This is a genomic window from Acinetobacter sp. WC-141 (genome assembly GCF_000313935.1).
Lineage (GTDB): Bacteria > Pseudomonadota > Gammaproteobacteria > Pseudomonadales > Moraxellaceae > Acinetobacter.
This window is the reverse complement of sequence record NZ_AMSS01000079.1, coordinates 1-57,671: the sequence shown is the minus strand read 5'-3', so window position 1 is coordinate 57,671 and position 57,671 is coordinate 1. Positions and strand designations below refer to the sequence as shown.

The window sequence follows — 57,671 nt, the reverse complement described above, 5'->3', positions numbered from 1 at the left end:
AGAGAGCTTAATTATTACTGACTATAAGACATCTATATCAGTTTAACGAGATAGATTCTTTAAAAGTAATTTTAAACTTTCCATCATTTTTTCTAATTGCAAAGGGGTGATTCCTTCGAACGATTGTTCGAGTACGACACTGGTTAGATCATTAATCTTATTGATCATTTCAGTACCTTTTTCTGTAAGTACTACACGAGTAATTCGACCATCAGTCTGACAAGAATAAGTTTCAACTAAACCTTCATCTTTTAAACGATATACAATTTTGGTAGTCGTCGACATTTTTGAAATAATCATATCTGAAAGTTCAGAAACACTTGCATGCGGCTTACTGCTTAAAGCCAACATAATGCGTCGACGTGAGTTATCTAAACCATATTTTTTTAAAGCATTATCAATGTTTTGTACATATTGAGCATGTACTTGAGTAATCCAATAATATGGAAAATCTTCAAGAGTAAAAGATTCTGTTGTAGGTAAAAAACGCGCATACTTCTTTGTCATTGACTTTTCCCCATACCTTGGTGGATCGCATTTCTGGTGAACTATCTTTAATAGTTGAAAAATATAGTTTCATCAAGCAAGTTATATCAGGACTTTACTTGGTGAGCAAAATTTATATAGCTAAATTTAACAATGACATGGTTTTAAGTGCTGTTGTCTTGATAAGCATCGCTATACTTTGCATAAACTACAAATACTCTTCTTCTATAGTCAAAGTTTATTGAAAGTTAATGTGACTTGATGAGTCATAGTCCTTAATTCCTTAAAATCTTTGAACAGATATACAAGATTGCATCTAGGCTTGCTTGATCGTTAATTAAACGATATTTGCTTGCAAAGGCATCGTAGAAAAAAAATTATGATTTGAACGTGGCATTGAACGAGATAGTTTTTGTCTCTAAAGTCATAATTATGAAAAATTAAGATATTTAAATAATAAATATTTATTAATATCAACATCTTAACCTGTATTGCTATTAATAAAATTTACCATACATTTAACATGAAACATCTATTATTTAATGATTTAAAAAGTTTATCTTTTCAACTATTTGATTGTTATAGATAAAATCAAAATAATAGTTAAACAGTTAACTTTGTAAATTTAGCTTTTTTGTCTATAAATTATATTTTTAAGAGTTTTCCTCATGCTCCATGCTGCTATCCTCTAAATCGAGGCTTACCTTAACTGTAAAGTGGAAGAGCTAGCGCAGCTTATAACAACAGTTATTCAGATTAAATTATGCGAGTAGCGTAAAGCAGATAATTGAAGAGTTTTAAAATTTTATTTGTTGAAACATATGAAATGTAAAAAAAGGGAGAATATAAAATTCTCCCTTTTTAAATTATGCATTGGTCACAATTTTTTCTTCTATTTTTTTCTTAACAATCGCATAGCTTATGCCTGTAACGATACTACCTGCTGCAATGGCAGCGAGGTATAACCAAGCATGATTAATTGCATTTGGAATTAAAAGAACAAATACGCCGCCGTGAGGAGTAACTAATTCGCAATGGAATAATGCAACAAGTGCTCCAGTTACAGCGCCACCTAAAATGCAAGTTGGAATAACACGCATTGGGTCCTTAGCTGCAAAGGGAATAGCACCCTCGGAAATAAAACATAAACCTAATACGAAAGCAGCTTTACCTGCATCTTTCTCTCCGGTACTAAATTTATTTTTAGCAATGAAAGTTGCAATGGCCATACCAATTGCAGGGACCATACCACCCGCCATTGTTGCTGCCATTGGCATATAGGTATTTGTTGTCAATAATCCGACAGTAAAAGCGTAGGCTGCCTTATTGATTGGACCGCCTAAATCGATACACATCATGCTTGCTAATATAATTCCCATTAACACAGCATTTGTTGTACCCATGTTATTTAAAAAGTCTTTCATTAGCTCGAAAATATGTGCTACAGGTTGTCCAACCACGTAGAACATAATAAGACCAACAAATAACGTACCTAATAACGGAATAATTAAAATTGGTTTAAGTGCTTCTAAACTTGTAGGAAGTTTAAGTTTTTTAGCGATAAATAGTGCGATATAACCTGCAAGAAAACCCGAAACAATACCACCTAAAAAACCTGCTTGTAATTGAGAGGCGAGTAAACCACCAATCAAACCAGGTGCGAGACCAGGACGATCAGCAATTGAGTAGGCAATATATCCCGATAACATCGGGACCATGAGCATGAAGGCAGCCGCCCCAATTTGTTTTAATATGGCTGGTAAGCTTCCTGCTTGTTCAGCAGCATTTAGGCCGAAGCATAAGGAGAGGGCAATTAAAAGCCCTCCAGCCACGACCATAGGTAACATATAAGAAACACCAGTTAAGAGGTGTTTATATACACCAACTTTTTCGGTTTTATCTTTGTTCTCTGCTGATGTTTGTTGCTTACCTTGTTCCAAAACTTGTGCATTACTGATTGCTTCAGCAAAGGCTTTATCTGTTTGTTTTAAGGCAAAACCAGTACCACATCGATAAACACGCTTACCTACAAAACGATCTGTATTAACTTCAATGTCAGTCGCAAGAATCACAATGTCCGCTTCAGCAATAGCTTGAGCTGATAAAATATTTTTTGCGCCAACTGAACCTTGTGTTTCTACTTCAATCTCATACCCAAGTTTTTCTGCACCTTGTTGTAAAGCTTCAGCAGCCATAAAAGTATGTGCAACACCTGTAGGACAAGCTGTAATTGCAACAAATTTAGTTGCTTTGTTTAGTGATGGCGCATTATCACTTAGCCAATCTTGTGCTGGCTTAACATGATCTAAGGCAGTTTGGAAAGCTGTGTGAGCATCCTTTTTGATCTCTTCAATGCTAATGAAAGATAATGGATGTGTACCAAAGCTGTTAAGATCTTTCGGGCGTTGTCCAACAATAATGACTTGATCAAAGTTTTCACTTATTTCGAATTCATCAAGCGAAATAATGTTATTTGGATAACCCTGTTGGGATGCGACTTGTGCAAGTTTCCGAGCTAAAATCAAAGCATTGACTTGCTGTTGCGGACTATTAATGACAAATAATAAATGTTTAGCAGTTAGCATCAGATTCACTCAATGAATTGATTGTAGTTTGGGCTTTTAACTGGTTTAGCGTTTCAGCATTGGGAATACGAAAGCCAATTTGTGTGACAGCATGGCTCGCAATTGCAGTAGCAGTTTTTAATGTTTCTTCATCAGAGAAGCCATTTATTAAGCCATGAATCATGCCTGCTAAAAGAGAGTCACCTGCACCAACGGTACTTTTAACGATCACTTTAGGAGCTTTGGCATGAAGTGGGTGAGTATCGTGTAGCCAGTTTACACCGTCTTCGCCCATCGAAATAACGACATGCTCAATTTTAGCTAAGTTTTCAAAAAGCTTTTTTTGTTCAGCATAGGTCGCAGCAGGAAGCTGGTAGCTTTCGAATAACTCATCTGTATTTGGTTTAATCATCCATGGTTGACATTCAATTGCAGCGACCAATGCTTTACCACTTGTATCAAGTGCAACTTTTTTTCCTTGCTGTTGAATGAGTTTAATAAGTTGCTGTAATTCATCAACACTAAAACCTTGTGGAAGGCTCCCAGCAATGGCAACTACATCTACCTGTGGCAAAATCATTTCGATTTTTTGAAAGAGGTTCTTTTTATCTAGTTCAGAAACTAAGAAACCTTTTCCATTTAAATCGGTCATACGACCAGAATGTTCAGCAATTTTTATATTTTGACGAGTCTCGCCTTCAATATAAATAAACTCAGGTTGGAATTGAGCTTCTTTAAAATGATCATCAAAAATTTGTTTGTTTGTTGTTCCTAAAAATCCAGAAACAATAACCTCATGCCCTAAATCTTTTAAAACCTGTGCAATATTTAATCCTTTGCCAGCTGCATGTATTTCTACAGATTCTTGGCGATTTACTTCACCAACTTGTAATTCATTGAGTTGGATGGTTACATCAATTGCAGGATTTAAAGTAATTGTTAAAACTTTAGCCATTACTGTTCCTAATCTTTAAATTTCTTGTTCGGATAACTGACGTACAGCACTGGCGCTCTCACATTCTAGTGCGCGTTTTGCAAGCATCTGAGCTTGGCTGTAGTTAAGTGTACGAATTTGAGCTTTCACCAAAGGAATACTGTTCGGTGACATACTAAGCTCATCTACACCTAATCCCATAAGGATTGGTACAGCTTTTGGATCGGCTGCCAGTTCTCCGCATATACCTACCCATTTGCCATGTTTGTGCGCAGCTTTTACAGTGTGATCAATCAATTGCAAAATACTTGGGTGGAGGCCGTCTGCTTCAGCCGAGAGGATAGGGTGACCACGGTCAATCGCTAAAGTATATTGAGTTAAGTCATTTGTTCCTATACTGAAAAAGTCCACTTCTTGAGCAAGAATAGGCGCAAGTAAAGCAGCGGAAGGAACTTCAATCATAATACCAACTTGTAAGTTGGCACATGGATGTACAGCTTTAACTTCATCCAGAATGGCTTTGGCAGCACGCCATTCTTCCACACGGCCAATCATTGGGAACATGATTCGTAAAGGGCGATTATCTGCGGCTTTAAGCAAAGCGATAAGTTGTTGACGTAACAGCTCTGGCTGTCTGAGTGTCAAACGAATACCTCTTAGACCTAAAAATGGATTTTCTTCTTCAGCAATTGGCAGGTAAGGAAGTGGCTTATCACCACCTACATCTAAAGTACGTACTACAAGTGGGCGACCAGCAAGGGCATCTAAAACAACCCGATAATCTGCTTCTTGAGTAGCTTCACTTGGAGCACTACTATGAGCCATAAAAACAAGTTCGGTTCTAAGTAACCCAATTGCTTCGGCACCACATTCTACTGCGTGAGCGGTAGCTTGAACTTTTCCTAAATTGGCAGCAATTTCGATCTGGTGTTGATCTAGAGTAATTGCAGGTTCTTGGCTGTGGCGTTCTGCTTCTTCGCGGATTTTCTGTTGAAGTTCACGTTCCTGTTTTGCATATTCGATTTGCTGAGTATTCGGATTTAAGATAAAAGTTCCCGTATCCCCATTAATTAAAAGAGAACTCTTTTGTTCAATATCTAGTACTTGGTCACCAGCACCAACAATTGCAGGGATCCCTAAAGCACGAGCAACAATAGCGCTATGGGCACTTGCACCACCTACAGCTGTCAAAATACCTGCTACACGATCTTTATTAAGACGAGCTACATCACTTGGCCCCACATCATACATGATCAGGATATAAGGCTCTTTGGGTTCTTCGATGATAACTTCACCACAGAGTTGAGCTAAAACTCGATCGCCAATATCACGTAAGTCTGTAGCACGCTCAGCCAGTAAGCGGTCCGGTAAAGCTGCTTGCTCTTTAGCAGCGGCTTCAATGTGTTCATGCCAAGCAGCAGGAGCCGAAAGATTTAAGTTAATCTTTTGATAAACACCATTAATAAGATCTGGATCGTCAAGCATTTCTAAATGTGCTTGGAAGATTTGCTTAATTTCAGTAACTTCAGATTTTGCAATCACTTGATGAATATTGTTTTTAACTGTATGAAGTGCAATATCCAGTTTTTCTTTTTCTTCTTTAACACTTAAACCCATGCGTTCATATTGATAAACCTTAGGTTTAATGACATGTACAGGTCCAAAAGCTAGACCACTAGAAGCTGGAATACCTGTATTTGTACTCAATGTTTTTGGCAGTGGGGTTACTGTTTGAGACGATTGAGCTTCTTGAGTATCTGGAGATTGAATTGGTTCAACTTCCTCTCCTAAACCTTCTTGCACGGCCTGAATAACTTTATCTAAAGCGTCAACAGCATCTGTTTCTGGCTCGGCAATAAAACGTAAAGTCTGACCACGTTTACATCCTAAAGCCAAGAGGCGCGTCAAACTTTTAGCAGAAACAAAATTACCTTCGTCCACTGCGACTTGAATATCACCTTGGAAACTTTTAGTTAAATTCACCAAGTGAGTCGCTGGTCGCGCATGTAATCCATGGACATTGGCTAATACAACCGAACGATGAGGCCAATCTGGAATAACATCTGCACCAATAATTTTAGCAATTTCATTTGGTGCCTGTGTTTGATCTAGCTGTGCGACTTGCTCGGGATTAAATAAAATATCAATAAGTCGATTAAACCGTTGGTTATCTAACTGCTCATTGGCAGCAATACAAACTAGCGTATTTAGTTTTTGTCCACCCATATCTAAAGTTTGGCGTGGTTTTACAATACTAATTGCAGGTTGTTGAACAAATTTATTGCTAGAAATAGACCAGATCTGGTCTTGTAGCTGGATAACTTGATCCGGATCAAGTGAGCTTAAAAAACCACATTTTACAAAATTATGTTTTTTTAGAATTTGAGAAGCTGACCATAACAAATCTTCAATATCTTGAGATTCAATGTCAGTTTGAATTAAATTTTCGTGCAAAGTTAAAGATAGGGGTTGAGCTTGCAAGAGTTCAATAATTTGTTCAGGTTGTGTCGCATTTTTTACCTGTTCACTTACATCTTGCATTAAAGCTCGAGTTAATATTTGTAGTACTTGTAAATGTTCATCGGATTTTGCTGCAATAACAACAGCCAAATAAATTGTGTTTTCCCCATCCCATATTATTCCTTCTGGGAAGTGAGCTAACCGAATACCTGTTTCTAAAATAAATTCACGAGATTGGGGAGTCCCATGTGGAATTGCAATTCCTTGACCTAAATAGGTGGCGCTTTGCTGTTCGCGATCGATGAGTCCTGTTAGATATTCAGGCGTAACTAACCCATCTTTTACTAATATATCTACTAGACACTGTAATGCATGCTTTTTATCAACAGCATGTTGATTCATATGAATATGTCGAGGCTCGAGTGCTAGCATACTTATCCTTGAACAATTTCTTTGGTTTAGCTAAAACAGAAAAAAAGAAGCTGTTTGTATTAAAATAGGTTAGTTTAACCGTTTTTAAACAACAGCTTCAGATAAATTACCATAGCAGAAGTTTAAGGCTATATCGACGTATTTACGTAAAAAACGCTTATTTAAAATACAAAGGAATTAATACTTATTATATTTTAATTTCTTATAGTAACTATAAATTTAATAAAGTTATTTTATAAAAAGGGGACTGCTAATAATAAAAAAAACCTCTACACCGGATTACGGGCATAGAGGCAAAAACTAAATGATAGAATTTAAATTACTATTGAATTTCTTGCTCTAAGACTGACCACAGCTTTTGATGTGACTTCTTAAACATTAACATGTGTCCGATTGATTTATAGCCGAGTTTTGTTGGGTCCAGTTCTAGCATTTTAGTAGATGCATTCGGATATAAACTTAATAAATCTGCAACGTTGTGTTGAGTGGCAATTTCATCATCACTTGCCCAAATTGAAGTAATAGGGCAATTAATTTCAGTATGAAAGTCATGAAAAATAGTTTTACCAATTGCATTTTTCACATAACCTGGATTGCTACAAAATTCTCTCCACTGTTGCGCGACTTTTTTAGGCAAGTTTTCACCCATTCCAATAAATTGAGTAGCACCATAACCTTTTAAAGTACTAGAAATTGGAAAGATAAGGTTAAACATAACAGGGGCCAGAAACTTAGTTTTACCTTTAAGTCCTTTTACATGGCCCGTAGAACCTGCTACCGCAACAACTTTTGCTACTTTATGAAAATTTGGCACAATCCCTAGCAGTTGCCCACCCGCACTATGGCCAAGAAGAGTAACTTGTTCTGCTCGGGTTTTTTCTAATAAAGCATCAATTGCACAAGGAATATCAAGCGTTCCCCAATCATTAATACTTGCATCGCTTTGCTTTAAAGGTCCATGCAATGAGTCTCCAATTCCTCGGAAATCAAAGCTTAATATGTCATAACCTTGTTGGCTTAACCATGTAGCAAAAGGATGATAAAAATTTTTAGTGATACCTGTGGCTGGACAAATCAAAACAGGATTTGCCGACTTTTTTGATTGAGCTGGATAAAATTGTGCAGCAAGTTGATAACCATCTTCACAGGTCATCCAAAATGATTCAAAGGTGTTATCCATAATATTACGTAATAATTGGCTTATTAATAACTTTAATTTACATGAGTTCTAAAACGATACTTGATTAAAATGTGACTATAAAGTCAAGATTTATGCTATACAGCTCATTAAATTTTAATAAAACGAATAATTGGAAAAAAGATGGATTTACCGAAAGCTGTACAGTTGGCTATTATATTTAGTGGCATATTTTTATGGATTGGAATGTTTACAGGGGTGTGGAAATATTGGCAAATACGCCGTTCAGAATTACATCGTGCCCATTATTATGTTGACATCGCTCATCGCAGTAGCTTGCTTTATGCAGCTGCTAGCCTAATTCTTGCTGTATTAAGTTATTTTACTGTTTTAAATGAAAATATTACTTTGTGGTGTGTGCTGGCAAATGTCTTATTTTTTAGTTTTTCAATATTGGTTTATATCATACATGGATATTTACAGGACACGACAAATCAATTCAAAACTCCACATCGGTTAGGTAGATTTAATCTGCCTTCGTGGTTAATGTCTTTAATGATGGTGGCATTGATTGTTACTGAATTGTTGGCTACAGCTATTTTAGTTATTGGAACAATTTTTTTATTTATAGGTGTATAAAAATGGATGATTACTCATCCATTTTTTAAGTATTCAAATTTTGTTGACTAAGACGTCTTTTAGCTAGTTTTCGCATCTTATGATCGACAAAGGCCCACAGACAAAATATGAAAGAAACCACCATCGCATACATAAAGTATTCGGGCTTCAGATTTCCTTTAATCATACCTTGAAACAGTAAAGTCAGCATAAGAGCAAGCGGTGTTACTCCATAAACAACTGAATCTTTGCTGTTCAGAGTGTTAATGAAGACTTGTTTGTTGAAATGTAATGATAACATCTCCATCCCTCCTTGTGGTTGTGCTAAAACCTAATGTTTTAGTCAAGAATAAGTTTTAAGTTTAATGTTGTACTGCTATTTTTAATTCAATTCAATAGCGAATAGAAAATTTTTTGAGCAGTTTTATAAAAAGTTCTATATTTATAAAAGGTTAAGGTATTAAAAAAGTAAATATTAAATATTTTTGTATGAAATACTTACTTTTTTAGAAAAGAGAAACTATTTAAGTGAAAAGTGGATTAATTTCTCTTTCCTATCACGTTATTTTAGCTATTTTGCTTTTTAAAAAAGGTATCAATTGCATGTTGGGCAATTTCTGCATCTTCAAAAGATTGAACACCAGATACACCGATAGCACCTAAAATTTCACCTTCATGAATAATCGGTTTCCCACCTTCTAGCATCCCTTGAGCACTAGGCATACTTAAAAAACCAAGACGACCACTTTGTAGAAGTTCTTCGTAAAATTTTGATGGTCTACCTGATATTGAAGAGCATTTTGCTTTTTCTAAGCATAGATGTGAACTTAAAGGAGAGGCGCCATCTAAACGTTTCATAAGTAATAGAGAGCTTGTTTCGTCAACAATCGCAATGCTGACTTTAAAGTTGTGTTCAATTGCATATTTTTGAGCTTCTTCCATTAAAAACTCTGCATCTGCTAATGTTAGGTAATATTTAGTTTTCATTGTTGCTCTTCTTTCCTGAGTAGCTAAAAATTATTTTAGTGTAATTTTACAGTAAAAATTAATTATATCTATAGTTGATTTGTCATTAAAAACTAGTGTGGAAATAAAATGCTGGTTGGGTAAACACAGCATTCTATTCAATATATAAAATCATGTTTGGATAAAACTCGATTTCAAAAAAGTCACTAGATTAAATACTTTTGAATTTAACTTTGTCGATAATTACGGTAATTACAAGAACAACTAAAGATGGGATCAACCAAGCTAAGTTTTGTTCATTTAATGGTAAATGTTGAAGAAATTCAGGTAAATAATCACCAAAACCTGCAACTTTAAGGCCATCAATAATACCGAAAATTAAAGCAATACTTGTTACTGAACCAACAATAAAAGAAGGTTTGTGCCAAAATTTCCAAAAGAAGCTCAGCATAATCACCACAATTGCAGGTGGATAGATTGCACTTAAGACAGGCACTGAAATAGCAATCAGTTTAGTCAATCCAAGATTCGAAATAATGAAGGAGAAACCAACTAAAATAAATACTAAAAGCTTATATGGTAATTTCGTTAACTGAGCAAAGTACTCACCACACGCACAAGTTAAGCCAATTGCTGTAACCATACATGCTAAAAAGATTAGTCCAGTTAAGAATAATGAACCCATATTTCCAAAAGCATGCTGTACATATGCATGTAAAATTACTGCGCCATTTGCTGCATTTGGTGCTACTTCATGGCTACCTAAACCTAATTTGAATAAGCTTAAATAGACTAAAGTAAGACCAACACCTGAAATGAGACTGGCAATAATTGCATATTTGGTGACTAACTTTTTATCAGTTACGCCGCGAGAGTAAATCGCTTGAATAATAACGATACCAAATACGAGTGCACCTAAAGTGTCCATTGTGAGATAACCGTTTACGAAACCCTCTGAAACCGGAGATGCAACGTAATGGTTAATCGGGGCAGGTACGTAACCCGCAGGAATCATGACTGCTGCAATTCCTAAAATTGCTAAAGCAATAATTTTAAGCGGCGCAAGTACATGTCCAACTGTATCCAATAACTTGTTTGGATAAAGTGAAACTAAAGTTACAAATGAAAAGTAGATTGCGCTATAGATTAAAAGACTACTACTTGATGTTCCAAAATAAGAGGAAAAACCAATTTCATAAGAAACAGTAGCTGTACGAGGGGTAGCAAATAGAGGGCCGACTGACAAATAACAAATAACTGTCAAAATCAGACTTGCTACTCGACCTAAGGGAGAACTAATAATTTCAATGGAACCCTGCATACGAGAGAGTGCCATGATGGTAATTACAGGTAAGCCGACAGCTGTAATTAAAAAGCCTAGTGCAGCTAACCATACATGCTCACCAGCTTGTTGAGCAACGATGGGAGGAAAGATAATATTGCCAGCCCCAATAAAAAGGGCAAAGGTCATAAAACCTAAGGCAATAATATCTCCGGTACGAAGATGTTGCATAAATTAAATTTAATAAAAAAGAAGGAATTTTAGAGCAAAAGTAATCATGATCAAGCGCTAATTTATGTGAAAAAGCTTTTTTTCAGGTGGTTAAAACCATATATAGTGTTATAAGCGTTTGTTTGGTTAAAGTATGTACTTGAAAAGCCATTAAAAGGAGAAAAGAACTTCTTTTTAAGTTCTGACTTTTTATAAAAAATATGTAAGAATAAAAAGATAAATTTTTATTGTGAATGCCGAATATTTAAGCATTTTAGACTTTTGGTCTGACTTATATTCATCCTAAAATATTTTGAATTACCTTAGGTTTTTGTAGGGAAGGGCATGTTTCTTGTCTGCGAGGATAGAATTGAATGAGAGCTTCTACTGTTACCATTAAAACTGAACAAGATCTGGAAAAATTAAGAGTTTCTGGACGCTTGGCGGCACAAGTTTTAGAAATGATAGAGGCCTATATTAAACCGGGCGTATCTACTGAGTATTTAGATAACCTCTGTAATGACTATATTGTAAATAATTTAAAAGTTATTCCTGCTAATGTGGGATATCACGGTTTTACAAAAACGATATGCACTTCAGTCAATGAAGTGGTTTGCCATGGGATACCATCGCCGAATAAAATTTTAAAAGACGGCGATATTATTAATATTGATGTCGCAATTATTAAAGATGGTTATTTTGGTGATACGAGCCGCATGTATTTTGTGGGTAATGTAAATCCACAAGCGAAAAAATTAGTTGATACAACTTATGAGGCCATGGTTGCAGGTATTCACACTGTTAAGCCAGGAGCTACATTAGGTGATATTGGTTATGCTATTCAGTCGGTTGCCCACCGAGAAGGCTATAGTATTGTTCGAGAATACTGTGGGCATGGGATTGGTAAGGTCTATCATGAGCAACCTAATGTTTTGCACTATGGGCAGCGCGGGCAAGGCTTGGTTTTAAAGAAAGGGATGGTTTTTACCATTGAGCCAATGGTGAATGCAGGTAGACCGCAAGTAAAAGAGTTAAATGACGGATGGACAGTCATTACTCAAGATCATTCATTATCTGCTCAATGGGAACATATGGTTGCAGTAACAGATACTGGTTTTGAACTATTAACCCCATGGCCAGAAGGTGTGGGAAACTATCCTGCAATTTGAAAAATATAAAAAAAGTTCGATAAATTATCGAACTTTTTTATTTTAACGCTCAGAAAGATGTTCAACTAAATAATCAATAAATACTCGAACAGCAGGTAGCAATCCTCGGCGTGATGGATATACGGCGTGTAATATTCCATGAGGCGCTTTCCATTCAGGTAAGATTTGTAAAAGTTGTCCAGACTTCAAGAAATCTTCTGCTGCACTCTCTGGTAGTAATGCGATACCACAGTTTTGACTCGCTAATTGAGCTAACATATGTATGTTGGTACCCATTACAATAGGGCTAACTTTGACTTTCTTCTGTTGATTGTCAGGTCCATGCAAAATGAATTGTTGATCGAGATGCTCTTCAGACAAACTCAAAATACGGTGTTCACTGAGTTGCTCTGGGTTTTTTATATCCCCAAACTCATTTAAATAGGCCTGACTTGCGAATAGGCTTTGTTCTATAAGCGCAAACTGTCTAAGAACTAAGCTTGGATCATCATCCAGTTTTGAGCGAACGCGTAAGGCAATATCAATCCCTTCATTAATGACGTCTACTCGACGGTTGCTGACCATGAGTTGCAAACGAATTTCTGGATATTTTTTTAAGAAAGCAGGTAGGATTTTAGGAAGTTGATTTTGAGCAATATCAACAGGCACACTAACTTTTACCACGCCTCTAGGTTGAATACTTAAATGATCAACCAAATCATGAGCAGCTTGTGCAGCGTTCATCATAACTTGAGCATGTCTATAAATATCCATCCCAATATCTGTAACAGCAAAATGACGAGAACTACGCTGGATTAAGCGAACCCCTAAGTTTTCTTCTAAGCTGTACACGCGGCGACTTAATTTTGATTTTGGTATATCTGTTACACGCTCAGCAGCACTAAAACCGCCATGCTCAACAACAAGAGCAAAACAATAAAAATCATCAAGATCAGTGAGCATTAAAATATCCTATTTCTGCAACAACCATGATTTTACATTATTATTTTTGCAACGATAATTCTTATACTAAATTTTTTGTAAGCAGGCGATAAACTCAATATCTAACTAGTAAAAATAGATTTTGAAATTATGTTGTCATTACATTGTAATTTTAATGTGAGTATTTTAAAGAGGTTTCTAGGCTATATATGGAACTATTAATCAATTTCTTCTACACTATGTTTTTCTCTACTTTTCAAATCTAATGCCTTATCAATTGATAGAACTTAACGATGCCTCTACGAATATCGAGTGCCCATTTTGCAAACAAGCGATCATTGACTGGGCACAAGAACAATATGTTCAGCCATGTGAACATACTTTATTTATTGCTATGGACTTGGGCTTTGAATTTGTTGCAGATCGATTTGAAGAACGCATGAACCAGAATGTGGATGAGTTACACGAAGATCCAAATATGAATATTTTTGAAGCTCTAACGACAACAAGCTATGAAAATTTGATTGTTTTAAAATCTGACTTAGGTGTGGAAGATTTATTTCGCTATGTTGGAGTAAGCGAATTTTAAAATTGAGCGTATAAAAAAGCCAATCAATTGATTGGCTTTTTTATTATTTACGCTTCTGGTGCAGCGCTATATTGTTCTACTAATGGTTTTAATTCGCCATTTTGGAACATTTCAAGCATGATATCGCTACCGCCAATAAGTTCGCCATTTACCCAAAGTTGCGGGAATGTAGGCCAATTCGCAATTGCTGGTAACATTGCACGAATATCAGGATTTTCCAAAATATTTACATATGCAAATGGACGACCAATTTGACTGAGCGCCTCTACTGCACGTGCAGAGAAACCACATTGTGGAAACTGTGGAGTGCCTTTCATGTAAAGTAAAACGGGATGCTTCGCAATTTGATCGCGGATTAACGCTTCAGTATCACGTGCTTGTTCAGTCATAAATAGATCCTCAACTAATCTAGCAGCATTATAGGGGGTGTTTATGTTGCTTTGCAAACCACCTGATTACTTAAAGTTGCATTGAATATTCAATATTTTATTGTATAAACCGAAGTGATAGTGAAAAGCGGACGAAATTTTAGATAAATGATTGATGAGACTTTTCATCAGAGCCAGTTTTTGCTTATATAAACCCTTCTTAAAACCTCATACAGACAGAGTTCGTTATGACTGATATTACCCTAGCTCCAATACAACCTGATCAACCATCACACTTAATGGCTACTTATGGTCGCCAATCGATCAGTTTTGTACGAGGCCGAGGGGCATATCTATATACTGAAGATGGTACAGAATATCTAGATGCTTTAACGGGTATTGCTGTATGTGGTTTAGGTCATGCACACCCGATTATTGCGGAAGCAATTGCTGAACAAGCTGCAACACTTGTGCACACAAGTAATTTATTTGAAATTCCTTGGCAAACTGCGGCTGCTCAGAAACTTGCTGAAGTTTCTGGCATGGAAGAAATCTTCTTTTCAAATAGTGGTGCTGAGTCAAATGAAGGTGCAATTAAGATTGCTCGTAAATTTGGTACTCAACAAGGCGTACGTTTACCAATGATTATTGTGGCAGAACAATCTTTTCATGGTCGTACTTTAGCAACACTTTCAGCAACAGGTAATAAGAAAGTACAAGATGGCTTTGCTCCTTTAACCAACGATTTTATTCGTGTGCCATTTGGTGATGTGGAAGCAATTCAAGAAGCGGCATTGCAGCATCCAGATATCGTGGCAATTTTGATTGAACCAATTCAAGGTGAAGGTGGTATTAATACTGCTCCTCAAGGCTTTAGCTATCTTGAAGAAGTCCGTAATATTTGTAATCAGCATAACTGGCTAATGATGCTAGATGAAATCCAAACAGGGAATGGCCGTACAGGTAAATATTTTGCATATCAGCATACCAATATTGTGCCTGATGTCTTGACGACTGCGAAAGGGCTTGGAAATGGCTTTCCGGTTGGAGCAGTAATGACACAAGGTAAAGCTGTTGGTTTATTAGGACCTGGTAGTCATGGCTCTACCTATGGCGGTACTGTACTAGGTTCTCGTGTGGTTTATACAGTAATCGATACAATCCAAAAAGAAAATGCTGTAGAAAATGCGGCAGTAGTGGGACGCTATATTGTTGATCAACTTCGTGCCCAGTTAGCTGATAAGAATGTTCAGGTGCGTGGTTTTGGTATGATGATTGGTATTCAATTGCCGAAAGACTGTGCTGAACTTGTTGCCATTGCGCGTGATCAATACAAGCTTATTATCAACGTTACAGCAGGTTCAGTAGTTCGCCTATTACCACCTATTAATATGACTCAAGCGCAGGCTGATGATTTGTTAGAGCGTTTAGTCGCTTTAATTAATAACTACCTTTAAGTTTTAGTAATAAAAAATGGGCATGTATATGCCCATTTTTTATTTCAAATCATTAACCAGAGATATACTGTTTTAACTGTTCAATGAGGTTCTTCTGATCTTCCATTGCTGCTTTTACCAAGTCACCAATAGAGATAAAACCAACTAATTTTTCATTGTCCAATACAGGTAAATGACGTAAATGGCGGTCTGTCATTAACTGTAAACACTCTTCCACGGTGTTGTTCAGGCTTACAGTAAGTACTTTAGATGTCATAATTTCAGCGACTGTAGTGCTATATGAAGAACGTTCCATAAGTGTCACTTTTCGCGTGTAGTCACGTTCAGATAAAATTCCGACAACTTTTTCGCCATCAGCTACCACTAACGCACCAATTCCTTTATCAGCCATAATCTTAATCGCTTCAAGGACAGTGGCTTCTGGAGAAATTGTAAAAATATCTTGTTCTGATTTGTTTTTGATTACTTGTGCAACGATTGTCATTTCTTCTGTCCCGTGTTTTATCATTTTGTTTTAAATTAGCTTGATTTTATAAAAATGCAAAGACTTGATAGTCATTCAAATACAAGTTTTACAATCAAGCGTTCAAAAAGCATTCTAAATAGTGGCTAAGAATCTAAAGAATTTTAGGCTTCTTGCCAGTGCGGTTGTTTAAAAAAGAAATGATGCATTTGCTGAGTAGATAATTTCAACTTTCGATGAGAGGAATTAAACAAAGCTGGCGTAACGTTGAGTCTGGTTAAGGTTGGCAATAAAGATTCGTGGAAATCTTTGGGAGTAATTCTTCTTGGTTTGTAATGTGGCCAATGTTCTTTCGCATAGCGGTGAGCTTGCAAGCCATTGAGCCAAAAAGGGAAAATAAAGTCTTCCTGATCTGATTTAATTGCCCATCCTTGATGAAATAATCCCCAAAGAACTCCGCAATACATCATGGTTCTTAAAATATAAATCTTAATCATCAAGTCTTTTGAAACCGGTTGTAGATTGCTTAAACTATTCATTGTCAATTTAATGGTTCTTAACTTGTCTTGCTTATTATAGAAAAAATAGATGACATTTCAGTTTAAACAGGTATCAAATCGTAAACAGATATTCACAGCTATAAAAATGCGAATTGAGTGAAACTCAAGTAGCGAAGTAAGGCTTTAGACAAATTGATAACTTTGGGTTTTTTACAGACGTAAAAAAACGCCACCTAGGTGACGTTTCTTTATGCTTGCATTGTGGCTAACTTTTGCCAATATTGTGCTTTAAGTGAGTCACGTTCAACACGGAAACCTTGATAATACAATTCTGCTAAGAATAAAGCAGCTTTACCGTGCCCAGCGCGAGCAACTTCTTCTAACTGTGTAACTGCATCTTGAAAATTCATTTGAGAATGAATTGTGTTTACTGCAGTTGCGTATACATGTTCTAAATCATGATGAGAGATACGTTGAATCATATAAAACTCCTTATTGTAATTATGATTACTTTTTCTAAAGGTCACTGCCTTTAAATTAATTTAACTTAGAATTATTAAACTAATATTACAAATTGATGGATTTGTCAACTATTCGTGCAATCGCTTAATTCACTATTAGGATACATGATTAAACATTATTCACAAATAATTTTGATTAAAATCAATATGAGAATAAAAGACAAGGAGAATAAAATATGACAAATACAATCGACGGCTTTGTTTTTGATACTCCGCCTAAAGAGGAACAAATCATAGAACTGGCCCACTATCACCGTAAATTATTAGATGAAGCTATCTTTCATCAGGAAATCCATTTAGGTGACTATTGTCTTGCACAGCGCAAAAGAGTATTTGATTTTGCTGGGCATTTGGAACCTGCCCAAAAAAACTGGTTTTATCAAGTTTATGATGGTGAACTTCGAAAAATTGCTGACGATGATGAGTTGCATCCAGCAGATGCAGAAGAAGGGTTAAGTATTTTTGCGATGCTTTTAGTATTGGTGATTATTGCGGCAATTTTATACTTTTCTGTCATTCGTTCATTAATAAGTTAAGCATTCTATCCAGTAAGGTACGATTATTAACCTTACTGGATGTTTGATCTTGTGCTTATGAGCATTGAACCCTACACTACACTAATTCGAGGTAGGTCATGCTCATATTCAAACAAAATTTTCTTAAATTAAAGTCTGAGTTAAAAGTTGATCAATGTTTTAACCTATTTGTGGTTATTGTCATTGGCTGTATTTTTGTGCTGTCATATTTAGCATTACTTCGGCCTGTTAGTCCGGAACAATATCAACGAATTATACAACTTTCTCATCAGGCGACTTATCCAAGAACTCAAGATATGGCTGAGTTGTTAATAGCTCAATCAGAAATTCATCGGGCAGATTATTTAAAGCTAATGCATGCTTACCAATTTGAAGGTGCTCGTATTAAGCAATATCCCGCACTTGCCCAAGAAGATACCCAGTAATTGGATTAATCAGGCTAAATCTTGGTTTCCAAAGCTTTTTGAGCACTATTGTGGCAGGCAAAATTTTGAATTTATGCTAAACTTTATCTTTTTAAACGCGCTGCTTTTCAAGGAATCCGCATGGAGCAACAATCGAATATGCAAAATAAATTCTTGATAGATGCTGAGATCGGTGATGACGATGTCACATTACCTAATTTACCTGCTATCGATGTTCCCATCGTTGAATCTCCTGTTAAATCGCAAGAAAATATTGAAGCAGCCAAAGTTGAATTAGCTTCTACAGATACTGCGGTTGAACAACCAAAAGCTGGTTTTTTTGGCCGGATGAAAGAAGGTTTAACCAAAACTCGTCGTAATTTTGCTGATGGTATGGTCAATATCTTGATCGGTGGCAAGGAAATTGACGATGAATTACTGGAAGAAGTCGAAGAACAATTATTGGTTGCAGATATTGGCGTTGAGGCCACTAAAACAATCATTACCAATTTGACAGAGCGTACTGCTCGTGGTGATTTGATCTATTCCCACTCTCTTTATAAAGCGTTACAAGAAGAGTTGGTAGCTTTATTGGCCCCACGTGTTAAGCCTTTACATATTGATCCTAACAAATCGCCTTATGTGATTTTAATGGTTGGGGTAAATGGTGTTGGTAAAACCACAACTATTGGTAAATTGGCGAAGCGTTTGCAAGGTGAAGGTAAAAAAGTGATGTTGGCTGCAGGGGATACATTCCGTGCCGCAGCGACAGAACAATTACAGATCTGGGGTGAACGTAATGATATCTCTGTGGTCGCACAAGGTCACGGTGCTGATAGTGCCTCTGTTATTTTTGATGCTTTTGAAAGTGCTCGCGCTAAAGGAATTGACGTATTAATTGCAGATACAGCAGGTCGTTTACATAATAAAAGCAACCTGATGGAAGAACTTAAAAAAGTTAAACGCGTGATGCAAAAAATTGATGCAACTGCACCTCACGAAATTATGTTGGTGGTAGATGCGGGCACTGGTCAAAACGCAATTAACCAAGTGCAAGAGTTTGACCAAGCTGTGGGCCTAACAGGTATTACAATTACCAAGTTAGATGGAACTGCGAAAGGTGGCGTGCTCTTTAATATTGCAAGTCGCACCCATGTGCCAATTCGTTTTATTGGCGTCGGTGAAAAAATTGATGATTTAAGACCATTCTCGGCTAAATCATTTGTTGCCGCACTGTTTGAAACAGATAAATAATTAGTTGTCAGCAATAAAAAAGCTTCACTAACATGGTGGAGCTTTTTTATATGTATATCTTTTTTTATTGTTGCGAAAATAAAACGAACTGTCATATTTTTAATGCTGATTATGAAAAATGACTTTAATACACTGTATTCATTCCCAAACAACGGCCCATGGTCAATCAAATAGGTAGGAAATAACAAAATGTCTACTTTCTTAGATAAAATTAAAAATCGTCGTACAATTTATGCAATCGGTAAAAATGTTGCATTAGATCGCACTAAAATTGAAGAAACTATCCGTGAAGCGGTTAAACATAGTCCTTCAGCTTTTAACTCACAATCTTCACGTGTGGTGACACTATACGGTGAATCACATGCTAAATTCTGGAATTTAGTTCGTGAAGCATTGCGTAAAATTGTTCCTGCAGAAGCTTTTGCTGGTACAAACACAAAAATTGATAGCTTTGTAGCTGGTGTTGGTACGGTTCTATTTTATGAAGACCAAGCTGTTGTTAAAAGCTTACAAGAGCAATTCGAATTATATGCAGATAACTTCCCAGTATGGTCTGAACATTCAAGCGCGATTGCTCAATTTGCAACTTGGACTGCGCTTTCAGAGCTTGGTTTAGGTGCATCTTTGCAGCATTATAACCCGATTGTTGATGCTGAAGCAGCTGAAGCATTTGATGTTCCAGCAACTTGGAAATTACGTGCTCAATTAGTATTTGGTTCAGTTGAAGCTCCAGCAGGCGAAAAAGCATTTATTAATGATGCTGATCGTTTCAAAACTTTCAATTAATGCAAATTCAAAAAAGAGTACCTAAATAGGTACTCTTTTTTCTTTTTTAATAATAGTGAAAAAACTAAATAAAATAGATAATGATTAAATTCAATTGAATATTTAAAAATAATAAATAGGAAAACTAGCCATTAATGACACTGTCATCAAATAGTCACAATCATATTGCATATTGCTCATGATTTAATAGCTTATCAAATATAGAGAAAGAGACAGATGACTTTAAGATTAGGTGTTGCTGCAATTGGTTTATTACTCAGCGGTTCAGTATTTTCAGCAGTTACAATTACAGCACCAGAGGAAATTGTAATCCTTGCTGTAAATGGTCAAGAAGTCAGTTCTGGGTTATTTCGTTCATCTAAAAATAATTATAAGGTCGATGCAGGTGAGACGAGCTTAAGCGTGCGCTACCAAGAATACTTTGAACATTTAAATGGTGAGCATGACATTGTTAAATCTGGTGTAGTCACAATCCAAACACCTAGATTACAAGATGGGCAAACTTATAAGCTTTCAATGGTAGATGTGCCTAAAGATTTTGAAAAAGCGAAAAAATATGCTGAACAACCAACAGTTGCTTTGTACAGTGCAAATAATGAATTAATTGTGAAACAAACGGGCGCAAACAATGAAGCAAAGCCATGGTTTGCAACTGGCTTGTTGGGTAAAGTAACTGACTTTACAACTAGATCATCTAAACCACAGCCTGAAGCAGTGTATGCATCGGCTAAACCTGCTTCTGCTCAAGTTGTTGTGCCAACTGCAACGTCTATGGCAGTAACAGGTGGAGCACAAACGAATGATCAACGTTTAGTTGAAACTTGGCAGAAAGCATCTAAAGCTGAGCGTCAAAAATTTATGGCATGGTTAGCTGAACAATCGAATTAATTTGTGATCAGCACCTATTAAATTGCTCGAAATGAAAAAAGACCTCAAATGAGGTCTTTTTGATTTAGGTTAGAAACCAGATGTAATAGCCTAAAAGCATGAGAGGCCAAGCCACCCATGGGCTAAATAGCCATTTCCATAGCCAGAAATTGGGTACGAAACCCACTCCATAAATAAAACCACCAGAAATACCAATCATCACCAGCATAAGCTGGCTATGATTGTAGTGTCCGTTAGCATCTAGCATGAGTGAAGGGTAAACCAACAAAATTGCAGCAAGAGGCAATGCCAACAGAAAAGAAAGGGCCATTGCAAATGCTTGAGCTTTTCGATGATTTGATGCTGTCATTGCTTTTGCCATCATTTATTCCTCATCTAAATTTTGATGATGTTCGATATAAAGTGCACTGAGTACACCCGCAAAACATGCCATCAAAATGCCAAGGATCCATGCGAAATACCACATTGTGTTCTCCTTAATACAAGCTATGCGAGTTTGATTCGATGTGTTTGTTGGTAATGACGCCCCACATTTTGTAATAAGACCAACTGGTATAGATCAAAATAAGAGGAACAAAAATACCAGCAGCTACAGTCATAACGCCTAAAGTTAGGTGGCTTGATACAGCATCCCACATCGTCAAACTAGAGTTAGGGTTGATACTAGATGGAAGTAGGAACGGAAATAGGGCAAAGCCAGCAGTTAAAATTGCTCCTACAATCATTAAACTTGTGCCAGTAAAACTTAAGCCCGCTTTTGCTTTTGAGGATGCAAAAATTGCAATGATTGCGCCTAATATTGCAAGAACTGGGGCAACTTTAGTAATTGGATAGGTACTGTAGTTGTTCATCCAACCCGGATTGCTATTAGTCACCACTTCTTTAGCTAAAGGGTTAAGTGCAGCATTTGGTTCAATGGCAACAGCATAGCTATAACCTGGAACTTGCCCGAAATAGAGCCATGCGCCAATAACAAGGAAACTGATTAAAAATATAGCGGCCATAATCTGCGTTGCTTTAGCAGAGCGCTGTTTTAAAGCTTTATCAGTACGCAGCATGAGCCATGCACCACCGTGCGCACAAAGCATTGATAGACTGACAATGCCGCAAACTAAGGCAAATGGGTTGAGAAGCGCAAAAAAACTGCCAGTATATTCAGAGCGTAATGTGCTATCTAAACTAAAAGGAATACCTAAGAATAAATTACCAAAGGCCACACCAAATACAAGCGCTGGTACAGCACCGCCAATACACAGGCCCCAATCCCAAGAATTACGCCATTTTGTGTTTTCAAGTTTTGAACGGTAATCGAAGCCAACTGGTCGCAAGAAAAGCGCAAATAGAACTAACAAGAGTGCCCAGTACATGCCAGAGAAGGCTACTGCATAGACCATCGGCCATGCGGCAAATAGTGCCCCCCCAGCTGTAATGAACCATACCTGATTACCATCCCAATGCGGTGCAATGGTATTGATGGCGGCACGGCGTTCACTATCAGTTTTTCCAACGAAAGGCATAAGCGCCATGGAGCCCATGTCGAAACCATCAGTGAGAGCAAAGCCGATCAGAAGTACACCAACCAACACCCACCAAATGATTTTTAATAGTTCATATTCAATCATGATAAGGCCTCCCCATTAACACTTGCTTTCGGTTCTTGCTTTTCAAAATGATATTTGCCAGTGTGCAAAGAGCTTGGTCCTAAGCGAGCAAACTTAATCATTAAATACATTTCAATAATCAAAAGGACGGTATAGAACGCTGCTAGCGCAAGAATCGAGCCCCATACATCACCCGTACTTAAGCTAGAAGTAGAGAGGTGGGTTGGTAAGATTTCACCAATAGACCATGGTTGACGGCCACCTTCAGCTACATACCAGCCAGTTTGTGCAGCAATCCAAGGAAGTGGCAAAGCAAATAACGCGTATTTAAGTAGCCAAGGTTTATTTTCAGCATTTCTTTTTGCTACAGACCAAGTCGCTAAAATGAAAAGTAGGAGCATTAAGAAGCCCGATGCAACCATAGCGCGGAAAGAGAAAAATAGTGCTGTAACATTTGGAACAGTGTCTTTTACAGCAGCTTTAATATGTTGCTCGTCTGCATCAACTACATTTGGTGCATATTTCTTAAGAAGTAGGCCATAACCCAGATCTTTTTGATTTTTTTCAAATGAAGCCAATAACTCTGGTGAGCGATCACCTGCACGTAATTTTTCAAGTTCAGCATAGGCAAGCATACCGTTACGAATACGAACTTCATGCTGTTGCATGAGGTCTTTAAGACCAGTAACTTCTTTGGTTGTTGAGCGAGTTGCAATTAAACCTAATGCATATGGAATTTTAACTGCATAATCTGTCCGCATTTCTTCATGATTCGGTACGCCAAACAAAGTAAACGGAGCAGGAGCAGGGTGAGTATCCCATTCAGCTTCTATCGCAGCGAGTTTAGTTTTTTGAACATCACCTAGCTCATAGCCAGACTCATCACCTAACAAAATCACTGAAAGTGTAGATGCAAGACCGAAAATTGCAGCAATTGCAAATGAACGACGTGCGAAAGGTAGATCACGTTTTTTAAGCAAGTAGTAGCTTGAGATAGCAAGTACAAAAATTGCACCAGTTACATAACCCGCAGATACAGTGTGGACGAATTTAACCTGAGCTACAGGGTTAAAGATAAGCGCACCGAAATCAACTAATTCCATACGCATTGTTTCAAAGTTGAATGCTGCACCTACTGGGTTTTGCATCCATCCATTCGCCACTAAAATCCAGAGCGCTGACATGTTGGAACCAAGCGCCACTAACCAAGTCACCCCTAGATGCTGAACCTTAGTTAAACGGTCCCATCCAAAGAAGAATAGACCAATAAATGTTGACTCAAGGAAGAATGCCATCAGGCCTTCGATTGCTAATGGTGCACCAAAAATATCACCGACATAATGTGAGTAATAAGCCCAGTTTGTTCCAAACTGAAACTCCATTGTTAAGCCAGTCGTTACCCCTAAAGCAAAGTTAATACCAAATAATTTTCCCCAAAATTTAGTCATATCTTTGTAAATTTCTTTACCAGAAATGACATAGGTGGTTTCCATAATGGCAAGAATGAATGCCAAACCTAAAGTTAAAGGGACGAAAAGAAAGTGATACATTGCGGTCATCGCAAATTGAAACCGCGAAAGATCAACCACGCTTTCAGAAATCATCAACGTGTCTCCTTAATGTGGGAAATGTTATCGCCAGCAATATGCTCGGCGACCTGATTGTCGAAATTTTTGGGGATGGTGGGAGCATCAAACCAAATATGTTTAATCGTTAAAAGAAGCACTATTTTTATTATTAGAATAATAGTGATTTCTTTAATTAAACGACGATTAAGATTTTGAAAATTAAGGCTCATAAACTAAACCTCATTTGATATTAATTTTATTATTAATCAAAATATAATAAAAATAAACATTAAATATATTTAAAATGAATATTTAAATAATTAGTTTATATAAAACAATAGTTTGTTATTTTAAAATAAATATCATACTAAAATAGTTTGAATTAATTGTTAATTCCTACTAAATTGCTTATAAATAAAATTATTAAGTTGATTAAAATAGTTTGTTTTAATTAAATACCGACTAAAATGGTTGTGTATAATATTTATAAATTTTATTTCTAACTAAATTGGTCGGAATAATAAATAATTAACTAAAAAGAAAATAATAAAATGCAGGCGTAATGAAGCCTGCAAAAAAAGGATAAGAAACTACAAGAGTAATTAAGAATTAATCGGGTGCGAAAAGGTCGTTTGATATAGAAATTTTCTTAGCTACATAATGGCTCTTATGCACTCTGACAAGAATGACTTGGGAATATAATTCGAGTTCACCATATTCTGGTTCTACTTGAACATAGTGAAGTTGACCAAATTCATCACGTACGCGTGCTTGAGCTGAAAAGCCTGGTCTGGCATTACCACTGGAAATAGTGGCTAAGCGCCCTAAAAGGTTATAGTTAGTATGTGTTAGCTTGGGCTTAATCACTTGATCAAGGCAGTGGATCATGAACACCGTAAAAAAGATTGCGATCACAAGTGCGGGCACAATCAAATAAAATGGTGAAATAAAGTAGTGTTGTATTGCGAAGAAAGAGAGTTGTAAAAAGTAACCTGCATAACTGAAATTGATCAGTAAAAAAACGAAAATTAGAGCTTTAGAAAATTTAACATTAAGTAGCGGTGAGTTAGAAAGCCAATCTGGAGCAATTTTTTTGAGTAACTGACTTGGACGGAGTCCAATATACATACCAATGGTTTCTACCACGCTGAGCAATATCAAAGCCACTACACTTAAATGAAATGGCATAAGATAATAATTGAAAAAGAAATCAGCCATGGCAGAAACTCTAATGTTAGTCGTCTCAGTCTACGATATAGATACCGCCATCTGAATGTACTTTAAGCTCAACTTTATTTAAAAAATCGCCTAAACATGGTCCAGAAATACATTCACCTGTTTCCACGGTAAATAAAGCACCATGAGTAGAACATTGGATGTATTCTTGATCTTGGTCAAGAAATTGATTTTCTAAATATTCAAGCTCAGTTTGCAAATGTGGGCATAAATTCTGATAAGCATAGAATGCGCCGTCACGTTGCGTAACGAAAATAGTCGTTCCTTGTAAAGTGTCAAAAGCTCTGGCTTCACGCTCAGGAACTTCTTCCGTCATACAGATCCTTTCCATTTCAAGCACATTCCTTCTGAAAATTTTCAAGAAGTTTAGCGTAATCATTAACAGCTAAACGTGGGCCAAATTGAGAGACTACTTCACTCGAAATTAAGATAGCTAACTGAGCCGCAGCATTCAAATCTTGATGGTAATTTAGGGCATAAAGGAATGCGCCTGCAAACGCATCGCCTGCACCATTTGTATCAACTGCTTCTACATGTCGTCCTGCAACATGGAAATGTTGAGATGGGTTAGAAACTAAAGCACCTTTAGCACTTTGAGTAATGACTACTGTATGATTTTTAAAACGTAATTGAGCAAGCGCATCTTCTACAGATGTTGTATTTGTATACATTAAGGCTTCTTGTTCATTACAAAATAGTAAGTCTACGCCATCGTCCATAAGCTCTTCCAAGCCTTCACGAGCGTATTGCACCATTGCAGGATCTGAAAGAGACAGGGCAACTTTAACACCACTTGCTTTTGCAATTTCTCTGGCTTGTTTTACAGCTTTACGAGCTGTTTCACTTGTAGAAAGGTAACCTTCAATATAAAGCCATTTTGCTGTTTTTAACGGTTCAAAGTCGATCTGCTCTTGAGACAATTCAGCCGTAATACCCAAATAAGTGTGCATAGTGCGTTCAGAGTCAGGGCTAATGAGTACCATACAAGTACCAGTTACACCTTCACTGATCGATTTTGGGGTAGTCTGGATGCCTGCTTCATTTAGACCTTGCAGGTAAATTGTTCCTAAATCATCATTGCCAACGCGGCAACCATAAAAAGCACTTCCGCCTAGCGCGCTGAAGGCCACAGTCGTATTTGCTGCTGAACCGCCACTTGCTTGACCCTTGTAGTCTTGATGCTGTTTTAACTCTGCATAAAGAGCAGATTGAGTGTCGCCATCGGACAACTGCATTGTGCCTTTTTGCAAGCCTTGTTGATTCAGAAAATCATCAGACACTTTAAATTCTTGGTCGATTAATGCATTACCAATTGCAAAAAGATCTACAGTTGCCATATGTGTTGTCACAAAATAAAAAAATCAGGTTGCTAAGTTTACACCATTGCTTGGATTTGCTGTAGTTTGTTGAATAAAATTCAGTTAATTCAAAAATTAGAGTGGAAAATATTGTTGTTCTAATATTATTAAGATCAGAGGATAGGTCAGTGAGATAAAAATTGATAAGCTTTTATATTCAATGTCTATCATATACATAGAATTAAAAGCTTATGTTCTGTTAGGATAAAACATTCATGGCTATGTACTTGATATCAAAGCCACGCCAATGAAAACTAAGACTCAACAAAAACATAGTATTTTACGTGGCTTTTGTTCGCCAATCTCAAGCTGACTCAGGCTATAATGAGACTTATTCACTTATCCGATATGTTAGGAGATCACATGACTGTAGATGTCACTGAAACCATTTCTCAAACTGTTCACCCTGCGTTTCAGTTGCTACGTCAGCACCATGTAGAAGCATTAGATATTTTAGTGTCTGAATATAAGCATAAAGTCACAGGTGCGGTGCATTATCACTTGGCAACTGATTATGATGAAAATGTATTCCTTGTTGCTTTTAGAACACAGCCTATGGACTCTAAAGGCACGGCACACATTTTAGAACATACGGCTTTGTGTGGATCTGAAAAGTTTCCGGTACGTGATCCGTTCTTTTTAATGATTCGTCGTTCTTTAAATACATTCATGAACGCATTTACAGCAGCAGATTGGACAGCATATCCATTTGCTACTCAAAATAAAAAAGACTTCCAAAACTTACTTTCTGTTTATCTTGATGCGGCGTTTGCTGCCAATTTGAACCCTCTTGATTTTGCTCAAGAAGGTATTCGTATTGAACTTGAAAATGGACAACCTGTTTATAAAGGTGTTGTTTTTAATGAAATGAAAGGTGCGATGAGTGCACCGTCTGATCAACTTTATCATCAGTTGGCTCATCATTTATTCCCTGAAACAACTTATCACTACAACTCAGGTGGCGACCCGAAAGATATTCCTGATTTAACGTATGAGCAGTTAGTCGATTTTTATAAGGTACATTACCACCCAAGTAATGCTGTATTCATGACCTTTGGTAATCAAACAGCTTATGAGTTGCAAGAGCAATTTGAAAAACTAGCTCTACATAAGTTTTCTGCTGGAACAACTTTATATTCTAAGCCTGAAAAACGTTTAGCAGCGCCAATTGAAGTAACAGAGAACTATGGTGTTGATAGCGATGATTTAAAAGATAAAACTTATCATGTTCTATCTTGGTTATTACCAGAAGCAAATGATGTGAAATTGCGTTTGGGAATGCGTTTGGTTGAAGGAATTTTGCTAGAAAACTCAGCTTCGCCATTACGTCATTACCTAGAAACTTGTGGTTATGCTCAATCGACTGGTCCATTAATGGGCGTAGACGATAGTAATTTTGAAATGACTTTCTACTGTGGTATTCAAGGTTCAAACCCAGAACATGCACAAAGCTTTAGAGAGGGTGTTTTAAATATTCTACGTGATGTGGCTGCAAAACCAATTGATAGTAATTTAGTTGATGCAATCTTGCATCAAATTGAGTTGCATCAGCGTGAAATTAATGGTGACGGTACACCATATGGCTTAAGTTTAATTTTAAATGGCTTAAGTGGTGCGATTCACCATAGTGATCCAATCCAAATTTGGGATGTTGACAGCGCAATTGCACAAGTTAAAGAAGAATTGAAAGACCCAATGTGGTTATCAAATCTGATTCAAACACATTTGCTCGATAACCCTCATCGTGTGCAAATGACTCTAATTCCAGACCCAACTAAATCTGTAAAAGAGCAAGAAGCAGAAAAAGCACGTTTAGCTGCTATTGGCGAAAAGCTAACAGATGCTGATAAGGCTGAAATTATCGCTAATACTAAGGCGTTAGAGGAACGTCAGGATACTCCAGACAACCTTGAACTATTACCAAAAGTAGGTTTGGAAGATGTACCTGCTGACTTGCATATTGTGCAGGGCGAATTGCGCGAAATTCTTTGTAATCGCATGGATACGCCATTGAATTTGTACCATGCGGGTACGAACGGTATTTACTATCAACAAGTACTTATTCAAATCCCTGATGATATTGTGAAGTCACCTTATTTCAATTTGCTTTCTATCTTGATGGGCGAAGTGGGTGCAGGTGAATATGATTATCTTGAACTACAAAACTTACAAACAGCTGTAAGTGGTGGTTTAGGAATGGGCGCTTCATTACGTAGTAAAGTTGATGACAAAGATAAAATTAGTGCTTGGTTAACATTAACGACTAAATCTTTGACTCAGAAGTTTGATGCAATTCATTTATTAAAATTAGCATTTGAACAACTTCGATTTGATGAAAAAGAGCGAATTATTGAGTTATTGCAACAACGTAAAACACGCTGGCAATCTCGCTTATCTGGAGCAGGTCATAGCTACGCAATGCAAATCGCATCACGTAATATGAGTGCATTGGCTCAACGTGACTATCAAAATACTGGTTTAGGTGCTTTGAACTGGTTGGGTGAGCTTGTTACTAAGATTACTCAAGATACTGCGGCATATGATGATCTGATTGCAGAATTAAAACGTATTCATCGTAAATTATTGCAAGCGCCTAAACAGTTCTTGCTCGTATGTGAAGAACATCAATCTGAACGTTTGGTTGAAGAAATCCAAAATGTTTGGGATAAACTAAATGTTGATGCAACCGCAACAGAATTAACTCACGTAGAACAAGCAAATGACAATAATCATGAAGCATGGTTAATTCAGGCAAATGTTCAGTTCTGTGCTTCAGCTTATCAGGCGGTGGACGTGTCGCATCCAGATGCAGCTCCTTTAATGGTCTTGGCAGCTTATTTACGTAATGGGTTCTTACACAGTGCCATTCGTGAGAAAGGCGGTGCGTACGGTGGTGGAGCAAGTTATGATGGGAATGCATGTTCATTCCGTTTCTATAGTTACCGTGACCCACGTTTAGCAGAAACTTTTAAAGACTTTGAAGCAAGTGTGCAATGGTTATTAAATACGGAACAACAGCCTCATCAGCTTGAAGAAGCGATTCTTGGGTTAGTTGCAAGTATGGATAAGCCAGGTTCACCAGCGGGTGAGGCGATTACTGCATGTTATGCATTGTTGCATGCAAGAACACCAGCTTTCCGCCGTCTCTTGCGTGAGAGATTGTTGCATGTAACATTAGATGATTTACAACGTGTTGCTCGTCAATATTTAGTTGAGCAAACTCCTGTAAAAGCAGTTGTTGCACCATTTGCGAAACGCGATGAATTGCAACAATTAGGCTTTACCATTCAACAAGTTAATTAAAATAAAAATTGGAGATGAACATGGCGTTCAGACAATTTGAACGCACATCTTTACAGCTAAGCATGGGAATCGTGCTTAGCTGTTTGTGTGCGTCTGTAACATATGCTGACACCTTGGCACCTGTAACCCCTGCGACTGTAGATGCATGTGTTGCTCTTGCTTCGAATGCCGATCGTCTGGCTTGTTATGACTCTGTATTTAAACCGTCAGCTTTACCCGTTATTCAAGCTGCGGCTGTACCAGAGCCTGTTAAAAAAATTGATGCGCCGGCTGTTCCACCTGAAACTTTTAAAGAGAAGGTGGTAGATACAGTGAGTAATATCAAAATAATTGGTAAAGCACCGAAAATTGAACCCACTACTTCTTTGCTAGATCAACGTTGGGAGTTGTCTGAAAAAAGTAAACTAGGGGTTTGGAATATTCGTGCTTATCAACCCGTCTATTTACTACCTGTATTCTGGACCAGTGATAAAAATGAGTTGCCACATAGTCCGAACCCAAATAATACAGTGACAGAAGATCAAAATCTGAAATCAACAGAAAGTAAATTTCAGATTTCTTTAAAAACTAAAGCTTGGGAAAATATTTTTGGAAATAATGGTGATTTGTGGGTAGGTTATACCCAATCTTCACGTTGGCAGACATTCAATGCTGAAGAATCTCGTCCTTTCCGTGAAACGAATTATGAGCCTGAAGCAAGTTTAATGTTTAGAACAAACTATGAATTGCTTGGTTTAGATGGGCGTCTGCTTGGGGTTACCTTAAACCATCAATCAAATGGTCGTTCAGATCCATTATCTCGTAGCTGGAACCGTGTGATTTTTAACGTTGGATTAGAGCGTGGTAACTTTGCTGTAATGCTTCGTCCATGGATTCGTCTTGAAGAAGACAGTAAAGATGATAATAACCCGGATATGGAAGATTACATTGGCCGTGGTGATTTAACAGCATTTTATAAATGGAAGCAGAATGATTTCTCTTTAATGCTGCGTCATTCATTGAAAGGCGGTGATGATTCCCATGGTGCTGTTCAATTTGATTGGGCTTTTCCAATCAGTGGCAAACTGCGTGGACACTTCCAGTTGTTTAATGGTTACGGTGAAAGCTTAATTGACTATAACCACCGAGCAACCTACGCGGGCTTGGGTGTTTCACTCATGAACTGGTACTAAGTTTTTACTTGTAAAAAAAGCCGCTTTAAAAGCGGCTTTTTTATTATCCAATTTGAATATTGGCTTGGGGATGTTTGAGCCGACTTTTTTTCGGAGTGGCAATTAAATAAGCCAGTGTTAAGGGACCGAGACGTCCAGCAAACATCAACAAACTTAAAATGAATAAACTACCATTATGCAGCTCTGGCGTGATGCCACGAGAAAGCCCCACAGTACAAGCTGCGGAAACAACTTCAAACAGCAAGTTCATAAAGTCTGCTTTAGGTTCTAAAAGCAAAATAATAAAGAACCCCATGAAAATGAGTATGCTCGTAATCGCTGTTACAGCTAAAGCTTTATACGTCGTTTCGTGTGCGACTGAATGATTAAATATGCGGATTTCATCTGTGCGCCGTAAAAATGAAATAACACTCAACACTAAAATGACAAAGGTTCCAACTTTGATTCCACCAGCTGTACTGAGTGAACCACCACCAATAAACATAAGCAACATCATGAGTAAGGAGCTGCTGTTGGTCATTGCGCCTGTATCAATAGTATTAAATCCTGATGAGCGTGGAACAGTGGCTTGAAACCAAGCATTTAATGCTTGGTCACTTACACTCAGCATTCCTAGCGTATGAGGATTTTGAGCTTCTAAAGCCCAAATTAAAATAAAGGCAATAAGGTTAATCACGGTAATAGTTGTAAGAATCAGCTTGCTATTCGGCGTGAGTTTTTTCCACTTTTTATTTTGCTTAATGTCCATGAGAACCAAAAAGCCAAGTCCGCCCAAGGTATAGAGTATGCTAACAGTTATACAAATCATATAATTGCTTTGAAAACTGATTAAACTATTAGAAAATAATGAAAAACCAGCATTGTTAAATGAGGAAATACTGTAAAAAATCGCATAATACAATCCACGTGCAAAACCGTATATTGGTGTAAAAGCAGTCGTGAGAATAATTATGCCAATAAGCTCAAAAATAAGGGTGTAAGTGACAACGCCCTTAGCAACAAAAGTAACCTTTGATAGGCTGGTTTGACCGAGACTATCTTGTGCCATCATTTGCTGTTTAAGACCAACTTTGGGTGACAAACTTAAGGCAGCCAATATGGCAAAAGTCATAAAACCCAAGCCACCCGATTGAATCAATAACAAAATAATAGTTTGCCCAAACAGCGTAAAAGACTCATGAATATTTAAAACAGATAAACCGGTAATTGTAACTGCTGAGGTGGCTGTAAAGAGCGCATCCATCCAGCTCACATGACCTGTATTGGCAAATGGCAGTTTTAGTAATAAAGTACCAAAAATAATAAAGCCCAGAAACCCCAATGCCAAGAGTGAAGGAGGGCTTAAATTTAAAGTTTTATGGGGCTTGGGATATATAGACATATTCTAGGTTTCGCCTCTTATATGAAGCAATTAGAAAGTTTTTTTAACTGCGGTAAATGACCTTCTAAAATAAGAATGTCATGTGTTTGCAAGGTGAAATTTTCTTCGGTCTCAAACAAAATTTGTTGCTGTCTTTTTACGAGCAATGTTTTGACCTGGGGTGCTTGCTGCATAATGCCATATAGGTTGATGCCGTTAAGTTTCTCTGGAATTTCAATTTTTATAATGTAGTGGTCATCTTCTAAAGACATATAGCGACTCACCATGGGATAGTTCAGTGCTTGGGCGACTCGTACCCCCATATCTTCTTCAGGATGAATAATTTTATTGATATTAAGGTGCGACAAAATGGTGTGATGTGCTTTAGTTTTTGCTTTTACCCATATCTTGTCCATACCTAAATTTTTTAAATTGAGTACACATAAGATACTTGCTTCAATATCTTCACCAATTGCGACCACAACTGCATCACAATTTTGAATATTTAGTTCATCAAGTACGTGTTCGTCAGTCGCATCGGCAATGACGGCATGAGTTAAAACGTCGGCAAGATTTTCAACATTCTTTTTTACCGTATCAATGCCAATAACATCATGATTTAATTTTGTGAGCTCTTGAGCAACAGTTGCTCCGAAACTTCCTAAGCCAATGACTGCAAACTGTGCCATATTGATCCTTGTTTCCTGATTAGACGTTTATTTTTAAGGATATTTTCTTTGAGATAAAGAGAGGCAATGTAAATATGAGGGCAATATTAAAAGAATTATATGAATAAGCCGACAAATTTGTCGGCTTATTCATTAAACATGAAGATTATTTCAAGAAACGTTTGTAGCCCACATTATTCGTAATTTCTGCATACGGATAACTAATTTGCTCAAGTGTTTCAATTAAGCCATCAGGATTTTGTTTCGCATCGGTTGCTTGTAAGCCTACTAAAACACGTCCTTCTGCTGCACCATGATTACGGTAATGGAACAACGTAATATTATGAGTTGGGCCTAAACGAGTTAAGAAGGTTAAAAGGGCACCTGGACGTTCTGGGAACTCAACGCGGAACAGTCTTTCATCATCTAGATTTGCATGACCGCCAATTAGATAACGAATATGTAGCTTAGCAACCTCATCATCAGACAGGTCATCTACAACATAATTTTGTTGCTTTAATTGTTCCAAAATTTCATGACGTTCTGCATCACCACCTTTTAAGCTAATACCGACAAATACTTGCGCTTCATCTGTATTGTTTGCTCGGTAGTTAAATTCAGTGATATTTCGGCCATGCAAAGCACGGCAAAAGCCTAAAAATGCGCCTTTTTCTTCAGGTAGGGTAACCGCATAAATGGCTTCACGCTGTTCACCTAACTCGGTGCGTTCCGCGATATAACGTAGACGGTCAAAATTCATATTGGCGCCGCATACAATCGACACCATATTTTTATTGCTGATTTTATGTTCGTGAATATATTTTTTAATACCCGCTAAGGCCATTGCACCAGAAGGTTCAACAATGCTGCGGTTTTCATCAAATGTATCTTTAATTGCTGCACAGATTTCATCTGTATTCACAGTGACAATGTCAGGATCAACAATCGGGCCTGAATTGTCAGATTTGCGCAAACGAATAATATCAAAAGGTAAAGCACCAATTTGGGCAACGGCTGTACCATCTGCAAATAAGCCTACATGTGGCAAAATTACACGTTCATTTGCTTCTAGGGCTGCTTTTAAACAAGCAGACTCTTCATATTCAACACCAATAACTTTTACGTGTGGTGCAACTTCACCTAGGTAAGCTGCTACGCCTGAAATAAGGCCACCACCACCTACAGCAACAAACACATATTCTACATCACGCCATTGACGTAAGATTTCATTGGCAATTGTACCTTGACCAGCAATCACAAGTTCATCGTCATAGGGTGGAATGAATACAAGTCCTTCAACTTCGGCACGTTGTTGTGCATATTTATTTGCTACATCAAAACTATCACCATGTAACACAACTTGACCGCCCAAGCGTTTAACTGCTTGAACTTTAATGTCAGGAGTCGTGCTTGGCATGACAATAATCGCTGGAACTCCTAAACGTTGACCTGATAATGCTACACCTTGAGCATGGTTGCCGGCAGATGCACAAATTACGCCACGTTCGAGTTGTTCTTTAGGTAATTGGCTAATACGGTTATAGGCACCGCGTAATTTAAAAGAAAAAACAGGCTGTAAATCTTCACGTTTAAAACGAATAATATTATTTAATTTTTGACTAATTCGTGGAGCTGCTTCGAGAGGTGTTTCAATTGCAACATCATAAACCGTTGCTTGTAAAATTTGTCGTACCACACGAGACAGCATGTTCATATTCCCTATAACAGTTTAAAATAGGAAGTTATTGTAGCAAACCCCTGTGCATTTGCGCCGATTATTGGTGCATAAATGTCAAAAAATAGTTGAGTGATGTCATGAGTCTATATGCAACCCAAGATGAAAAGAAACAAGCTGCTGCGAAAGCTGCTTTAAAACACTTACCCAAAGGTGGCATTTTGGGGGTTGGGACTGGAAGTACCGTAAACTTTCTCATTGATTTATTACCTGAATTACAATTAGAAGCTGCCGTGGCAAGTTCTCAAGCAACTGCCGATCGCCTTAAAAAATTAGGCATCGAAGTTGTAGATATGAACCATGTCGGTGGTTTAGATGCGTATGTTGACGGGGCAGATGAGATTGACCGCCATATGCATATGATTAAAGGCGGTGGTGCTGCATTAACACGCGAAAAAATTGTAGCTTCAATTGCTAAGAAATTTGTTTGTATTGTTGATGATTCAAAATGGGTTGATCAACTCGGACGTGATTTTCCACTTCCAGTAGAAGTTATTCCAATGGCTCGTTCTGCTGTGGCTCGTAAGTTGGTGAGTTTAGGTGGCGACCCAGTTTATCGTGAAGGTGTAGTAACAGATAATGGTAATGTGATTTTGGATGTGTTTAATCTTAATATTTTAAATGCACTTGATGTTGAAAAAACCATTAACAATATCCCGGGTGTTGTGACTAATGGTATTTTCGCTTTAAATCCAGCAACAATTGCAATTGTTGCAACAAATAATGGTATTGAAGAGCGTACTGCACAGTAATGTCTGTGGAAATGCCAGAAATTAAAATCGTTCGACACGTAAGAGCAAGAAAATTGCGCTTACGTGTCGAGCCTGCTTCAATCCGTCTCACGGTTCCTTTGTTTTGTAGTAAGAAACAAATTCAGCATTTTTTGGCTCAGTCTGAACAATGGTTGACCGAGACGTGGAATAAGCAACAAAATGTTCAATCGGCATCGATTGATATTCCTTCCGAGATTTATTTTTTTAATAAAGACCAACCGTTTCAGATCATTGTTCAAAAGCAGCATCGAGTTTTTCAATTCGATTGGGAAAGCAGTTGTTTATTTCTTAAAGACACGCAGCCATATTTGGCATTACAAAGTGCAGTGATTGCGTTTGCAAAACAAGAATTGCCAAAACTTTTAAAAGAGTTAAGTGAACACACTCATTTGGTTTATAGGGAATGCACAATTCGCCGTCCGAAAACTCGTTGGGGTAGTTGTAGTAGTCAGCATAATATTATGCTACATGCAGGATTGGTGTTGATGCCACACGAGATTGCTCGTTATGTGGCTATTCATGAATTAGCTCATACTAAACATTTTGACCATAGCCCAGCTTTTTGGGCTGAAGTTGAAAAATACGATCCCTATTTTCAAAAACACCGCAGACAACTTAAATCAAATCCGTTGCCTGCATGGTGGTATGTCTCAAATTAACTAAAACTACATTCTAGTTGTGGTGTTTGTAAGTTATCTGGTGCTTTTCGGCTGTCTAAACCTGCTTTAGCACTCACGATTTTATTTGCTTTAATCGACAATTGTATAAAGTTGTATTGCTGCGTTGCGTTATTGGGCTCGGCAGAACTTGAATTGAGTAAATAACTTGAGCTTGCAGCATCAGTTTGCAATAAATTATCTGTACTATCCGCACTTAACGCAGAGCGATAAGTCTGTGATCCTTTAATAAGTTCGATTTGACCATTCGCACGGAAATTTAGCTGGCAACCTGTTGCAATGTCCTCATAGTGACCCACTAGATAGTCTGTAGCAGGTAGTTTTGAGTCGGAAAGATTAATACTCGTCAAACCTTGTTTGCAAGGATACGCAGAACCGTTACAAGTCGCTGTAATGCCGCTAAAACCTACAGCACGGCGATAATCACCAGCACCATCTATACGGAAAAAGTCAGTCGTATTTCCGGCAGGTACGATCCCTGAATATAGTTTTTTATCCAGTAGATCGTAACCCGTCTGATCTAAAAGCTGTTGTGAATTAGCCTTAGCTAATTCTAAGGTAGATGTTCTTAAATTGGTTGCAAAATTATCGCGTGTTGTTTTTTGATTGGCTGCGATATCTAACAACGTATTTTTGACTGGATCAATATTATCTGGAGCAGATGCGAAAATAGGAGTAAATGTTGTTTGATCGCCGTGAAGTTTTTTCCCATCTAAAAAGCCATCTTTTAAATCGGTTGCCAAACTTTTAATGAGTTCTTGGTATGTGGTTGTTCCACCATGAAAAGTTGTCCAATATTGTAAGTAACCAAAGCTAAGATAGGTATCCACATATGTAGTAGGTTTTATAGAGGAGTACTGCATGAGGGAATTGGTTGGACTTAAACTTGGAATATCGGCATCTTTAAACGCATTAAGAAGAGATCTATAAACATCCTGTGAAGCTAAATCGACATGCAATTGTTCAATACGAGTTGGGTCAATCGTCTCTTGAGGAAGTTGTCCTGAACGTATCACAGCCCGTTGGTAAACCGCTTCACTGCTTGGACTGATGAATAGGGTTCTGCCACTTATACTGTTTGGTGTAATAAACGCATGATAAGTACCAGAGAAATTTTGATAGGTTGAGGTAATGGGATCAAATACTTGAGATGAATTTTGAGTCGTAATTTCTACGCGATATAAACGACTTAATTTAGCGGTAGGAATTTTGACATTAAAGCTGTTTAAGCTTGCAATTGAGGTATCTACTAAAACAGCGTTCGTGCTGTTGTCATATACTTTGAATTGGATATTACGAATTTCTACGGGAGACTTAACAGTAACATCAGTTGTTGCCTCTGGAGTAGGATCAACGGGTGTTGGAGTGCTTGGTGAGTTGCCACCGCTACTGCCTCCACCTCCGCAGCCTATAAGTGCAGCACTTAAAATTAATGTGCTCAAGCCAAGGTAAGTGTGTAATTTTGTTTCTTTTGATTGATGAAGCATCCTAGCTCTCCAAAATTAAATCTGATATTTATTTGCTGATATTTGTTTAGTTCTGACAGTTCAATAAGTGCTATCTAATTGTCGCTAAAATTAAAAAAATTAAAATTACCAAGCATGAAATGGTTTTGTAAGCTTGGACATCCTGTCATACTACTGCACAAGTATAGATTCAAAAATTGAGGTAATGCACGTGATTTCTGTCGGAATTGTTGGTGGAACGGGTTATACAGGCGTTGAACTATTACGTATTTTATTACGACATCCTAAAGCGCAGGTTCGAGTTCTTACTTCACGTACAGAAGCGGGCAAACCAGTTGCAGATATGTTCCCTAATTTACGTGGCCATACTGATCTTCAATTTTCTGATTTAAATATTGATGATTTAAAAAAGTGTGATGTTGTATTTTTTGCTACTCCTCATGGTGTTGCGATGCAGCATGCAAAAGAACTGATTACTGCTGGCACTAAAGTTATTGATTTGGCCGCTGATTTTCGTTTACAAAATCTTGAACAGTTTGAAAAATGGTATGGCATGGAGCATGCCTGTCCAGAAGTTCTGGAAAACTCAGTATATGGTTTGGCTGAACTAAACCGCGAAAAAATTAAACAGGCTCAAGTTATTGGTAACCCTGGTTGCTACCCGACCACTGTTCAATTGGGTTTGGCTCCACTTTTGAAATCAGCACAAGCACTTATTGAAACAAAAAATATTATTATTGATGCGAAGTCAGGTGTTTCTGGTGCTGGCCGTAAAGCAAGCTTAGGCATGATTTATAGCGAAAATGCTGATAACTTCAAGGCTTATGGGGTTGCAGGTCACCGTCACCATCCGGAAATTGTTGAAGCATTAGAAAATATTTCTGGGCAAAAAGGTGGTTTTGAAGGGCTTTTGTTTGTTCCTCATTTAGTTCCAATGATTCGCGGTATGCTCAGCACAATTTATGTCGATTTGACAGAAACTGGAAAACAAACTGATATTCAGGCATTGTATGAGCACTTTTATGCAAATGAAAAATTTGTTGATGTGATGCCTGCTAACAGTTCGCCTGAAACACGTAGTGTACGCGGAGCGAATGAGCTTCGTATTGCTTTATATAAGCCGCAGCCGAATAAACTTATTATTCTTGCGGTACAAGATAACCTTGTGAAGGGTGCATCTGGTCAAGCTGTACAAAATATGAACCTTATGTTCGGCTTTGATGAAGATGAAGGCTTACAAGGGATTGGTTTATTACCATAAAAAACTCTTTTTTGCTTCACACACATTTAAATTTCGATTTAAATGTGTGTCTTGACTCTGATCTTAAACACTGAGATGACGATGCAAAACTCTGGACAGACGACTTCGGCAGAAAGTTCGTTGCAAAAGAAAAATTTTTTAAATACTAATAAACCTTTGTTTATTGGTGCGGCTATTTTAATGAGTGGTTGTCTTGCGCTCGGCTATACAATTGGTCACCGTCAAGGTTTAACTGTTGTAGGTTACGATGCTGATGCAGAGCAATTGGTTGAAGTGGTGCAAAAGCAGAAAACAGCTTTAGATGCGGTTAATAAAAGCCTGAACGCTGCAGTGCAAGAGCGTGATGTTGCTGTAACAAATGCAAATGATCTGTTTGAAGCTCTTAATCAGGCCAACGCTGATAAAACGCAGCAAGAAGGTATGAGCAATATCTACCGTGAGATCTTGAGGCAGCGTGGTGGCTTAAGCTTAACCATTCAAAATTTAGCGATTAAACCTCTGCCTGAAAATGCTTATGAATATCAGTTGGATTTAGTACAGGTAAGCCCAGGCAAGCGCCGTGCTTCAGGATCGATTGAGATAAGACTCATTAAAGACACCGAAGTTTTGGTTGTACCACTTGAAGCTAAAAACTTTAACTTTACTGACTTTGAGCGTTTAACAGGTCGTTGGACGATGCCTAAAGGTTTTACCCCTCAATTTATTGAGGTACGTTTAACAGGCGGTTCAGATACACCAGTTATTAAGCGTTTTAGTTGGCAGCGTGGTAAACCTGTCGAAACATCTTCTGCTTTTGTGGCAGAAATTCCTCAAGCTGAAGCAAATTCACAATAGTAACATCCTATGCGAACAAATAAGCGTCAAACAAACTTAAAAGATATCAAGGCTTCTTTTCAGCAGTCTGGTTATGTCGATTGGCATTTCCATCCACGCTTAAGTGATTCGCAAAACGAAGATCATGACGGAGAGGTTGTTGTACAAACAGCCCCTCCTGAACTCAAGCGTCCGCCTTTATATGCAGTCGTATTAATGAATGACGATTACACGCCAATGGACTTTGTAATTGAAATTTTACAACAATACTTTGCAATGAATCTTGACCAAGCAACTCAAGTAATGCTAACAGTACACTATGAAGGTAAAGGTATTGCTGGGGTATATCCAAGAGACATCGCGGAAACCAAAGCAAACCTTGTTAATAATTACGCTCGATCGCAAGGTCATCCATTACTTTGCCAGATTGAGCCTAAAGCATAAGGGGGTTACATGCTCAGTCGTCAATTAGAAGTATCATTACGTTTGGCTGTTAGCATGGCTCGTCAAAAGAGACATGAGTTTCTTACAGTTGAACACTTATTATTAGCATTACTCGATAACGATTCGGCCGTAAATGCATTAAAAGCATGTGGGGCTGATATAGTTTCTTTGCGTAAAGAATTAGAAGAATATGTAGAACAACATACTCCTAAGCTTGGCGAAAATAGCGAGCAAGCTCCTCATCCAACAGAAAGTTTTGACCGCATTTTGCAACGTGCTATTTTCCACGTTCAATCAAGTGGCGGCGATCGTACTGTTGAGGGCGCGGATGTTTTGGTCGCAATGTATTCAGAGCGTGATTCTTTTGCTGTGTATTTGCTTAAACGTCATCAAATCAATCGCTTGACATTGACTCAATATTTGTCTCATGGGACACGTAAAGACGAAGTACAAGTTGAAGAAGAAGTTGAAGATATTGAAGGTGAAACGAGTACGGGCAATGCAGGGCCATTAGAGCTTTATACGCTGAACTTAAATGTTGAGGCGCAAAAAGGCAAAACTGATCCACTTATTGGTCGTGAAAAAGAAATTGAGCGTACAGCACAAATTCTGTGTCGCCGTCGCAAAAATAATCCCTTACTGGTAGGTGATCCGGGCGTTGGTAAAACCTCGATTGCTGAAGGTTTGGCATGGTTAATTGTGAATGGCAAGGCGCCTAAACCTTTGAGTCAGGCTGAAGTTTATAGTTTAGATATTGGTGCGTTAGTAGCTGGCACCAAATATCGCGGTGACTTTGAAAAACGTTTAAAACAGTTGCTTAATGCTTTGAAGAAAAATCCAAATGCGATTTTATTCATTGATGAAATTCATATGATCATTGGCGCCGGCTCGAGTATGGGCAGCACAATGGATGCTTCAAATCTCATTAAGCCAGCTTTAGCTAATGGTACTTTACGTTGTATCGGTTCAACGACGTTCCAAGAATATCGTCAGGTTTTTGAAAAAGACCATGCATTATCACGTCGTTTCCAGAAAATTGATGTCAATGAACCGAGTATTACTGAAACAATTGATATTTTGCGCGGCTTAAAATCTAAATTTGAAGATTTTCACCACGTACAATATGACGATAAGGCATTAGTATCAGCTGTAGAGCTTTCTGCTAAATTCATTAATGATCGTTTCTTGCCAGATAAAGCGATTGATGTGATTGATGAAGCAGGTGCTCAGCGTCGTTTGAAGGCTGAAAGCGATGATAGCTTGATTACTGTAGAGAATATCGAAGATATCGTTTCTAAGATTGCTCGTATTCCACCTAAAACTGTGTCTAAAGATGATAAGTCAGTGCTTGAAAATCTTGAGCGTGATTTAAAACGTGTGGTGTTTGGTCAAGATGAGGCGATTACTGCATTAGGCTCAGCGATCAAGTTGTCTCGTGCTGGTTTGAAGTCACCAGATAAGCCAGTGGGTAGTTTTGTTTTTGCTGGCCCAACAGGTGTAGGTAAAACCGAAGTGACTAAGCAACTTGCGAAGTTGTTAGGTGTAGAGCTTGTGCGTTTCGATATGTCCGAATATATGGAACGTCATGCAGTGTCACGTTTAATTGGTGCGCCTCCAGGTTATGTGGGTTATGACCAAGGTGGGTTGCTCACTGATGCGATTCATAAAAATCCGCACTGTGTGTTATTGCTTGATGAAATTGAGAAAGCGCATCCTGATGTGTTTAATCTCTTGCTGCAAATCATGGATCATGGTGCTTTAACAGATAACAATGGACGTAAGTCAGACTTTAGGAATGTGATTATTGTTCTGACTACGAATATTGGAGCGGAAAGTATTTCTCGCGCGAGCATTGGTTTTACAGAACAAGATCATAGTGCTGATAACCAAGAAGCGATGAAACGTGCTTTCTCACCAGAGTTCCGTAACCGTCTAGATGGTGTTATTCAATTCAAAGCATTGCCAACAACTGTCATTGAGTCTGTAGTGGACAAGTTCTTAACAGAATTACAAGCACAGCTAGATGACAAACAAGTTGTACTTGATGTTGATCAAAGCGCACGTGATTGGTTAGCAACTAATGGTTATGACCGCTTGATGGGCGCACGACCAATGCAACGCCTCATTCAAGAACACTTGAAGAAACCATTAGCTGAAATGATTTTGTTTGGTGAACTGGCAGATCATGGTGGGAATGTTGCTGTATCTGTGAAAAAAGAAGATGGCAAAGCTGTCGGCTTAAAACTTGAAGTGTTTGAAGATCATCATACGGCAGAACCAGCGTAAATTATGTTAATTGATAGTCTTGCGATAACCCGAATACTCAGTGTATTCGGGTTATTTATTATCACAGCTATTGCTGAAATTCTTGGTTGTTATTTCCCTTATCTAATTTTAAGAGAAGGTAAGTCTGCTTGGCTGTGGTTACCTACAGTTTTAAGTTTGGCTGTTTTTGTTTGGCTGTTGACCCTACATCCCGCCGCTTCTGGGCGCATTTATGCTGCCTATGGCGGTATTTATATATTCACTGCTCTCATGTGGCTGCGCTTTGTTGATCAGGTTGGATTAACAAGGTGGGATATATTGGGTGGCCTAATTGTGCTTTGTGGCGCAGGATTAATTATTTTACAACCTCAAGGCTTGGTTCGTTAATATGATGAGTGAGTCAAATCTTAAGCGTAAAAATAAGAGATTTTTCAAAAAAAGACTTGTCAAAGCTTTCAACAATGCGTATTTTAGATTCAAGGAACATTTTTTTATATTTGAGATAAAGATGTTAAATCTATCTGTGAACACTAACGCATATTATTATTTTTGGCAATTTAGATAGTTGCCTGAGCGTATTCGGGCATGAGAAAGTTGCCCATCACAGTTAATACCTGATCGGCAACCCCGATCAGGTTTTTTTATGCTTTATCTTTTTGAATCGAGGAACTTAAAATGAACAACATGACTTATTCATACTTTAGCAACTTTTATTGGTTTTACTTTTGCTTACCTTTACCAACGAATAGATCCAAAACGCTCAAATAAATGATCGGACTGAATAGATTGCAGTCCCAAGGAAAAACCAATGAATGCCCTAAATACTTTATTGACACAAAGCAATACAAAAGAAACACCAGTTAGTTTACCTATCCAGTTAAAAGCAAAATATCCGCTTTCACAATCTTTCGCACGTCAAGTTGCCGAACACCGCCAAACTATTCAAAATATTCTTATCGGCAAAGATCATCGGTTAATGGTAATTACAGGGCCTTGTTCAATTCATGATCCGGTTGCAGTACTTGAGTACGCTGAAAGATTGCAAAAATTACAAGAAAAAGTAAAAGATCAAATTTTTATCGTGATGCGTGCATACATTGAAAAACCGCGTACAACTGTAGGTTGGAAGGGTTTCATGTACGATCCAAATTTAGATGGTTCATCAAATTTACAACTTGGTTTAGAAAAGTCTCGTGAACTTTACCTACAAATTATTGAAAAGGGTTTGCCAATCGCGAGTGAAATTTTAAGTCCAATGGCAACGGGTTATTTTGATGATTTGTTAGCTTGGGGTGCAATTGGTGCTCGCACAAGCGAATCTCAGATTCACCGTGAAATCTCAAGCCATATGCCATACAGTATTGGTTTCAAGAATGGTACGGATGGCTCAATTCAGATTGCATTAGATGCAATTCAGTCAGCACAAAATGAACATCAATTTCTAGGAATGAATCAGCAAGGGTTACCTTCAGTCATTCAGAGTGCTGGTAACCTTTTACCTCACTTGATCTTGCGTGGGGCAAATCATGGACCAAATTATGATTTAGCTTCAATTCAGGCAATACGAGAAAAGTACAAACAAAATCTTCCTGCATTAGTCATTGACTGTAGTCATGGTAATAGTGGTAAAGATCCATTACGTCAGCCAGAGGTTTTACAGCAAATCGTTGCCGAACGTTTAAAAACACAAGTAAAGGGTGTCATGATTGAAAGCCATTTAGTTGATGGCAACCAAAAGATTTCTTGTGATATGACTTATGGGCAGTCAGTAACTGATGGTTGTTTAGGATGGGAAAAAACCGAGCAACTGTTGTTAAGTGTCTCTGAGCAATTAAAAGCGAAAGAGTTGGCTCATTCTGCGTAATTATTTATAAGTTTAAAAAGGGATCTGTGAACAGATCCCTTTATTTTTTAAGAAGCATGTTTTAATTCTGATAAAAATGTTGAGATTTCATGCCCAAATTTTTTCGGTTCGGTCAGTAAAGGTGTATGGCCTGAGCGCTCAAAATATATTGTTTTTGCATGCTCGACACTATGTGCAATAAGTGTCTGCCCAGTTTCAGGGTAGAGTGTCGAATTACGACCAATAAAGAATGTCGTAGGGCACTGTAATTGTTGAAGCGCTTCTCGATAATCTTCATTGTGATAAAGATAGTTTTCAACATACCAAAATAAATAATCTAAACGCTGAATTGGTAATAAATATTTTTGTAGGAAAGGCCGTTTGAGGGCTGTTTTAAAAACCAAAGGACTAAATGGATTACTACTTTGCAACTCAATAAAATCGACCCAAAGGCGAACTAATTCTTGTCGATCTGGAAGAAATAATTCATAAAGATATTTAGCAGTTTTGTGTTTTGATAATAACTGATAGATATCATTTAGTAACTGTTTGAACTGAGTATGAAGAGGACCAAATAATCCATATTCCCATGTTGAATCTACAGATATTTTTGGCGTTTGGTCGATATGTAAATATGCTTTTAACTGCTGTGCTAAATGAGCATGTTTCATACCATGCATGGCAGTTGTGGCGCCCATTGAATAACTCATCAAGATAAAGTTATCGAGTTTCAATTGTTCTATTAAATGGGCAACGTCTTGCCAATGGCTGGAAATTGCATCTTGCTCAGGGATTGCGCAGTTTTTTGAACCGCCAAAACCACGCCAATCTGGAATAATAAACTCATATTCTTTACGGTTTGCATAGATAAAGGGTAGCCATTGCCAGCTTTGCATGCCAAGACCAGATAAAACCAAAACTGGCTCACCACGACCAACTCGGCGTACAAATAAATTTTCCCGATCGGGCATGGTGTAATAGGGCATGGCTATTCTCCGGATACGCTATCTTGGGCAAAGAGTTTTAATTGAGGGATGACTTGTTCCAACCATTTGATCCATTCACTTTCCATGGTAATCCCAAGTTCTAAGATCATTTTGTGGATGTATAACACGCGGTTATTGAGATCATCACTATTTTTAAAATCCTTATCATAAATACTTTGATAAAGTTTCAGCTTCTCTTGATGTAAACCAAGATGCCTTAACAGCTCAGGTAATATCTGATTATTGCTCAATTGTGCTTCAGCACGCAATCTAACCATTAAATCATCACGAAGTTGTGAGGGTTCACTTTGTTGAGTCATCCATGAAGCTAGCTCAATACGCCCTAACTGTTCAACTTGATAAGTCTTTTTTCGACTATTGTCCATTTCATTTTCTAACGTTGAAACCCAACCTTTTTTAAGCATGTGGTTGAGTTCACGATAAATTTGCTGATGGGTGGCATTCCAGAAAAAACCGATTGAACGATCAAAGCGGCGGGCAAGTTCGAACCCTGTGCTTGGTCGTTCAAGCAAGCTGGTCAATAAAACATGAGAAAGTGACATGGCAATCCGGTTTGTAAGCAAAAGTAAAGTGTGACTGATGAGATTATGCAACATGTTGCATAAAAGTCAAAATTTGATTATAAATTAATGCAACAAGTTGCATTAGCAAGCGAATTGCTAGCCAAAGGAGAAAATATGTCAGCTTATCCACATTTATTAAAGCCACTTGATTTAGGCTTTACGACTTTAAAAAACCGTGTGCTTATGGGGTCTATGCATATTGGGTTAGAAGAAGCACCACAGGGATATGAGCGCATGGCTGCGTTTTATGCTGAACGTGCAAAAGGTGATGTGGGGTTGATTGTAACTGGCGGTGTTTCTCCAAATGATGATGGTGTTGTATTTACTCATGGCACAAAGCTCGACACAGTTGAAGAAGCTGAAAAACATAAAGTGATTACCCAAGCTGTTCATGAAGCTGGGGGTAAAATCGCTATGCAGATTTTACATACTGGGCGTTATTCTTATCAGGCAAATAACGTTGCTCCTTCAGCAATTCAAGCACCGATTAACCCAATTAAGCCGAAAGCTTTAAGTTCTGCCGAAGTACAGCAGACCATTGATGACTTTGCAAACTGCGCCAAACTTGCTCAGTATGCGGGTTATGATGGCGTGGAAATCATGGGCTCAGAAGGTTACTTAATTAATGAGTTTATTGCTGCCCGTACGAATCATCGTGACGATGAATGGGGTGGTAGTTATGAAAACCGGATGCGTTTTCCTATCGAAATTGTAAAACGTACCCGTGCTTTAGTGGGTGAAAACTTTATCATTATTTATCGTTTATCGATGCTTGATTTAGTTGAAGGTGGTTCAAGTATTGATGAAGTGATTCAGCTTGCAAAAGAAATTGAAAAAGCAGGTGCAACTATTATTAATACAGGGATTGGCTGGCATGAAGCTCGTATCCCAACAATTGCGACCAAAGTTCCTCGTGCTGCTTTTACGTGGGTGACCGAAAAACTTAAAGGTGAAGTCTCTATTCCCTTAGTTACTTCTAACCGAATTAATACGCCAGAAATGGCTGAGCATGTATTGGCATCTGGTCATGCTGATATGGTGTCTATGGCGCGCCCAATGCTCGCTGATGCTGAGTTTGTCTTAAAGGCAAGTCAAGGTCGTAGTGATGAAATTAATACATGTATTGGTTGTAACCAAGCTTGTTTAGATCATATTTTCTCAATGAAAATCGCAACTTGTTTAGTAAACCCGCGCGCATGTTATGAAACTGAACTTATTTTTAAAGAAGCACAAGTTCAAAAGAATATTGCTGTTATTGGTGCAGGGCCTGCGGGCTTAAGTTTTGCTGTATATGCAGCTGATCGTGGGCATCAGGTCAAAATTTTTGAGGCCAGTCATCAAATTGGTGGGCAATTTAATATTGCAAAGACTGTTCCTGGAAAAGAAGAGTTCTATGAAACTTTACGCTACTTTGGTCGCCAAATTGAGTTACGACCAAACATTGAGTTAATTTTGAATCATAAAGCAACTTATGAAGAGTTGAGCCAAGCAAATTTTGATGAAATTGTGGTTGCAACGGGTGTCACGCCTCGTCAATTACAATTTGAAGGCATTGATCATCCTAAAGTACTCAGCTACTTACAAGTTTTAAAAGAACGTGTGCCAGTGGGTCAGCGTGTAGCCATTATTGGTGCGGGCGGTATTGGTTTTGATACGGCTGAATATCTCACTCACGAGGGTGAAAGTGGCAGTTTAAACCCAGAAAAATTCTATGAAGAATGGGGAATTGATACTCAATATGAGCATGTAGGTGGTTTAAAGCAGCCAAAAGTTGAGACTTCTGAACGAGAAGTCTATTTGCTGCAACGTAAGACTGCTGTTGTTGGCGCTGGTTTAGGTAAAACTACAGGCTGGATTCATCGTGCAGGCCTAAAAAATCGCCAAGTTAAAATGCTTGCAGGTGTGCAATACGACAAAGTAGATGATCAGGGCTTACATATCACTATAGATGGGCAACCAAGTGTGCTTGAAGTTGATCATGTTGTGATTTGTGCTGGTCAAGAATCTTTCACTGCAATGTATGATCAATTAAAAACAGATGGAAAAAATGTGCATTTAATTGGTGGTGCTAAAGAGGCAGGAGAGCTAGATGCAAAACGAGCAATACGTCAAGGTGCTGAATTAGCAGCGGTACTATAAATTTTATGGGGACATTTTTTAACGGAAATGTCCCTAACTTCATTGGTTGAATTATAGGATAAAATGACAATGACACTTGAAACTACAAAACAGTCTTTAGAAAAATGGCATCACATGATTCAGGCAGGTAACTTATCCGATCTAAATGATTTACTGGCAGATGATGTGGTTTTTCGTTCACCGGTTGCCTATAAACCTTACGAAGGAAAGCAGGTTGTTTTCTTCATTCTTACCAATGTCATTCAAGTGTTCGAAAACTTTACATATCATCGTGAGTTTTATACAGAAGATGGTGAAAATGTGGTGCTTGAGTTCAGTGCCAATGTCAGTGGCAAGTCATTAAAAGGAATCGATATGATTCGGTTTAATGAACAAGGAAAAATTATTGATTTTGAAGTAATGATTCGTCCAATGAGTGGGTTAGCTGCACTGGCTGAGCAAATGGGTATAAGAATTGCCAAGTTTCAACCACAATAATTTTAGTAAATAGCCTAAGTAAGATAGAGATTAATAGAATGTGGTTAAAACTTTCAACTTTAGCATTGTTGCCTGTACTTTTTGTACAGGGAACAAAGGTTCGTAAGAATACACCACGCTTGCTAGAAGCCAGTGGTGAAAGAGAAGGCATTGTTGGCAAGGGCAGACCATTATCTCTGCTTATTTTAGGAGACTCTGCCGCAGCGGGAGTTGGTGTTGAAACACAACAAGACGCTTTATCTGGCGCAATTATTTCTGAGTTACAAGATCAATATTTGATAAGTTGGAAGCTTCATGCAAAAACAGGTGATACTACTAAGCAGGTTTTTCAAGCTTTACAGCATTTAGAACGGCAAAATTACGACGTTGTTGTTACGTCTATTGGCGTTAATGATGTGACAAAATTAACGTCAGCAAACTCATGGATAAAACAACAAAAGCAATTATTTGAACATATACAGGCACGTTTTCAGCCTAAACTCATTATTGTTTCGGGCGTTCCGCCCATGCAACATTTTCCAGCTTTACCAAATCCCTTGGCTTGGTTGTTTGGAAAATATGCGGAGCAAATGAATCAAGTGTTATATAAATGGTTAGAATCACAAAACCAATTTAGATTCGTTCAATATGATATTGAAAGTTTTCAAGCGATGAACTTACCTATGGCAAGTGATGGCTTTCATCCGAGCAAAGAAATTTATGCAATTTGGGGACAACAGGTTGCAGCATTAGTGCGGCAATCATTTAACTCATAATCAGAGGTTGTGATTGGAAATGGTCATATCTACTTTAAATAAAATTAAAGCTTTCGGTTCAGAATTGTTTGATTCGGTACTCGGTGCTGAACAACCAAAAGTCTATTATGAGCCAAAAGGAAAAATTAAAGATGTTTTGGATAAGTTGCCTCAACTTAAACAAAAATATCGTCCTACGCCATGGTTAAGCAACAATCATGTTCATCTTTTATATTTTGATATTATTAGAAAAAAAACTATTAAGCTTGAATATGATCGTATTGACCAGCTCAGCATGAAAGATGGTGGTGTAACTGCAATCGCATGGTATGGCTATAATCTTCCAAAAACCACTCCTACAGTTGTCATTATGCACACCATTACTGGAACGCCTGAAAGTATGCGTGAGTTGGTGAGAGATATACATCAATATACGGGATGGAGAATAGCACTATGCTTACGCCGTGGGCATGCGGGTTTACCTATGCCTGTACCACAGATTTCTCTTTTCGGATCAACAAGTGACCTTAAAGAACAGCTCACACATATTCAAAGTTTGTTTCCCGAATCTGATTTGTATGCTGTTGGTTCCTCTGCCGGAACAGGGTTGTTGGTCCGCTATTTAGGAGAGCAAGGCACTGACACACCATTTAAAGCTGCTTTTGCAATGTGTCCAGGCTACAATACCGAAATTGGCTTTAAAAATGTTCATCCGTTTTATAGCAAAATGATGACTAAGAAGTTATTCAAATATTTTATTCATCCTTATCAAAATACATGGAACCAGATTGCTTCTTTAGAAAAGGTTCTTGCAACGACTAGCCTCGAAGAGTTTGAAAAAGAATATTTTGAAATGGCTGGCTTTCAGGACTATCAAAGTTATTGTCAGGCAATTAATCCAATTTATGTATTTGAAAATGTCAAAATTCCATTAATGATTCTTAATGCTGAAGACGATCCGGTATGTTCTATTAAAAATTTAGAACCTTATAAAGAAACGATTCAGCAAATGAGTAATATTGCAGTGGTAACTACTAAAAAGGGAAGTCATTGTGGTTTTTACGAAGGTTGGAAAAGTACGTCATGGGCAGCCAAATTAATATCGAATTATTTTATGGTCGATCATAAAGAATGACAGTATGTGGTCATAAATTAATAAAGCCCATCTATTGAATGGGCTTTATTAATTTATCAGTTCAAGATAAAAGCAATTTGGGATCTTTCAGTCCAATTTTAAGTTTAGTACTAGCCACAAGGTCTTTTTCATCGGTTTGGTTAGGATGGAAATCAAAGCGATAATAATCAAAAAACTTCGGAGTTAGAACTTTATATTGTGTTGTCATAAAACCAAGAAACTTACGCCAAGATTTAAAATTAAGAAGTTGACGATCCCGTTTCATAAGCACAAATTGATAAATTGTTGAAAAACCAGTAATTAAAAATAGGCTTAAAGTAAACACTGTAATACGCGGGAGATATGCGCTCAAGCCACTTCCATATAAGTGTTCATAAAGATCAAAGGCCACTGCTTTATGTTCAGTTTCTTCAATACTGTGCCATAACCATAAATTACGAATAGTTGAGTCTGTCATTAGTTCATTAACAGACTGCATCATGCTAACCACGAGTACTGCGGTATAGTGTTCAAGGCCTACCGTTACAAGTAGGTTCCATTTTTTACTAAAAACTTTTTCAATACTTTTTAAAACAATTCCAGTTACTTTTTCTAAAGACTCTGGATCTAAACCATGTTGTTGTGCGCTCACATGGAAAGCATGATGTTCTTTAGAGTGCATTGCTTCTTGACCAATAAAAGCACTGATTTCGCGATCTAGAAGTTCATTCGACTTTGCTTTTGCGCGTAATGCTCGAACTGAACGAACAAAATATGATTCACCCTCAGGAAACAATGTAGATAAACCCGTAAAATAATGGGTAAAAGTAGGTTCGTTATTACACCAGTAGCGTGGTGTATTTTCAAAATTATAGTCCATACGACGGACTGGAAATGAGGCAGGCACGCGATTTGATACGGTATTCATTTTAAGCTCCAATCTTCTTTTAATTAAAGTTCCAAAAAGGAACTTGATTAAAAATTACATCTCAGAATAGGGAACGTCAATGTTTTTTCAAATGAAAGAAGTAGGTTGTCCTAAATTGATATCTAGAAAAACTTTAAAGACAAATTGGAATAAAAAAGTAAAACTGATAATTGAGTTGATAATTTTAATAATACTTAAAAAGCCCAAATCAAGTGTTTAATTTGGGCATATTCATACAGGAACTTAGTTTTTAAGCGCTGGCGTAGCAGCAGCAATTGCAGCGGCAACAGCATCATCTTCAGTTTGAGATGGCTCAGCTGGTTTAGCCGGTTTCGACTGAACTTTCTCAGGCTTAGGCTCTGGTTTTGGCTCAGGCTTAGGTTCCGGTTTTGGCTCAGGCTTAGGTTTCGGTTCAGCTTTAGGTTGCTCAGAAGCTGTTGTTTGTGAACTTTGATCAGATTGGGCAGGGCGAGTTTCACGGCGAATTTCGGTTGTAGTATTCGCTGTTTCTTCGTGATGAACTTCAACTTGCGTTGGTTCCTGTGTTTGAGCTTCTTCAGTTTTAACACTTTCTAAAGACTCAAATTTTGCAGGTTCAGCAGGCTTAGGTTCTGAAACAGCAGTTTCAACCTTTTCTTGCTCTTCTTCTGGTGTTTCTTTTTTGACACATGCGGTTAACAATAGTCCAGCTGCAATTGCAGCACAGATTAAAAGTTTTTTATTTGCCATTGTCCTAAACAACATTTAATTGAGGAGCTGGCATTATAACAGCAAAAGAGAATGAAAAAATCATGTGAGATTGACCTAATTTTTTATTAAAAATGCTGATAGAATAACCAGTTGTTTAATGATCTTTGAATTGGTGCGGTTTGACTTTGCTTTATAGGGGCAGAGTACAGTAAAATTGCCCAACATTGTAGGCCGATTTCGGCTTGATTGTACGAGAAACTTAATGACCCATTTTATTTTTGTTACTGGTGGTGTGGTTTCATCGCTAGGTAAAGGTATTTCTGCTGCTTCAGTTGCTGCACTTTTGGAAGCCCGTGGCTTAAAAGTCACAATGGTTAAAATGGATCCTTACATTAATGTCGATCCGGGGACAATGAGTCCTTTCCAACATGGTGAAGTTTTTGTCACAGAGGATGGTGCCGAAACTGATCTAGACTTGGGTTATTACGAACGTTTCTTACGTCGTGCGAAAATGACCAAACTGAATAACTTTACCAGTGGCCGTGTATATCAAGACGTTTTAAATAAAGAACGTCGTGGTGACTACTTAGGTGGTACGGTTCAAGTTATTCCACATATTACAGACAACATTAAAGAACGTGTACTTCGCGCTGGTGAAGGTTACGACGTTGCAATCGTTGAGATTGGTGGTACGGTTGGTGATATTGAATCACTTCCATTTATGGAATCAGTTCGTCAATTGATGGTAGAGCTTGGTCATAAACGTACCATGCTGATGCATTTAACATTGTTGCCATACATCAAATCTGCAGCTGAGTTAAAAACTAAGCCAACTCAACATTCAGTGAAAGAACTTCTTTCAATTGGTATTCAGCCAGATATCTTAATCTGCCGTACTGAGTATGATGTAGATGTTGATACTAAACGTAAAATTGCATTGTTCACTAACGTAGAAGCGCGTGCGGTTGTGGTATGTAAAGATGCGAAAACGATTTATCAAATTCCACGTACATTCTATGAACAAAACGTTGATGACTTGATCTGTGAACGTTTTGGGTTTAATGATCTTCCTGAAGCTGACTTAACCGATTGGGATAATGTAGTTGAAGCATTGTTAAATCCTGAATACACAGTACGTGTTGCGATGGTCGGTAAATATGTAGAACTTCCAGATGCTTATAAATCTGTGAATGAAGCACTTTTACATGCGGGTATTCAAAACCTTGTCAAAGTTCAGATTGATTATGTCAATGCTGAAGAACTTGAAAGCCAAGACGTTTCTATTTTGCAAACAGCTGACGCAATTTTAGTCCCAGGTGGCTTTGGTGAGCGCGGTACTGAAGGCAAAATGAAAGCTATTCAATATGCACGTGAAAACAAAATTCCATTCTTGGGTATTTGTTTAGGGATGCAATTGGCTGTAATTGAATATGCACGTCATGTTGCAGCAATGCCAGAAGCATCTTCTACAGAGTTTAACCGTTCTACAAAGTATCCATTGATTGGTTTAATTACCGAATGGTTAGATGAGCGTGGCGAGTTACAACAACGCAGCGTAGAGTCTGATTTAGGTGGAACTATGCGTTTAGGTGCACAAAAATCTGAATTGGTTGAAGGCACAAAAACACGTGAAGTCTATGGTAAAGCAGAAATCACTGAGCGTCACCGTCACCGTTATGAAATGAATAACCGTTTCATTGAGTCGATTGAAAAGGCTGGTATGAAGATTTCAGGCTACTCTTCTGCACAACATTTGGTTGAAACTGTAGAAATTCCTGAACATCCTTGGTTTATTGCTGTACAATTCCACCCGGAATTTACAAGTTCACCACGTGATGGACATCCATTATTTGCTAGTTTTATTGGCGCTGCGAAAACTCAGCATCAAAAAAGTAAATAATGCGATTTTAAATAAACTGGGAAAGTTTAAATGTCACAATTAAAACCACAAGAAGTTGTACGTTTAGGCGATATACAAATGGCAAATCATTTGCCATTTGTATTATTTGGCGGAATGAACGTACTTGAATCAAAAGATTTAGCTTTCGAAATTGCAGAAACGTATGTTGATATTTGCAAACGCTTAGATATTCCATATGTATTTAAAGCAAGCTTCGATAAAGCAAATCGTTCTAGTCTGCATTCATTCCGTGGTCCTGGACTTGAAAAAGGGATTGAATGGTTAGGTGATATTAAAAAACATTTTAATGTGCCTATCATTACTGATGTTCATGAGCCACATCAAGCTGAAGCAGTTGCAGAAGTAGCTGATATTATTCAGTTACCTGCTTTCTTAAGCCGCCAAACTGATCTTGTTGAAGCGATGGCGAAAACCCAAGCCATTATCAATATTAAGAAAGCTCAGTTTTTGGCACCTCATGAAATGCGTCATATCCTGAATAAATGTTTAGAAGCAGGAAACGATAAACTTATTCTTTGTGAGCGTGGTTCAGCATTTGGCTACAACAATCTTGTTGTAGATATGCTTGGCTTTGACATCATGAAAGAAATGAATGTACCAGTTTTCTTTGACGTAACACATGCGTTGCAAACTCCTGGTGGCCGTGCTGACTCAGCAGGTGGTCGTCGTGCTCAAATTACAACTTTAGCACGCGCTGGAATGGCAACAGGCTTAGCCGGATTGTTCTTGGAAGGTCATCCGGACCCAGAACATGCAAAATGTGATGGACCTTGTGCATTACGTATGTCGCAGCTTGAGCCATTCTTGGCACAAATAAAAGAATTGGATACTTTAGTTAAAGGATTCAAAAAGTTAGACACCCATTGATGCAATAATCTGCATCTAGTTATTCATTCAACAGAGGAATTGTTCATGAGCCAAATCGTTGACATCCGTGCACGTGAAATTTTGGACTCTCGTGGTAACCCAACCATCGAAGCAGACGTAATTTTAGAATCTGGGGTTGTTGGTCGTGCATGTGCACCATCTGGTGCTTCAACTGGTTCTCGTGAAGCTTTAGAACTTCGTGATGGCGACAAAGCACGTTATTTGGGTAAAGGTGTTAAAACTGCGGTTAATAACGTAAACACGATTATTCGTGACGCTTTAGTGGGCAAATCAGTATTTGAACAAAAAGACATCGATAATACGATGATCGAACTTGATGGTACTGAAAATAAAGAAAAATTGGGTGCAAATGCAACTTTAGCTGTGTCATTGGCTGCTGCACGCGCTGCTGCTGATGAAAAGAAAATTCCTCTTTTCCAATACATCGCTGATTTACGTGGTCAAACAATTTTGACTATGCCTGTACCAATGATGAACATCATTAATGGTGGTTCACATGCAGACAATAATGTTGATATTCAAGAGTTTATGATTGAGCCAGTAGGCTTCACTTCATTTGCTGAAGCATTACGTGCTGGTGCTGAAATCTTCCATTCATTAAAATCAGTTTTAAACAAAAAAGGTTTAAACACTGCTGTAGGTGATGAAGGCGGTTTTGCACCAAACTTGCGTTCAAACGAAGAAGCAATCACTGTTATTCTTGAAGCTATTGGTCAAACTGGTTACAAAGCTGGTTCTGACATTATGTTGGCGCTTGACTGTGCATCTTCAGAATTTTACAAAAATGGTCAATATGTTCTTGCGGGTGAAGGCAATAAAGCATTCTCAAGCAACCAGTTCTCTGACTATTTAGCTGGCCTTGTAAACCAATATCCAATTATCTCAATTGAAGATGGTTTAGATGAATCAGATTGGGAAGGTTGGTCTTACTTGACATCTATCCTTGGTGACAAAATCCAATTGGTAGGTGATGACTTGTTCGTTACAAACCCTAAGATTTTACAACGTGGTATTAATGAGAAAGTAGGTAACTCTATCTTAATCAAATACAACCAAATTGGTACGTTGACTGAAACTTTAGATGCAATTTACCTTGCTAAAGAAAATGGTTATACAACTGTAATTTCTCACCGTTCTGGCGAAACTGAAGATTCAACTATTGCTGACTTAGCAGTAGGTACAGCGGCTGGTCAAATTAAGACTGGTTCACTTTGCCGTTCTGACCGTGTTTCTAAGTACAACCAATTACTTCGTATTGAAGAATTGACTAAAGCTGCTTACCGCGGTAAAGCTGAGTTTAAAGGTTTAAACTAATCTTTAAATAAAAAGTTAAAATTAATTTTTTAACATTTTAAGGTGCTATTTAACTCTTTTAATGGGGAAATAGCACCTTTTTTAATTTATAAAAATAAATTAATTTTTCATTTTCTATTACTTCTTTTCTTACATCTCAAAAATGCAAAATTCTATCTGTTACAGCCTTTTTAGCAAAACCTAATATCTGAATTTATAATATTGAATTCTTTTACTATCCTAGACGCCGGGTTTTTAAAGACTCAGCCCAACTATGATGTTTGCAACGAGTACATTCTTGATCGATTTTATTTAGAATTTTAGTTTCCCCACATTTCATACATGAATAAAAAGTATTGATTTTAAGTACGTCAGCTTTGTAGTAGGCATCAGGGAAGAGTGGTAACCCCCATTTTACGTCTTCATCTTCATAATACAGTAAACTAAGAATTCCGTCGGACTCAAGCAAAGCTGTTCTGATTTGACCTAAATGTTCAACATTTTGTTGGCGCATTTCTGAGAAAAACTCATCATGTGAATATGTTTGTTTCTGGAAATCCTTATAGACTAAAAGTCCATCTTTCACTACACAAAGTGCTTTTCCTTCCAATAGATCTTCAATTTTTTTATGCTTCACCATGGCCCATGTTACAAGACGATAGAGAAACAGAATAACGATAAAGGCGACTAAAGCATGTATGATAGGTAAGTCTTTGGTAAACATTGGGTCACCAGCCGCTGAACCTAAACATAGAATAATTGCGAGTTCAAAAAGGGAGAGTTGGCGTATACCTCGTTTACCTGATAGTCTTAAAAAACTAATAATAATGATAAACATGACGGAACATCGAACCAAAATCTCCAAAATGAAGGGCCAAGTCGTGTCACCTATGAAAATATTAAAAAAATCCATTTTTTTCTCCTTTTAAATAGGTGTAATAAATCTTTATAGAATTCTTAGCAAATTAAAAATAGAAAAAATATACTTTTTAAGTAGTTATTGGTTAAAAATTAGAACTCTATGTGATTTTGTATAAATTTCACTATCCTGCTTATTCATTAGAATAAACATATATTCTAGGTTTTAATGGTAGATAAATAGCAAGATAAAGTGATTGTTGACGTGTTCAATTAAGAGAAAGGTAATATTTATTGGAATTTAGTTTTAATAGTTTTTTATTTATTCGTTATTAGACTAATTCTTTATTATATCTAATGATAATATATTATTTTGAGTTATATTGGGATTTTGTTGATATACGCTGAATTATCAGGAGACTTTCCCTTGGGAGATTCTAGGCAGCCAACTTATAAAAGTCTTCGGCCATTTGATTTGGTGTCTTAAAACCCAAACCCTTTTGAATTCTTCGATGATTATAAAATAACTCAATGTATTTTATAATATCTGCTTTGGCTTCTTCTCTGGTT

Annotated in this window: 56 protein-coding genes and 1 pseudogene; 26 read left to right on the top strand and 31 right to left on the bottom strand. The window is 37.6% G+C overall.

Translation table 11 applies throughout. The annotated features are described in order from the left end of the window. Positions 1-42: 42 nt before the first annotated feature. The 5 genes from ACINWC141_RS15475 to ACINWC141_RS15455 all read right to left on the bottom strand — a co-directional run bounded on the left by ACINWC141_RS15475 (position 43) and on the right by ACINWC141_RS15455 (position 8,056). Positions 43-507 (bottom strand): MarR family winged helix-turn-helix transcriptional regulator, encoded by a 465-nt coding sequence (locus ACINWC141_RS15475; RefSeq protein WP_002121027.1) that lies wholly within the window; start codon positions 505-507, stop codon positions 43-45. An 845-nt stretch (positions 508-1,352) separates the two neighbouring features. Further along, a complete protein-coding gene (locus ACINWC141_RS15470; protein WP_009392702.1) occupies positions 1,353-3,071 on the bottom strand; it encodes a fructose-specific PTS transporter subunit EIIC in 1,719 nt (572 codons plus the stop codon). After that, positions 3,058-4,005, bottom strand: a complete 948-nt coding sequence (gene pfkB, locus ACINWC141_RS15465) for a 1-phosphofructokinase (protein WP_009392603.1) — start codon at positions 4,003-4,005, stop codon at positions 3,058-3,060. The genes ACINWC141_RS15470 and pfkB overlap by 14 nt, the downstream gene beginning before the upstream one ends. A gap of 15 nt (positions 4,006-4,020) precedes the next feature. Beyond that, positions 4,021-6,876, bottom strand: a complete 2,856-nt coding sequence (gene ptsP, locus ACINWC141_RS15460; RefSeq protein ID WP_009392688.1) for a phosphoenolpyruvate--protein phosphotransferase — start codon at positions 6,874-6,876, stop codon at positions 4,021-4,023. Positions 6,877-7,198: 322 nt separating this feature from the next. Next, complete coding sequence (locus ACINWC141_RS15455) at positions 7,199-8,056, bottom strand: alpha/beta hydrolase family protein (protein WP_034678892.1); 858 nt, start codon at positions 8,054-8,056, stop codon at positions 7,199-7,201. Between the two features lie 141 nt (positions 8,057-8,197). On the opposite strand from ACINWC141_RS15455, the gene ACINWC141_RS15450 reads away from it, so the two are divergent. Next, the gene (locus ACINWC141_RS15450; protein WP_009392700.1) at positions 8,198-8,653 is read left to right on the top strand and encodes a hypothetical protein; all 456 of its coding nucleotides are present in this window, start codon (positions 8,198-8,200) and stop codon (positions 8,651-8,653) included. Positions 8,654-8,678: 25 nt separating this feature from the next. Here ACINWC141_RS15450 and ACINWC141_RS15445 read toward each other — a convergent pair whose 3' ends face one another. The 3 genes from ACINWC141_RS15445 to brnQ all read right to left on the bottom strand — a co-directional run bounded on the left by ACINWC141_RS15445 (position 8,679) and on the right by brnQ (position 11,111). Next, entirely contained in the window at positions 8,679-8,933 is a 255-nt protein-coding gene (locus ACINWC141_RS15445; RefSeq protein WP_034678891.1) for a hypothetical protein, read from the bottom strand. A gap of 266 nt (positions 8,934-9,199) precedes the next feature. Continuing rightward, complete coding sequence (locus tag ACINWC141_RS15440; protein ID WP_009392680.1) at positions 9,200-9,619, bottom strand: GlcG/HbpS family heme-binding protein; 420 nt, start codon at positions 9,617-9,619, stop codon at positions 9,200-9,202. Between the two features lie 190 nt (positions 9,620-9,809). Continuing rightward, the gene (gene brnQ, locus ACINWC141_RS15435; protein ID WP_009392598.1) at positions 9,810-11,111 is read right to left on the bottom strand and encodes a branched-chain amino acid transport system II carrier protein; all 1,302 of its coding nucleotides are present in this window, start codon (positions 11,109-11,111) and stop codon (positions 9,810-9,812) included. Positions 11,112-11,464: 353 nt separating this feature from the next. Here brnQ and map point away from each other — a divergent pair, with 353 nt between their 5' ends. Then, complete coding sequence (map, locus tag ACINWC141_RS15430; RefSeq protein ID WP_009392682.1) at positions 11,465-12,259, top strand: type I methionyl aminopeptidase; 795 nt, start codon at positions 11,465-11,467, stop codon at positions 12,257-12,259. A 42-nt stretch (positions 12,260-12,301) separates the two neighbouring features. Here the strand turns inward: map and ACINWC141_RS15425 are convergent, their stop codons facing one another. Further along, positions 12,302-13,201, bottom strand: coding sequence for a LysR family transcriptional regulator (locus tag ACINWC141_RS15425; RefSeq protein ID WP_009392643.1), 900 nt, complete (start codon positions 13,199-13,201; stop codon positions 12,302-12,304). Positions 13,202-13,445: 244 nt separating this feature from the next. Here ACINWC141_RS15425 and ACINWC141_RS15420 point away from each other — a divergent pair, with 244 nt between their 5' ends. Continuing rightward, positions 13,446-13,769, top strand: a complete 324-nt coding sequence (locus ACINWC141_RS15420) for a hypothetical protein (protein ID WP_009392609.1) — start codon at positions 13,446-13,448, stop codon at positions 13,767-13,769. 47 nt (positions 13,770-13,816) lie between these two features. On the opposite strand, the gene grxD is transcribed toward ACINWC141_RS15420, so the two are convergent. Beyond that, entirely contained in the window at positions 13,817-14,158 is a 342-nt protein-coding gene (gene grxD / locus ACINWC141_RS15415) for a Grx4 family monothiol glutaredoxin (RefSeq protein ID WP_004791933.1), read from the bottom strand. Positions 14,159-14,385: 227 nt separating this feature from the next. Here grxD and ACINWC141_RS15410 point away from each other — a divergent pair, with 227 nt between their 5' ends. Further along, on the top strand, positions 14,386-15,594 hold the full coding sequence (locus ACINWC141_RS15410) for an aspartate aminotransferase family protein (RefSeq protein ID WP_009392599.1): 1,209 nt from the start codon (positions 14,386-14,388) through the stop codon (positions 15,592-15,594). A 52-nt stretch (positions 15,595-15,646) separates the two neighbouring features. Here the strand turns inward: ACINWC141_RS15410 and ACINWC141_RS15405 are convergent, their stop codons facing one another. From ACINWC141_RS15405 to ACINWC141_RS15395, 3 genes are all read right to left on the bottom strand, one after another. Further along, positions 15,647-16,078 carry a CBS domain-containing protein gene (locus ACINWC141_RS15405; RefSeq protein WP_003652114.1) on the bottom strand — a complete coding sequence of 144 codons (432 nt, stop codon included), beginning with the start codon at positions 16,076-16,078 and terminating at the stop codon, positions 15,647-15,649. 143 nt (positions 16,079-16,221) lie between these two features. Beyond that, positions 16,222-16,596, bottom strand: coding sequence for a DUF2750 domain-containing protein (locus ACINWC141_RS15400; protein WP_009392607.1), 375 nt, complete (start codon positions 16,594-16,596; stop codon positions 16,222-16,224). Between the two features lie 209 nt (positions 16,597-16,805). Next, entirely contained in the window at positions 16,806-17,039 is a 234-nt protein-coding gene (locus ACINWC141_RS15395; protein WP_003652111.1) for an SEL1-like repeat protein, read from the bottom strand. Positions 17,040-17,254: 215 nt separating this feature from the next. On the opposite strand from ACINWC141_RS15395, the gene ACINWC141_RS15390 reads away from it, so the two are divergent. The 5 genes from ACINWC141_RS15390 to ACINWC141_RS15370 all read left to right on the top strand — a co-directional run bounded on the left by ACINWC141_RS15390 (position 17,255) and on the right by ACINWC141_RS15370 (position 20,946). Then, entirely contained in the window at positions 17,255-17,614 is a 360-nt protein-coding gene (locus ACINWC141_RS15390; protein ID WP_009392611.1) for a hypothetical protein, read from the top strand. 98 nt (positions 17,615-17,712) lie between these two features. Continuing rightward, entirely contained in the window at positions 17,713-18,039 is a 327-nt protein-coding gene (locus ACINWC141_RS15385; protein ID WP_009392650.1) for a hypothetical protein, read from the top strand. A 120-nt stretch (positions 18,040-18,159) separates the two neighbouring features. After that, positions 18,160-19,272, top strand: coding sequence for a signal recognition particle-docking protein FtsY (gene ftsY, locus ACINWC141_RS15380; RefSeq protein WP_009392626.1), 1,113 nt, complete (start codon positions 18,160-18,162; stop codon positions 19,270-19,272). A gap of 189 nt (positions 19,273-19,461) precedes the next feature. Then, positions 19,462-20,058: a nitroreductase family protein gene (locus tag ACINWC141_RS15375; protein WP_009392698.1), complete on the top strand. Its 597-nt coding sequence runs from the start codon at positions 19,462-19,464 to the stop codon at positions 20,056-20,058. Between the two features lie 216 nt (positions 20,059-20,274). Continuing rightward, positions 20,275-20,946, top strand: a complete 672-nt coding sequence (locus ACINWC141_RS15370; protein ID WP_009392690.1) for a YccT family protein — start codon at positions 20,275-20,277, stop codon at positions 20,944-20,946. 64 nt (positions 20,947-21,010) lie between these two features. Here the strand turns inward: ACINWC141_RS15370 and ACINWC141_RS15365 are convergent, their stop codons facing one another. The 8 genes from ACINWC141_RS15365 to ACINWC141_RS15330 form a co-directional block, all read right to left on the bottom strand. Beyond that, positions 21,011-21,310, bottom strand: a complete 300-nt coding sequence (locus ACINWC141_RS15365; protein ID WP_004791954.1) for a cyd operon YbgE family protein — start codon at positions 21,308-21,310, stop codon at positions 21,011-21,013. After that, positions 21,311-21,412, bottom strand: coding sequence for a cytochrome bd-I oxidase subunit CydX (gene cydX, locus ACINWC141_RS19830; protein WP_000270276.1), 102 nt, complete (start codon positions 21,410-21,412; stop codon positions 21,311-21,313). A gap of 10 nt (positions 21,413-21,422) precedes the next feature. Continuing rightward, entirely contained in the window at positions 21,423-22,568 is a 1,146-nt protein-coding gene (gene cydB / locus ACINWC141_RS15355) for a cytochrome d ubiquinol oxidase subunit II (protein ID WP_009392671.1), read from the bottom strand. Further along, positions 22,565-24,151: a cytochrome ubiquinol oxidase subunit I gene (locus tag ACINWC141_RS15350; protein ID WP_009392701.1), complete on the bottom strand. Its 1,587-nt coding sequence runs from the start codon at positions 24,149-24,151 to the stop codon at positions 22,565-22,567. Before ACINWC141_RS15350 ends, cydB begins: the two co-directional genes overlap by 4 nt. Next, positions 24,151-24,345: a cytochrome oxidase putative small subunit CydP gene (gene cydP, locus ACINWC141_RS15345; RefSeq protein WP_009392703.1), complete on the bottom strand. Its 195-nt coding sequence runs from the start codon at positions 24,343-24,345 to the stop codon at positions 24,151-24,153. Before cydP ends, ACINWC141_RS15350 begins: the two co-directional genes overlap by 1 nt. 379 nt (positions 24,346-24,724) lie before the next feature. Next, the gene (locus ACINWC141_RS15340; RefSeq protein ID WP_005040085.1) at positions 24,725-25,333 is read right to left on the bottom strand and encodes an OB-fold-containig protein; all 609 of its coding nucleotides are present in this window, start codon (positions 25,331-25,333) and stop codon (positions 24,725-24,727) included. Between the two features lie 25 nt (positions 25,334-25,358). Further along, positions 25,359-25,667: a Rieske (2Fe-2S) protein gene (locus ACINWC141_RS15335; RefSeq protein WP_003652095.1), complete on the bottom strand. Its 309-nt coding sequence runs from the start codon at positions 25,665-25,667 to the stop codon at positions 25,359-25,361. 16 nt (positions 25,668-25,683) lie between these two features. Beyond that, positions 25,684-26,688 carry an adenosine kinase gene (locus tag ACINWC141_RS15330; protein WP_009392642.1) on the bottom strand — a complete coding sequence of 335 codons (1,005 nt, stop codon included), beginning with the start codon at positions 26,686-26,688 and terminating at the stop codon, positions 25,684-25,686. Positions 26,689-27,072: 384 nt separating this feature from the next. On the opposite strand from ACINWC141_RS15330, the gene ACINWC141_RS15325 reads away from it, so the two are divergent. Together ACINWC141_RS15325 and ACINWC141_RS15320 are read left to right on the top strand one after the other, a co-directional pair. Beyond that, complete coding sequence (locus ACINWC141_RS15325) at positions 27,073-30,012, top strand: insulinase family protein (protein ID WP_009392667.1); 2,940 nt, start codon at positions 27,073-27,075, stop codon at positions 30,010-30,012. 20 nt (positions 30,013-30,032) lie between these two features. Next, positions 30,033-31,184, top strand: a complete 1,152-nt coding sequence (locus ACINWC141_RS15320) for a phospholipase A (RefSeq protein ID WP_009392600.1) — start codon at positions 30,033-30,035, stop codon at positions 31,182-31,184. Positions 31,185-31,227: 43 nt separating this feature from the next. Here the strand turns inward: ACINWC141_RS15320 and ACINWC141_RS15315 are convergent, their stop codons facing one another. The 3 genes from ACINWC141_RS15315 to ilvA all read right to left on the bottom strand — a co-directional run bounded on the left by ACINWC141_RS15315 (position 31,228) and on the right by ilvA (position 34,926). Beyond that, positions 31,228-32,565 (bottom strand): TrkH family potassium uptake protein, encoded by a 1,338-nt coding sequence (locus ACINWC141_RS15315; protein WP_009392644.1) that lies wholly within the window; start codon positions 32,563-32,565, stop codon positions 31,228-31,230. A gap of 17 nt (positions 32,566-32,582) precedes the next feature. Then, on the bottom strand, positions 32,583-33,233 hold the full coding sequence (locus tag ACINWC141_RS15310; RefSeq protein WP_009392617.1) for a potassium channel family protein: 651 nt from the start codon (positions 33,231-33,233) through the stop codon (positions 32,583-32,585). A gap of 145 nt (positions 33,234-33,378) precedes the next feature. Further along, positions 33,379-34,926, bottom strand: a complete 1,548-nt coding sequence (ilvA, locus tag ACINWC141_RS15305) for a threonine ammonia-lyase, biosynthetic (protein WP_171061980.1) — start codon at positions 34,924-34,926, stop codon at positions 33,379-33,381. A gap of 101 nt (positions 34,927-35,027) precedes the next feature. Here ilvA and rpiA point away from each other — a divergent pair, with 101 nt between their 5' ends. Next, a complete protein-coding gene (rpiA, locus tag ACINWC141_RS15300) occupies positions 35,028-35,699 on the top strand; it encodes a ribose-5-phosphate isomerase RpiA (protein ID WP_009392669.1) in 672 nt (223 codons plus the stop codon). Then, on the top strand, positions 35,699-36,379 hold the full coding sequence (locus ACINWC141_RS15295; protein WP_009392615.1) for a YgjP family zinc-dependent metalloprotease: 681 nt from the start codon (positions 35,699-35,701) through the stop codon (positions 36,377-36,379). The genes rpiA and ACINWC141_RS15295 overlap by 1 nt, the downstream gene beginning before the upstream one ends. On the opposite strand, the gene ACINWC141_RS15290 is transcribed toward ACINWC141_RS15295, so the two are convergent. Next, entirely contained in the window at positions 36,376-37,884 is a 1,509-nt protein-coding gene (locus tag ACINWC141_RS15290) for a hypothetical protein (RefSeq protein WP_009392692.1), read from the bottom strand. The genes ACINWC141_RS15295 and ACINWC141_RS15290 overlap by 4 nt on opposite strands. 184 nt (positions 37,885-38,068) lie before the next feature. Between ACINWC141_RS15290 and argC the strand changes: the two genes are divergently transcribed. The 6 genes from argC to ACINWC141_RS15260 all read left to right on the top strand — a co-directional run bounded on the left by argC (position 38,069) and on the right by ACINWC141_RS15260 (position 44,510). Then, entirely contained in the window at positions 38,069-39,124 is a 1,056-nt protein-coding gene (argC, locus tag ACINWC141_RS15285) for an N-acetyl-gamma-glutamyl-phosphate reductase (RefSeq protein ID WP_081400185.1), read from the top strand. A gap of 75 nt (positions 39,125-39,199) precedes the next feature. Then, positions 39,200-39,958, top strand: coding sequence for a DUF6776 family protein (locus ACINWC141_RS15280; RefSeq protein ID WP_081400184.1), 759 nt, complete (start codon positions 39,200-39,202; stop codon positions 39,956-39,958). Between the two features lie 9 nt (positions 39,959-39,967). Then, on the top strand, positions 39,968-40,381 hold the full coding sequence (clpS, locus tag ACINWC141_RS15275) for an ATP-dependent Clp protease adapter ClpS (RefSeq protein WP_002121129.1): 414 nt from the start codon (positions 39,968-39,970) through the stop codon (positions 40,379-40,381). A gap of 9 nt (positions 40,382-40,390) precedes the next feature. After that, a complete protein-coding gene (clpA, locus tag ACINWC141_RS15270) occupies positions 40,391-42,667 on the top strand; it encodes an ATP-dependent Clp protease ATP-binding subunit ClpA (RefSeq protein WP_009392681.1) in 2,277 nt (758 codons plus the stop codon). Positions 42,668-42,670: 3 nt separating this feature from the next. Continuing rightward, complete coding sequence (locus tag ACINWC141_RS15265; protein WP_009392624.1) at positions 42,671-43,033, top strand: YnfA family protein; 363 nt, start codon at positions 42,671-42,673, stop codon at positions 43,031-43,033. Positions 43,034-43,454: 421 nt separating this feature from the next. After that, positions 43,455-44,510 carry a 3-deoxy-7-phosphoheptulonate synthase gene (locus tag ACINWC141_RS15260; protein WP_009392629.1) on the top strand — a complete coding sequence of 352 codons (1,056 nt, stop codon included), beginning with the start codon at positions 43,455-43,457 and terminating at the stop codon, positions 44,508-44,510. 47 nt (positions 44,511-44,557) lie between these two features. Here the strand turns inward: ACINWC141_RS15260 and ACINWC141_RS15255 are convergent, their stop codons facing one another. Both ACINWC141_RS15255 and ACINWC141_RS15250 read right to left on the bottom strand, forming a co-directional pair. Then, positions 44,558-45,475, bottom strand: coding sequence for an alpha/beta fold hydrolase (locus tag ACINWC141_RS15255; RefSeq protein ID WP_009392679.1), 918 nt, complete (start codon positions 45,473-45,475; stop codon positions 44,558-44,560). A 2-nt stretch (positions 45,476-45,477) separates the two neighbouring features. Then, the gene (locus tag ACINWC141_RS15250) at positions 45,478-46,038 is read right to left on the bottom strand and encodes a PadR family transcriptional regulator (protein WP_009392604.1); all 561 of its coding nucleotides are present in this window, start codon (positions 46,036-46,038) and stop codon (positions 45,478-45,480) included. Positions 46,039-46,173: 135 nt separating this feature from the next. Here ACINWC141_RS15250 and ACINWC141_RS15245 point away from each other — a divergent pair, with 135 nt between their 5' ends. The 4 genes from ACINWC141_RS15245 to ACINWC141_RS15230 all read left to right on the top strand — a co-directional run bounded on the left by ACINWC141_RS15245 (position 46,174) and on the right by ACINWC141_RS15230 (position 50,544). Then, positions 46,174-48,198: an NADPH-dependent 2,4-dienoyl-CoA reductase gene (locus tag ACINWC141_RS15245; protein ID WP_009392678.1), complete on the top strand. Its 2,025-nt coding sequence runs from the start codon at positions 46,174-46,176 to the stop codon at positions 48,196-48,198. Between the two features lie 69 nt (positions 48,199-48,267). Then, the gene (locus ACINWC141_RS15240; protein ID WP_009392648.1) at positions 48,268-48,675 is read left to right on the top strand and encodes a nuclear transport factor 2 family protein; all 408 of its coding nucleotides are present in this window, start codon (positions 48,268-48,270) and stop codon (positions 48,673-48,675) included. A 38-nt stretch (positions 48,676-48,713) separates the two neighbouring features. Then, positions 48,714-49,430: an SGNH/GDSL hydrolase family protein gene (locus ACINWC141_RS15235; RefSeq protein ID WP_009392686.1), complete on the top strand. Its 717-nt coding sequence runs from the start codon at positions 48,714-48,716 to the stop codon at positions 49,428-49,430. A 19-nt stretch (positions 49,431-49,449) separates the two neighbouring features. Beyond that, the gene (locus tag ACINWC141_RS15230; RefSeq protein ID WP_009392694.1) at positions 49,450-50,544 is read left to right on the top strand and encodes a YheT family hydrolase; all 1,095 of its coding nucleotides are present in this window, start codon (positions 49,450-49,452) and stop codon (positions 50,542-50,544) included. A gap of 61 nt (positions 50,545-50,605) precedes the next feature. On the opposite strand, the gene ACINWC141_RS15225 is transcribed toward ACINWC141_RS15230, so the two are convergent. Then, complete coding sequence (locus tag ACINWC141_RS15225) at positions 50,606-51,451, bottom strand: metal-dependent hydrolase (protein WP_009392672.1); 846 nt, start codon at positions 51,449-51,451, stop codon at positions 50,606-50,608. A 243-nt stretch (positions 51,452-51,694) separates the two neighbouring features. After that, positions 51,695-52,180: a hypothetical protein gene (locus tag ACINWC141_RS15220; RefSeq protein ID WP_009392696.1), complete on the bottom strand. Its 486-nt coding sequence runs from the start codon at positions 52,178-52,180 to the stop codon at positions 51,695-51,697. Positions 52,181-52,403: 223 nt separating this feature from the next. On the opposite strand from ACINWC141_RS15220, the gene pyrG reads away from it, so the two are divergent. Genes pyrG through eno form a run of 3 tightly spaced genes read left to right on the top strand, consistent with a single transcriptional unit; the run spans position 52,404 to position 56,264 of the window. Next, positions 52,404-54,041 (top strand): CTP synthase, encoded by a 1,638-nt coding sequence (gene pyrG, locus ACINWC141_RS15215; RefSeq protein ID WP_009392659.1) that lies wholly within the window; start codon positions 52,404-52,406, stop codon positions 54,039-54,041. A 30-nt stretch (positions 54,042-54,071) separates the two neighbouring features. Further along, positions 54,072-54,929, top strand: coding sequence for a 3-deoxy-8-phosphooctulonate synthase (gene kdsA, locus ACINWC141_RS15210; RefSeq protein ID WP_003652054.1), 858 nt, complete (start codon positions 54,072-54,074; stop codon positions 54,927-54,929). A gap of 45 nt (positions 54,930-54,974) precedes the next feature. Continuing rightward, the gene (eno, locus tag ACINWC141_RS15205; protein ID WP_009392725.1) at positions 54,975-56,264 is read left to right on the top strand and encodes a phosphopyruvate hydratase; all 1,290 of its coding nucleotides are present in this window, start codon (positions 54,975-54,977) and stop codon (positions 56,262-56,264) included. Between the two features lie 214 nt (positions 56,265-56,478). Here eno and ACINWC141_RS15200 read toward each other — a convergent pair whose 3' ends face one another. Beyond that, complete coding sequence (locus ACINWC141_RS15200; RefSeq protein ID WP_009392666.1) at positions 56,479-57,156, bottom strand: DUF421 domain-containing protein; 678 nt, start codon at positions 57,154-57,156, stop codon at positions 56,479-56,481. A gap of 382 nt (positions 57,157-57,538) precedes the next feature. Continuing rightward, positions 57,539-57,671, bottom strand: a pseudogene (locus tag ACINWC141_RS20155) (IS3 family transposase); the annotation flags it as partial.

Coding starts and splice junctions, on each gene's coding strand:
- ACINWC141_RS15230 (WP_009392694.1), top strand. CDS start 49,450: ATGGTCATATCTACTTTAAATAAAATTAAAGCTTTCGGTTCAGAATTG.
- ACINWC141_RS15370 (WP_009392690.1), top strand. CDS start 20,275: ATGACTTTAAGATTAGGTGTTGCTGCAATTGGTTTATTACTCAGCGGT.
- cydX (WP_000270276.1), bottom strand. CDS start 21,412: ATGTGGTATTTCGCATGGATCCTTGGCATTTTGATGGCATGTTTTGCG.
- ptsP (WP_009392688.1), bottom strand. CDS start 6,876: ATGCTAGCACTCGAGCCTCGACATATTCATATGAATCAACATGCTGTT.
- ACINWC141_RS15450 (WP_009392700.1), top strand. CDS start 8,198: ATGGATTTACCGAAAGCTGTACAGTTGGCTATTATATTTAGTGGCATA.
- clpA (WP_009392681.1), top strand. CDS start 40,391: ATGCTCAGTCGTCAATTAGAAGTATCATTACGTTTGGCTGTTAGCATG.
- rpiA (WP_009392669.1), top strand. CDS start 35,028: ATGAGTCTATATGCAACCCAAGATGAAAAGAAACAAGCTGCTGCGAAA.
- ACINWC141_RS15295 (WP_009392615.1), top strand. CDS start 35,699: ATGTCTGTGGAAATGCCAGAAATTAAAATCGTTCGACACGTAAGAGCA.
- ACINWC141_RS15420 (WP_009392609.1), top strand. CDS start 13,446: ATGCCTTATCAATTGATAGAACTTAACGATGCCTCTACGAATATCGAG.
- eno (WP_009392725.1), top strand. CDS start 54,975: ATGAGCCAAATCGTTGACATCCGTGCACGTGAAATTTTGGACTCTCGT.
- ACINWC141_RS15280 (WP_081400184.1), top strand. CDS start 39,200: ATGACGATGCAAAACTCTGGACAGACGACTTCGGCAGAAAGTTCGTTG.
- brnQ (WP_009392598.1), bottom strand. CDS start 11,111: ATGCAACATCTTCGTACCGGAGATATTATTGCCTTAGGTTTTATGACC.
- ACINWC141_RS15250 (WP_009392604.1), bottom strand. CDS start 46,038: ATGTCACTTTCTCATGTTTTATTGACCAGCTTGCTTGAACGACCAAGC.
- ACINWC141_RS15395 (WP_003652111.1), bottom strand. CDS start 17,039: ATGATTCAACGTATCTCTCATCATGATTTAGAACATGTATACGCAACT.
- kdsA (WP_003652054.1), top strand. CDS start 54,072: ATGTCACAATTAAAACCACAAGAAGTTGTACGTTTAGGCGATATACAA.
- ACINWC141_RS15325 (WP_009392667.1), top strand. CDS start 27,073: ATGACTGTAGATGTCACTGAAACCATTTCTCAAACTGTTCACCCTGCG.
- ACINWC141_RS15445 (WP_034678891.1), bottom strand. CDS start 8,933: ATGTTATCATTACATTTCAACAAACAAGTCTTCATTAACACTCTGAAC.
- ACINWC141_RS15375 (WP_009392698.1), top strand. CDS start 19,462: ATGTCTACTTTCTTAGATAAAATTAAAAATCGTCGTACAATTTATGCA.
- ACINWC141_RS15220 (WP_009392696.1), bottom strand. CDS start 52,180: ATGGCAAATAAAAAACTTTTAATCTGTGCTGCAATTGCAGCTGGACTA.
- ACINWC141_RS15240 (WP_009392648.1), top strand. CDS start 48,268: ATGACACTTGAAACTACAAAACAGTCTTTAGAAAAATGGCATCACATG.
- ACINWC141_RS15400 (WP_009392607.1), bottom strand. CDS start 16,596: ATGAATAGTTTAAGCAATCTACAACCGGTTTCAAAAGACTTGATGATT.
- ACINWC141_RS15350 (WP_009392701.1), bottom strand. CDS start 24,151: ATGATTTCTGAAAGCGTGGTTGATCTTTCGCGGTTTCAATTTGCGATG.
- cydP (WP_009392703.1), bottom strand. CDS start 24,345: ATGAGCCTTAATTTTCAAAATCTTAATCGTCGTTTAATTAAAGAAATC.
- ACINWC141_RS15260 (WP_009392629.1), top strand. CDS start 43,455: ATGAATGCCCTAAATACTTTATTGACACAAAGCAATACAAAAGAAACA.
- ACINWC141_RS15255 (WP_009392679.1), bottom strand. CDS start 45,475: ATGCCCTATTACACCATGCCCGATCGGGAAAATTTATTTGTACGCCGA.
- ACINWC141_RS15340 (WP_005040085.1), bottom strand. CDS start 25,333: ATGGCTGATTTCTTTTTCAATTATTATCTTATGCCATTTCATTTAAGT.
- ACINWC141_RS15405 (WP_003652114.1), bottom strand. CDS start 16,078: ATGACAATCGTTGCACAAGTAATCAAAAACAAATCAGAACAAGATATT.
- ilvA (WP_171061980.1), bottom strand. CDS start 34,926: ATGAACATGCTGTCTCGTGTGGTACGACAAATTTTACAAGCAACGGTT.
- ACINWC141_RS15410 (WP_009392599.1), top strand. CDS start 14,386: ATGACTGATATTACCCTAGCTCCAATACAACCTGATCAACCATCACAC.
- ACINWC141_RS15330 (WP_009392642.1), bottom strand. CDS start 26,688: ATGGCAACTGTAGATCTTTTTGCAATTGGTAATGCATTAATCGACCAA.
- ACINWC141_RS15315 (WP_009392644.1), bottom strand. CDS start 32,565: ATGTCTATATATCCCAAGCCCCATAAAACTTTAAATTTAAGCCCTCCT.
- ACINWC141_RS15200 (WP_009392666.1), bottom strand. CDS start 57,156: ATGGATTTTTTTAATATTTTCATAGGTGACACGACTTGGCCCTTCATT.
- ACINWC141_RS15385 (WP_009392650.1), top strand. CDS start 17,713: ATGCTCATATTCAAACAAAATTTTCTTAAATTAAAGTCTGAGTTAAAA.
- clpS (WP_002121129.1), top strand. CDS start 39,968: ATGCGAACAAATAAGCGTCAAACAAACTTAAAAGATATCAAGGCTTCT.
- ACINWC141_RS15425 (WP_009392643.1), bottom strand. CDS start 13,201: ATGCTCACTGATCTTGATGATTTTTATTGTTTTGCTCTTGTTGTTGAG.
- map (WP_009392682.1), top strand. CDS start 11,465: ATGAGAGCTTCTACTGTTACCATTAAAACTGAACAAGATCTGGAAAAA.
- ACINWC141_RS15335 (WP_003652095.1), bottom strand. CDS start 25,667: ATGACGGAAGAAGTTCCTGAGCGTGAAGCCAGAGCTTTTGACACTTTA.
- ACINWC141_RS15470 (WP_009392702.1), bottom strand. CDS start 3,071: ATGCTAACTGCTAAACATTTATTATTTGTCATTAATAGTCCGCAACAG.
- grxD (WP_004791933.1), bottom strand. CDS start 14,158: ATGACTGAACAAGCACGTGATACTGAAGCGTTAATCCGCGATCAAATT.
- pfkB (WP_009392603.1), bottom strand. CDS start 4,005: ATGGCTAAAGTTTTAACAATTACTTTAAATCCTGCAATTGATGTAACC.
- ACINWC141_RS15245 (WP_009392678.1), top strand. CDS start 46,174: ATGTCAGCTTATCCACATTTATTAAAGCCACTTGATTTAGGCTTTACG.
- ACINWC141_RS15475 (WP_002121027.1), bottom strand. CDS start 507: ATGACAAAGAAGTATGCGCGTTTTTTACCTACAACAGAATCTTTTACT.
- ACINWC141_RS15290 (WP_009392692.1), bottom strand. CDS start 37,884: ATGCTTCATCAATCAAAAGAAACAAAATTACACACTTACCTTGGCTTG.
- ftsY (WP_009392626.1), top strand. CDS start 18,160: ATGGAGCAACAATCGAATATGCAAAATAAATTCTTGATAGATGCTGAG.
- cydB (WP_009392671.1), bottom strand. CDS start 22,568: ATGATTGAATATGAACTATTAAAAATCATTTGGTGGGTGTTGGTTGGT.
- ACINWC141_RS15455 (WP_034678892.1), bottom strand. CDS start 8,056: ATGGATAACACCTTTGAATCATTTTGGATGACCTGTGAAGATGGTTAT.
- ACINWC141_RS15365 (WP_004791954.1), bottom strand. CDS start 21,310: ATGATGGCAAAAGCAATGACAGCATCAAATCATCGAAAAGCTCAAGCA.
- ACINWC141_RS15310 (WP_009392617.1), bottom strand. CDS start 33,233: ATGGCACAGTTTGCAGTCATTGGCTTAGGAAGTTTCGGAGCAACTGTT.
- ACINWC141_RS15440 (WP_009392680.1), bottom strand. CDS start 9,619: ATGAAAACTAAATATTACCTAACATTAGCAGATGCAGAGTTTTTAATG.
- ACINWC141_RS15320 (WP_009392600.1), top strand. CDS start 30,033: ATGGCGTTCAGACAATTTGAACGCACATCTTTACAGCTAAGCATGGGA.
- ACINWC141_RS15225 (WP_009392672.1), bottom strand. CDS start 51,451: ATGAATACCGTATCAAATCGCGTGCCTGCCTCATTTCCAGTCCGTCGT.
- ACINWC141_RS15235 (WP_009392686.1), top strand. CDS start 48,714: ATGTGGTTAAAACTTTCAACTTTAGCATTGTTGCCTGTACTTTTTGTA.
- ACINWC141_RS15265 (WP_009392624.1), top strand. CDS start 42,671: ATGTTAATTGATAGTCTTGCGATAACCCGAATACTCAGTGTATTCGGG.
- argC (WP_081400185.1), top strand. CDS start 38,069: ATGCACGTGATTTCTGTCGGAATTGTTGGTGGAACGGGTTATACAGGC.
- ACINWC141_RS15390 (WP_009392611.1), top strand. CDS start 17,255: ATGACAAATACAATCGACGGCTTTGTTTTTGATACTCCGCCTAAAGAG.
- pyrG (WP_009392659.1), top strand. CDS start 52,404: ATGACCCATTTTATTTTTGTTACTGGTGGTGTGGTTTCATCGCTAGGT.